At 34.9% G+C, this 57,671-nt stretch carries 57 protein-coding genes (1 of these 57 running past the window's edge); 27 read left to right on the forward strand and 30 right to left on the reverse strand.

Annotation, left to right across the window (positions count from 1 at the left end):
• Positions 1-849: 849 nt before the first annotated feature.
• The 7 genes from DYH56_RS00005 to DYH56_RS00035 form a co-directional block, all read right to left on the reverse strand.
• Entirely contained in the window at positions 850-1,956 is a 1,107-nt protein-coding gene (locus DYH56_RS00005; RefSeq protein WP_114640790.1) for an ABC transporter permease, read from the reverse strand.
• 130 nt (positions 1,957-2,086) lie between these two features.
• Positions 2,087-2,479, reverse strand: a complete 393-nt coding sequence (locus DYH56_RS00010; RefSeq protein WP_114640791.1) for a GxxExxY protein — start codon at positions 2,477-2,479, stop codon at positions 2,087-2,089.
• Positions 2,480-2,610: 131 nt separating this feature from the next.
• Positions 2,611-3,810: an efflux RND transporter periplasmic adaptor subunit gene (locus DYH56_RS00015; RefSeq protein WP_158538990.1), complete on the reverse strand. Its 1,200-nt coding sequence runs from the start codon at positions 3,808-3,810 to the stop codon at positions 2,611-2,613.
• 559 nt (positions 3,811-4,369) lie between these two features.
• Positions 4,370-5,614: a TolC family protein gene (locus DYH56_RS00020; RefSeq protein ID WP_114640793.1), complete on the reverse strand. Its 1,245-nt coding sequence runs from the start codon at positions 5,612-5,614 to the stop codon at positions 4,370-4,372.
• Positions 5,526-6,311 carry a tyrosine-protein phosphatase gene (locus DYH56_RS00025; RefSeq protein WP_114640794.1) on the reverse strand — a complete coding sequence of 262 codons (786 nt, stop codon included), beginning with the start codon at positions 6,309-6,311 and terminating at the stop codon, positions 5,526-5,528. Before DYH56_RS00025 ends, DYH56_RS00020 begins: the two co-directional genes overlap by 89 nt.
• Complete coding sequence (locus DYH56_RS00030; RefSeq protein WP_233499966.1) at positions 6,311-7,036, reverse strand: CpsD/CapB family tyrosine-protein kinase; 726 nt, start codon at positions 7,034-7,036, stop codon at positions 6,311-6,313. Before DYH56_RS00030 ends, DYH56_RS00025 begins: the two co-directional genes overlap by 1 nt.
• Positions 7,036-7,773 (reverse strand): YveK family protein, encoded by a 738-nt coding sequence (locus tag DYH56_RS00035; RefSeq protein ID WP_114640795.1) that lies wholly within the window; start codon positions 7,771-7,773, stop codon positions 7,036-7,038. The genes DYH56_RS00030 and DYH56_RS00035 overlap by 1 nt, the downstream gene beginning before the upstream one ends.
• A 1,276-nt stretch (positions 7,774-9,049) precedes the next feature.
• On the opposite strand from DYH56_RS00035, the gene DYH56_RS00040 reads away from it, so the two are divergent.
• The gene (locus tag DYH56_RS00040) at positions 9,050-9,322 is read left to right on the forward strand and encodes a hypothetical protein (protein WP_114640796.1); all 273 of its coding nucleotides are present in this window, start codon (positions 9,050-9,052) and stop codon (positions 9,320-9,322) included.
• A gap of 42 nt (positions 9,323-9,364) precedes the next feature.
• On the opposite strand, the gene DYH56_RS00045 is transcribed toward DYH56_RS00040, so the two are convergent.
• The 13 genes from DYH56_RS00045 to DYH56_RS00105 form a co-directional block, all read right to left on the reverse strand.
• Positions 9,365-10,645, reverse strand: a complete 1,281-nt coding sequence (locus DYH56_RS00045) for an adenylosuccinate synthase (protein ID WP_114640797.1) — start codon at positions 10,643-10,645, stop codon at positions 9,365-9,367.
• A gap of 682 nt (positions 10,646-11,327) precedes the next feature.
• A complete protein-coding gene (trmB, locus tag DYH56_RS00050) occupies positions 11,328-12,044 on the reverse strand; it encodes a tRNA (guanosine(46)-N7)-methyltransferase TrmB (RefSeq protein ID WP_114640798.1) in 717 nt (238 codons plus the stop codon).
• Positions 12,045-13,170: 1,126 nt separating this feature from the next.
• Complete coding sequence (locus DYH56_RS00055) at positions 13,171-14,442, reverse strand: 3-deoxy-D-manno-octulosonic acid transferase (protein ID WP_233499967.1); 1,272 nt, start codon at positions 14,440-14,442, stop codon at positions 13,171-13,173.
• A gap of 518 nt (positions 14,443-14,960) precedes the next feature.
• Complete coding sequence (locus DYH56_RS00060; protein WP_114640800.1) at positions 14,961-15,848, reverse strand: DMT family transporter; 888 nt, start codon at positions 15,846-15,848, stop codon at positions 14,961-14,963.
• Positions 15,849-15,867: 19 nt separating this feature from the next.
• Positions 15,868-16,884 carry a divergent polysaccharide deacetylase family protein gene (locus DYH56_RS00065; protein ID WP_114640801.1) on the reverse strand — a complete coding sequence of 339 codons (1,017 nt, stop codon included), beginning with the start codon at positions 16,882-16,884 and terminating at the stop codon, positions 15,868-15,870.
• Positions 16,885-17,624: 740 nt separating this feature from the next.
• Positions 17,625-18,278: a (d)CMP kinase gene (gene cmk, locus DYH56_RS00070; protein WP_114640802.1), complete on the reverse strand. Its 654-nt coding sequence runs from the start codon at positions 18,276-18,278 to the stop codon at positions 17,625-17,627.
• A gap of 378 nt (positions 18,279-18,656) precedes the next feature.
• Positions 18,657-19,190, reverse strand: coding sequence for an ATP-dependent protease subunit HslV (gene hslV, locus DYH56_RS00075; RefSeq protein WP_114640803.1), 534 nt, complete (start codon positions 19,188-19,190; stop codon positions 18,657-18,659).
• Positions 19,191-19,208: 18 nt separating this feature from the next.
• Positions 19,209-20,075 carry a tyrosine-type recombinase/integrase gene (locus DYH56_RS00080; RefSeq protein WP_202922737.1) on the reverse strand — a complete coding sequence of 289 codons (867 nt, stop codon included), beginning with the start codon at positions 20,073-20,075 and terminating at the stop codon, positions 19,209-19,211.
• Positions 20,076-20,207: 132 nt separating this feature from the next.
• Positions 20,208-21,530 (reverse strand): methylenetetrahydrofolate--tRNA-(uracil(54)-C(5))-methyltransferase (FADH(2)-oxidizing) TrmFO, encoded by a 1,323-nt coding sequence (gene trmFO, locus DYH56_RS00085; protein ID WP_114640805.1) that lies wholly within the window; start codon positions 21,528-21,530, stop codon positions 20,208-20,210.
• 257 nt (positions 21,531-21,787) lie between these two features.
• Positions 21,788-22,699 (reverse strand): DUF1385 domain-containing protein, encoded by a 912-nt coding sequence (locus DYH56_RS00090; protein WP_114640806.1) that lies wholly within the window; start codon positions 22,697-22,699, stop codon positions 21,788-21,790.
• 728 nt (positions 22,700-23,427) lie between these two features.
• Complete coding sequence (locus DYH56_RS00095; protein WP_114640807.1) at positions 23,428-24,579, reverse strand: SpoIIE family protein phosphatase; 1,152 nt, start codon at positions 24,577-24,579, stop codon at positions 23,428-23,430.
• Positions 24,579-26,285, reverse strand: a complete 1,707-nt coding sequence (locus DYH56_RS00100) for a [Fe-Fe] hydrogenase large subunit C-terminal domain-containing protein (protein ID WP_114640808.1) — start codon at positions 26,283-26,285, stop codon at positions 24,579-24,581. The genes DYH56_RS00095 and DYH56_RS00100 overlap by 1 nt, the downstream gene beginning before the upstream one ends.
• A complete protein-coding gene (locus tag DYH56_RS00105) occupies positions 26,282-26,530 on the reverse strand; it encodes a (2Fe-2S) ferredoxin domain-containing protein (protein ID WP_114640809.1) in 249 nt (82 codons plus the stop codon). The genes DYH56_RS00100 and DYH56_RS00105 overlap by 4 nt, the downstream gene beginning before the upstream one ends.
• A gap of 411 nt (positions 26,531-26,941) precedes the next feature.
• Here DYH56_RS00105 and rplU point away from each other — a divergent pair, with 411 nt between their 5' ends.
• The 4 genes from rplU to obgE all read left to right on the forward strand — a co-directional run bounded on the left by rplU (position 26,942) and on the right by obgE (position 29,370).
• Positions 26,942-27,253, forward strand: a complete 312-nt coding sequence (rplU, locus tag DYH56_RS00110; protein ID WP_114640810.1) for a 50S ribosomal protein L21 — start codon at positions 26,942-26,944, stop codon at positions 27,251-27,253.
• Positions 27,253-27,642: a ribosomal-processing cysteine protease Prp gene (locus tag DYH56_RS00115; protein WP_114640811.1), complete on the forward strand. Its 390-nt coding sequence runs from the start codon at positions 27,253-27,255 to the stop codon at positions 27,640-27,642. Before rplU ends, DYH56_RS00115 begins: the two co-directional genes overlap by 1 nt.
• Positions 27,642-27,935 (forward strand): 50S ribosomal protein L27, encoded by a 294-nt coding sequence (gene rpmA / locus DYH56_RS00120; protein WP_114640812.1) that lies wholly within the window; start codon positions 27,642-27,644, stop codon positions 27,933-27,935. The genes DYH56_RS00115 and rpmA overlap by 1 nt, the downstream gene beginning before the upstream one ends.
• 151 nt (positions 27,936-28,086) lie before the next feature.
• The gene (gene obgE, locus DYH56_RS00125) at positions 28,087-29,370 is read left to right on the forward strand and encodes a GTPase ObgE (RefSeq protein WP_114640813.1); all 1,284 of its coding nucleotides are present in this window, start codon (positions 28,087-28,089) and stop codon (positions 29,368-29,370) included.
• Positions 29,371-29,517: 147 nt separating this feature from the next.
• On the opposite strand, the gene DYH56_RS00130 is transcribed toward obgE, so the two are convergent.
• Together DYH56_RS00130 and DYH56_RS00135 are read right to left on the reverse strand one after the other, a co-directional pair.
• The gene (locus DYH56_RS00130; protein ID WP_114640814.1) at positions 29,518-29,751 is read right to left on the reverse strand and encodes a hypothetical protein; all 234 of its coding nucleotides are present in this window, start codon (positions 29,749-29,751) and stop codon (positions 29,518-29,520) included.
• Positions 29,752-30,060: 309 nt separating this feature from the next.
• Positions 30,061-31,125 carry a hypothetical protein gene (locus DYH56_RS00135; protein WP_114640815.1) on the reverse strand — a complete coding sequence of 355 codons (1,065 nt, stop codon included), beginning with the start codon at positions 31,123-31,125 and terminating at the stop codon, positions 30,061-30,063.
• Positions 31,126-31,702: 577 nt separating this feature from the next.
• Here DYH56_RS00135 and miaA point away from each other — a divergent pair.
• The 9 genes from miaA to yqeH all read left to right on the forward strand — a co-directional run bounded on the left by miaA (position 31,703) and on the right by yqeH (position 39,705).
• On the forward strand, positions 31,703-32,602 hold the full coding sequence (miaA, locus tag DYH56_RS00140) for a tRNA (adenosine(37)-N6)-dimethylallyltransferase MiaA (protein ID WP_114640816.1): 900 nt from the start codon (positions 31,703-31,705) through the stop codon (positions 32,600-32,602).
• A 245-nt stretch (positions 32,603-32,847) separates the two neighbouring features.
• On the forward strand, positions 32,848-33,366 hold the full coding sequence (locus DYH56_RS00145; RefSeq protein WP_114640817.1) for a hypothetical protein: 519 nt from the start codon (positions 32,848-32,850) through the stop codon (positions 33,364-33,366).
• 4 nt (positions 33,367-33,370) lie between these two features.
• Positions 33,371-33,769, forward strand: a complete 399-nt coding sequence (locus DYH56_RS00150) for an ATP-binding protein (protein ID WP_114640818.1) — start codon at positions 33,371-33,373, stop codon at positions 33,767-33,769.
• The gene (locus tag DYH56_RS00155; RefSeq protein ID WP_114640819.1) at positions 33,769-34,113 is read left to right on the forward strand and encodes an STAS domain-containing protein; all 345 of its coding nucleotides are present in this window, start codon (positions 33,769-33,771) and stop codon (positions 34,111-34,113) included. Before DYH56_RS00150 ends, DYH56_RS00155 begins: the two co-directional genes overlap by 1 nt.
• 46 nt (positions 34,114-34,159) lie before the next feature.
• A complete protein-coding gene (gene rny / locus DYH56_RS00160; protein WP_114640820.1) occupies positions 34,160-35,725 on the forward strand; it encodes a ribonuclease Y in 1,566 nt (521 codons plus the stop codon).
• A 196-nt stretch (positions 35,726-35,921) separates the two neighbouring features.
• Positions 35,922-36,719: a TIGR00282 family metallophosphoesterase gene (locus DYH56_RS00165; protein WP_114640821.1), complete on the forward strand. Its 798-nt coding sequence runs from the start codon at positions 35,922-35,924 to the stop codon at positions 36,717-36,719.
• Positions 36,720-36,857: 138 nt separating this feature from the next.
• Positions 36,858-37,646, forward strand: coding sequence for a 5'/3'-nucleotidase SurE (gene surE, locus DYH56_RS00170; protein WP_114640822.1), 789 nt, complete (start codon positions 36,858-36,860; stop codon positions 37,644-37,646).
• Positions 37,627-38,553 carry a 50S ribosomal protein L11 methyltransferase gene (gene prmA / locus DYH56_RS00175; RefSeq protein WP_114640823.1) on the forward strand — a complete coding sequence of 309 codons (927 nt, stop codon included), beginning with the start codon at positions 37,627-37,629 and terminating at the stop codon, positions 38,551-38,553. The genes surE and prmA overlap by 20 nt, the downstream gene beginning before the upstream one ends.
• A gap of 30 nt (positions 38,554-38,583) precedes the next feature.
• The gene (gene yqeH / locus DYH56_RS00180) at positions 38,584-39,705 is read left to right on the forward strand and encodes a ribosome biogenesis GTPase YqeH (RefSeq protein ID WP_114641054.1); all 1,122 of its coding nucleotides are present in this window, start codon (positions 38,584-38,586) and stop codon (positions 39,703-39,705) included.
• 70 nt (positions 39,706-39,775) lie between these two features.
• Here yqeH and DYH56_RS00185 read toward each other — a convergent pair whose 3' ends face one another.
• Positions 39,776-41,488 (reverse strand): O-antigen ligase family protein, encoded by a 1,713-nt coding sequence (locus tag DYH56_RS00185; protein WP_114640824.1) that lies wholly within the window; start codon positions 41,486-41,488, stop codon positions 39,776-39,778.
• 222 nt (positions 41,489-41,710) lie between these two features.
• On the opposite strand from DYH56_RS00185, the gene DYH56_RS00190 reads away from it, so the two are divergent.
• From DYH56_RS00190 to DYH56_RS00250, 13 genes are all read left to right on the forward strand, one after another.
• A complete protein-coding gene (locus DYH56_RS00190) occupies positions 41,711-42,823 on the forward strand; it encodes a M20/M25/M40 family metallo-hydrolase (RefSeq protein WP_114640825.1) in 1,113 nt (370 codons plus the stop codon).
• A complete protein-coding gene (mreC, locus tag DYH56_RS00195) occupies positions 42,824-43,621 on the forward strand; it encodes a rod shape-determining protein MreC (protein WP_114640826.1) in 798 nt (265 codons plus the stop codon).
• Between the two features lie 4 nt (positions 43,622-43,625).
• Positions 43,626-44,201, forward strand: a complete 576-nt coding sequence (locus DYH56_RS00200) for a LolA family protein (protein ID WP_114640827.1) — start codon at positions 43,626-43,628, stop codon at positions 44,199-44,201.
• On the forward strand, positions 44,182-44,871 hold the full coding sequence (gene recO / locus DYH56_RS00205; protein WP_114640828.1) for a DNA repair protein RecO: 690 nt from the start codon (positions 44,182-44,184) through the stop codon (positions 44,869-44,871). The genes DYH56_RS00200 and recO overlap by 20 nt, the downstream gene beginning before the upstream one ends.
• A 9-nt stretch (positions 44,872-44,880) precedes the next feature.
• Positions 44,881-45,345 carry a PTS sugar transporter subunit IIA gene (locus tag DYH56_RS00210; RefSeq protein WP_114640829.1) on the forward strand — a complete coding sequence of 155 codons (465 nt, stop codon included), beginning with the start codon at positions 44,881-44,883 and terminating at the stop codon, positions 45,343-45,345.
• A 3-nt stretch (positions 45,346-45,348) separates the two neighbouring features.
• Entirely contained in the window at positions 45,349-45,804 is a 456-nt protein-coding gene (nrdR, locus tag DYH56_RS00215; protein ID WP_114640830.1) for a transcriptional regulator NrdR, read from the forward strand.
• The gene (locus tag DYH56_RS00220; RefSeq protein WP_114640831.1) at positions 45,797-46,630 is read left to right on the forward strand and encodes a DUF368 domain-containing protein; all 834 of its coding nucleotides are present in this window, start codon (positions 45,797-45,799) and stop codon (positions 46,628-46,630) included. The genes nrdR and DYH56_RS00220 overlap by 8 nt, the downstream gene beginning before the upstream one ends.
• Positions 46,630-46,920 (forward strand): FtsB family cell division protein, encoded by a 291-nt coding sequence (locus DYH56_RS00225; RefSeq protein WP_114640832.1) that lies wholly within the window; start codon positions 46,630-46,632, stop codon positions 46,918-46,920. Before DYH56_RS00220 ends, DYH56_RS00225 begins: the two co-directional genes overlap by 1 nt.
• Positions 46,920-47,936 (forward strand): class II fructose-bisphosphatase, encoded by a 1,017-nt coding sequence (glpX, locus tag DYH56_RS00230; protein ID WP_114640833.1) that lies wholly within the window; start codon positions 46,920-46,922, stop codon positions 47,934-47,936. The genes DYH56_RS00225 and glpX overlap by 1 nt, the downstream gene beginning before the upstream one ends.
• Before the next feature lie 146 nt (positions 47,937-48,082).
• Positions 48,083-48,577: a hypothetical protein gene (locus DYH56_RS00235; RefSeq protein WP_114640834.1), complete on the forward strand. Its 495-nt coding sequence runs from the start codon at positions 48,083-48,085 to the stop codon at positions 48,575-48,577.
• Between the two features lie 2 nt (positions 48,578-48,579).
• Positions 48,580-48,924 (forward strand): ArsR/SmtB family transcription factor, encoded by a 345-nt coding sequence (locus tag DYH56_RS00240; RefSeq protein ID WP_114640835.1) that lies wholly within the window; start codon positions 48,580-48,582, stop codon positions 48,922-48,924.
• Positions 48,925-49,002: 78 nt separating this feature from the next.
• Positions 49,003-50,682 (forward strand): sensor histidine kinase, encoded by a 1,680-nt coding sequence (locus DYH56_RS00245; RefSeq protein WP_114640836.1) that lies wholly within the window; start codon positions 49,003-49,005, stop codon positions 50,680-50,682.
• 356 nt (positions 50,683-51,038) lie between these two features.
• On the forward strand, positions 51,039-51,914 hold the full coding sequence (locus DYH56_RS00250; RefSeq protein WP_114640837.1) for an aldo/keto reductase: 876 nt from the start codon (positions 51,039-51,041) through the stop codon (positions 51,912-51,914).
• 155 nt (positions 51,915-52,069) lie between these two features.
• Here the strand turns inward: DYH56_RS00250 and nusB are convergent, their stop codons facing one another.
• From nusB to DYH56_RS00285, 7 genes are all read right to left on the reverse strand, one after another.
• Positions 52,070-52,519, reverse strand: a complete 450-nt coding sequence (gene nusB, locus DYH56_RS00255) for a transcription antitermination factor NusB (protein WP_114640838.1) — start codon at positions 52,517-52,519, stop codon at positions 52,070-52,072.
• Positions 52,520-52,531: 12 nt separating this feature from the next.
• Positions 52,532-52,744, reverse strand: coding sequence for a DUF2273 domain-containing protein (locus DYH56_RS00260; RefSeq protein WP_114640839.1), 213 nt, complete (start codon positions 52,742-52,744; stop codon positions 52,532-52,534).
• A 2-nt stretch (positions 52,745-52,746) separates the two neighbouring features.
• On the reverse strand, positions 52,747-53,265 hold the full coding sequence (amaP, locus tag DYH56_RS00265) for an alkaline shock response membrane anchor protein AmaP (RefSeq protein WP_158538991.1): 519 nt from the start codon (positions 53,263-53,265) through the stop codon (positions 52,747-52,749).
• Between the two features lie 51 nt (positions 53,266-53,316).
• A complete protein-coding gene (locus DYH56_RS00270) occupies positions 53,317-53,682 on the reverse strand; it encodes an Asp23/Gls24 family envelope stress response protein (RefSeq protein ID WP_114640841.1) in 366 nt (121 codons plus the stop codon).
• 148 nt (positions 53,683-53,830) lie between these two features.
• Positions 53,831-55,186, reverse strand: a complete 1,356-nt coding sequence (gene accC / locus DYH56_RS00275; protein ID WP_114640842.1) for an acetyl-CoA carboxylase biotin carboxylase subunit — start codon at positions 55,184-55,186, stop codon at positions 53,831-53,833.
• Positions 55,187-55,201: 15 nt separating this feature from the next.
• Positions 55,202-55,621, reverse strand: coding sequence for an acetyl-CoA carboxylase biotin carboxyl carrier protein (locus tag DYH56_RS00280; protein ID WP_114640843.1), 420 nt, complete (start codon positions 55,619-55,621; stop codon positions 55,202-55,204).
• A gap of 80 nt (positions 55,622-55,701) precedes the next feature.
• A protein-coding gene (locus DYH56_RS00285; RefSeq protein WP_114640844.1) for a DNA polymerase III subunit alpha crosses the window boundary here: on the reverse strand, positions 55,702-57,671 show its 3' portion. The gene runs 1,447 nt beyond the window's last position; only the last 1,970 of its 3,417 coding nucleotides appear in the window; its start codon lies off the right edge, out of view; the stop codon is at positions 55,702-55,704.

The raw sequence follows: 57,671 nt of genomic DNA on the forward strand, positions 1-57,671 counted from the left end.
ACAATAAAATAAAGTCATTCTTTTTTAAATTTAAAATAAATATATTTTTCTTAAACTTTTCAAAAAAAAAAATAGGTTTCCCTATCTTTTTAAAATTTTATATTCAAAATTTTGATATATTTTTCACTAAATTGTAATTACTATGGTAAAATACAGAAGCCTTATCCCAAAACCTTCATCACAAAGTAACCGCTAGGGTTATCACCAAAGAACTACTCGTAAAGGGCATCACCAAAATAACTAGAACTTATCAAGTAAGTTGAGAATTTTGCGATATTAGTTTATTACATAAACATAGAACTTTGAGAAAATGAGGTAATGAGTTACACAAAGAAAAACTCACAACGCAGAGACTCAGAGCTCACAGAGATTCTCAGAAAATTTCTCTTTTTCTTGGTTTAAAACGAAGTTTATAGTCGTCGAGCTTCACTCTTTAATTTTGAAGGCGATATCACTTTCGCAGTAATTATTCTACCAAGAGCGATATACAGATTAAGTCCCGCAATGTAATGAGGACTGTAACCCGTAAGCTCGTAGCTATCCTATCCCTGCTTAGAAGCTATTTTCAAAATTTGAGCTTTTCTTTGGTTCGTTTCTTTTGCTCACCAAAACGAAATGAACCCAGTTAAGGGTGGAACCCTTAGAACCTTAGAACCTTTCCCTTTACGGTGTTTCACGAGTATTCAGATTAGCTTTCTAATTTAAAAGCTAATCATGAAATGTGACAAAGAGACACCAAATTTAGGATATAAGAGAAAGGCAGCTATGCTGTCTTTCTCTTAACTTTTTGTTAAATTCAAACAAAAAATTATATTTGTTTTTCTAAAATTTTTATAAAAATAAAAAATTCTAAATCTTCATCGCCTCTACAGGCTCCAGCCTGGCTGCCTTATATGCCGGCAGACTCCCGAAGACTATCCCCATCCCTATGGAGGTAAAAAATACCGTCAATATCTGCTCTGCATAATATATGGACGGAATACCTATGATTTTCCCAACAACATAGGCTCCTATGCATCCCAGGATAATTCCTATAGCTCCCCCTAGAGTGGAGAGGATGGTAGATTCCAGTAAAAATATCTTCAGTATATTTTTCTTACTCATCCCCATGGTTCGGAGGATCCCTATGCTGGGGGTCATCTCCCGTACCGAATTCAACAGTAAGTTGCTTATTCCCAGGCCTCCCATTACAAGGGCTGTTATCCCTACTGCTCCCAGGAATATATTGATCATATTTTTTATCTTTTCTATCTTTTGGTATCTGGCATTCCCCTCCAGGATTGTATATCTGTTCCTATAATTTTTCCTGGATAATATCTGGATTACATAGTTTGTGGTCTCCTCTATATCCTCCCTGTCCTTATAGGTGACTACCACCGTATTGACAACTCTATTGCTTCCTAAATTATTATATTCATCTGCATCCATGTAGATGGGTCCCAGTCCCAGATCCTCTTTGTATACTCCTATTACCCGGAGTTCTACAGGTTTTCCTGTGCTCAGATTTATCTGAAATATTTTTCCAACGGCATGAGATGTCTTAAATATTTTTTCGGCTGTTCTGTCGCCGATCAGGACTTCCCTTCCCCTGATATTGGCAGTGCCTTCAACCTCTAATTCCTTTCCTTCAATGGCAGATCTCGTATATCCTTCCAGCTTTACCTTATTCAGTTCATCATAACTGACCGTCATATTCATCTCGGGAGAAAATACATAGTCCACTACGGGGAGATTTTCCAGTAACTTCAGGTCCTCTAAGTCATATCCCCGGCTGCTTCCTATCAGGACCCTGTTTTCTGCTATGCTGGCTAGGTCTTTTTTTACCGCTGCTTCTCCTCCGCTGGATATGGCAAATATCCCCATGATAGAAGCTACTCCTATTATTATCCCCACCAGGGGTACTGCACTCCGGAGTTTATTTCCCATAAGAATACGATATACCATCCAAAAAATCATATTTTTCTCTCCCTTAAACTTTTTATATAAATTAAAATCTATAAACCTTTGTCACGAATTACACGAATTAAGAAAATTTATCAACACAGAGACTCAGAGTTCACTGAGATAAGTCTTTTTTTGTCGCAGATTACACAGATTCACTCAGATTTTGCATAACCACTCTTTCTATTTCTAAACTTTTATTACCAAAATTAATTATGATACCGATTTTTTTTCCTGTAGCCTTAAGATAATTTGCTATTTGAGCTTTATGAACTTCAATTATTTTTGAAGTACATTTTAATTCTAATATTATCTTATCTTCTACAATTATGTCAGCTATATAATCACCAATAATTTTATTTCTAAAACTTATTTTAATTGGCTCTTGTTGTCTTGATTTCAGATTTTTTTCTTCAAATAATATCATTAAAGCATTTTCATATACTTTTTCTAAAAATCCAGTTCCTAACTCTCTGTGCACTTCCATAGCTAAACCAATAATTTCATAAGATAATTCTTTATATAAAAATTCTTTCATATTTATCACTCCATAAATAATCTGCGTCAGTCTGCGTAATCTGCGACTAAATCTTTTTAATCTTTTTTATCAGTTTGGTGTTCATTGGTGGCTAAATTTTTTATTGTTTTTTTCGTGACTAATCTTTTTCTCTATTGATTACTTTTTACAAGAACCTTCTCCCCGTCCCTTACCTTAAACGGGTTCACCACTACTTCCATTCCTTCCGGGAGATTTAACACCTCATATTTTGACAGGGTCTTTATTCCTGTCTGTATCTCTACCCTTCTGGCCCTGTTATTTTCTATTATATAGACATAATTTTTACCGTTTTCCTCTATTACAGAAAAGGCATCCACTACATTTATCCCGCTGAGTGCCTTCCCTGAGATCTCCACTCCTACATTGGCTCCCGGCAGCAGTCCTTTAGTATCATCCAGTTCCACAGTGGCAGTCAGATATCTTTCTTCGTTATTTCCGTTTTTCATCACCACGGCTACACTGGAGATAGAGATTACCTTACCCCTGTATCTTTTTTCTTCCAAAGAACCCTTGGAAATAATATCTACACCGGCTCCTGTAGCTACTCCCTGGGACTGATAGACTGGGATAAGCACCTTCACTTCCAGTCCGCCATCCAAAGATGCAAAACTTAACAGTGGTTTTCCCGGAACTGCCATCATCCCGTTTTCCACAAAAACTTCAGTTATTATCCCGTTTTCAGGAGCTGCCAGATTCCGGCTCATCTCCTTCATCTCTTCATCCAGTCCGTCTGATTTTATCTTCAGTCTCTGCTCAGCCAGGGATATATCCTTTATTACATTGTTATATTCCAGATCTTTTAATGCAGCATCTGTTATGTATTTATTCGCTTCCAGGGAAGATACCCCGTCCTGCTCCAACAGTTCTTTCATGATTTCAGCCGTACTGTTGGCGTTGTCCAACTGGAATTTTACAACCTTTTCCTTTCTTTCTAATTCTGTCAGTTGTTTTTCCAGAACTTCCACTTCTAATTTTTTTTCCTCTAACTCAATAAAAATACTGGAAACACCTGTATTTTCAAATCCATTGGATCCCACCCCGCTGAATACAATCAGTTCGTCTCCTTTTTTTACCATGGTTCCCGGATTGATATTCACTTCCTCGATGATCATGGGAACTTTTTTATACAGTCCGTAGGTTTTTCTGGCATTTACTATTCCTTCAAATTTCAAATTTTCAGAAATATTTTCATTGCTTATCTTTACCAGCCTCACCGAAGCCGTATCTTTATTGTTTTTATTTTTTAAAACTGTAAAGCCTCCCCCTATAATTAAAAGAGCTGTTACAGCTATAATTATTTTCTTTTTCATATTCATCTCCTAAATATCTAAAACTTTTTTAATTTACTAATAAAATCTTCACTCCTTTAGTACAAAGAAATCCTTTTTTGCCACCAATCTACACTAATTTATAAACTTTTATTGCTATGGCACAGAAGTTTTTATTTTTTTGTTTGAAGCGAAGTTTATAGTCGTTGAGCTTCAGCTGTACTGTTCCTACAGTGACAATCGTGTATTACTTATTAAGACAACTTATAAACCTTCTTGATCTTCTTTGGTTCGTTTCTTGGATCAAGCTAAGAAATGAACCCGTATTAAAGAGGGACTCTTTAGAACTATTCCCTTTACGGAGTTTCGCGAATATTCAGATTAGCTTTCTAATTTAAAAGCTAATCATGAAATGTGACCGCTGGGACACCAAATTTTTGTTTATAAGAGAAAGACAGCTCCGCTGTCTTTCTCTTAACTTTTTGGATTTCAAACCCATAAAATATAAAATCCTGTTTTTTCGTGACCATTGGTGTTTATTGGTGACTAAGTTTTTTTCTTCGTGTGCCTCAGTGTTCTCTTTTCTCCGTGATTAAGTTTCCTATCTCCACGCATTTTCATATGTATCTACAGCTAACATCAGTTCCCTCTGAAGGGTATAATAATCTTCCTCTGCTGCTCTCAGTTTATCTATACTGTCTAAGTATTCAAATGAACTCATCAATGAATTATTGTATCTCAGTGTATCTATCATGGCATTTTCATCGGCTATTTCCACCTTTATATTCTGTGCCTCCACCTGCCTGGACAGGGTCATCATATTGCTGTACTTTTCCTTGAGTTCCAGTACTACCTCATCCTTCATCTTCCTCAGATCAATGGCGGCCTGATCCACCCTGTACTGGTTTTGAGCCACAGTATCCATATCTGCACCCCAGCTGAATATATTCCAGTTAAATCCTACAGCTATTCTATAGGAATCCAGACCATCGCTGTCCCTCTTGAAATTCTTTTCAAACCCCAGTCCTACTTTGGGGTAATATGCCGCCCTGGCTATATTTACATCTATCTCACTTTTTTTCAGATCTATCTCACTTTTTTTCACCCTGCTTCCCTCATCCAGTGCCTTTGCTATATCGCCGTCCAGGAAAAATTTATTCAGATCCAAAGCTGTATAATCAAATTCTTCTATGTTTAAAGGCTCATCCATGGATATTCCCAGCAGGATCTGCAGTTCATATGTTTTTATCTCAGCCTGCTGATTCACTCCTAATAAGGTTACTTCATTACCCAGTATATCACTCTTTACCCTGAGTACATCGGATTTTTTCACCAGTTTATTGCTGCTGTAGAGCTTTTCCAGTCTTTCCCTCTGCTTATTCAGGGTATTGTTTACCCCGAGTAAAATATCTGCCTGTTTTTTTAAGTTCAATACCTCAAAATATTTTTCTATAACATCTTTTCTTATATCATATTTTAACAGGATATTAGTCAGGGATATTTTTTCCGACTCTAACCTGGATTTTTTATATTCATTGGTGAGTTTCCCCCCTGTAAAGAGCGGCATAGAAATCCTGGCTTCCACTCCTGCACTTTTATCAAAGGGATTCAGGTTATCATCATAGGCGGTATCACTTCCATCCACACTGATGGATACTTTAGGTAAAAATGCTTTCTTTTTCTTTCTTTCTTCCAGTTTTTTTATATCCAGAGTAATTCTTTCCCTTCTTATCTCCGGATTTTCATTTTCTGCAATCTTAAGTGCTTCTTCTAAATTTAAATCTTTTGAAAAAACATTTAATGAAGTTATCGTCATCAATGCCAGTATCAGAAATCTTTTTTTCATCTATAGTCCCCTCTATATCCTCGTTATTTATTATTTTTTCAGGATTTCCCATAAGGAGTCTTTCCCTGGTTTTCCTCCCGAACTTATTGTCTATCTCCATTATTATATCTTCCAGCTCATAGTTCCTGTATTTTTTGTCGTGAACATCACTGGCCAGAATATCTACAAGGTTTAAGTCTATCCACCTGTATATTTCTTTTTTACATCTCAGTGATTTGAGGTTTACCTGGGTCACAACCCCTATTTTTTTAAATTTATATAAGGTTTTAAAATTTATAAAAGGATACCTTTCCACATGAGCCAAAACCGGCCTGTATCCCAGATCTATGATTCTTTCCAGTGATTTTTTTAAAGCCATGGGTGTCATCCCCGGGATGGCTTCCACCAAAATATAATTACTTCTATTCAAAGTTTTTACTTTTTTTTCTTTGAGTGCACGGAGGCCGTCCAGATCTAAAAAAAGTTCATTCCCCTCCAGAAGTTCCATATCTATCTTGTTTATCTCCAATTGATCTCTTAATTTTTTTAAAATCTTATCATAATTTTTATTTTCATACCTTCCTGCTCTGTAATGGGAGGTACAGCACATTTTCTTATATCCTAATTTTTGAGCCGATAAGATCAACTCTATTGATTCATCCATACCTTTGGAGCCGTCGTCTATTTCGGGCAGAATATGGCAGTGGAGATCTGTCATTATTTATCCCCTTTTATATATTCCTCATAATAACTGTAATTATTGTTGTAATACCCGTAATTCCCGTATGAATAACCTCTTTTATCTATCTTATTTACTACTATTCCGTAGATATTGGCTCCTGCACGATCCAGCATATCTTTTGACTGAAGCAGTTCCTTCTTGGATACCATATCATATCCGCAGACATAGACTACCCCGTCTGCATATTCCGAAAGAATCACTGCATCGGTAGCTACCACAAGGGGAGGGGTATCCAGTACTATAAGGTCATATTTCCCTCTCAACGCCTTCAATAGATCTTTCATCTTGTTCCCCAAAAATAATTCCGTTACATTCTGGCTCAGATGCTTGGAGGGCAGGATATCCAAGTTTTCCTCTATATCTTTCAGGATTACATCCTCTATTTTTTTATCTCCCAAAAGAACACTTCCCATACCATGAGTTATCTCTATTCCGAAACTGCTGTGAGCCCGGGGTCTCCTTATATCACAGTCTACCAGGAGTACCTTCTCCCCGCTTATAGCTACAGACATGGCATAGTTGGCAGCTATAGTACTCTTTCCTTCCCTTGGGATGGTACTTGTAAAGACCACTATCCTGTTTTCTTTTTCCTCCATAAAATGTATATTGGTCCTGAGAACCCTGAGGGATTCTGCCAGATGACTGTCCTGGTCCCCTTTAAAAAACATCTTTCTTTCACTTGATATCTGTTTATCCATCATTATTTCTCTCCCATTTTCTCAATATTAAAATCCGGTATGTTGGCCAGAACCGAACATCCCATTATTTTTTCTATATCCTCAGGTTTTCTTAATTTACTGTGTAAAAATTCAACCATAAAGGCTGCAAAAACTCCAACCATAACTCCCAGTACCATTGAAACTGCCAGGATAAGAGCTCTTTTTTTAGGCAGAGCTTTTTCAGGTACTGTTGCTTTTTCTACAATTTTTAAATTTTCAAAACTCATTACTTTTTTTATCTTTGAAATAAATTCTCCTGCTACCTCGTTGGTCAAAAGAGCGGATCTCTGGGCATTTTTATCCGTATAACTTATCTTAATGAACTCTGTGTCATCCACAGGAGTTACTTTCAATAAGTTTGCTATACCTTCCGGTTCCATATCCAGATCTAATTTTCTGATTACACTTCTCATAATACTCTTACTCTTGGCTATCTCTGTATATGTTGATACTAACTTCTGGTTTTTAGAAATTTCAGCATTATCCAGGTTGTTTACCGAATAGATCTGCCCGCTGGATACCATAAGAGTGGCTTCTGCCCGGTATATGTCCGGTCTTGTCATGGCGAAAACAGCCCCTAAGATCATTACCGGCAGCGCAGTCATGACAATAAGTTTCCAGCTCCTTATGAGGATAAAAACCAGATCCATCAGTTCTATTTCATCATCTTCATTTTCCCATTCATATCTCAAATCTTCCTCTCTTTTTTTTCTTTTCAATTTCTTTCCTCCTAATTTTTTTATCTTTTTCTTATATTTTTTATTTTTTTATATTTCAACAATCATTCTACCACAAATAATAATAAAAAAATTTGCATTTCTTAAATTTTTTTCTGCTGTCTGAAATTTCAAATAAATTCCACATCCCAATACTAACTTATAATACAGGAGGCTAACCGCTTTTCATTTTACCACATTTTTATTCGACAACTAAAATTATTTTAAGTTTTGTTTAAGTTTTTTTCTTTACACTAAACTCTCTGAGAAATGAATCCGTATTAAAGAGGGAATCTTTAGAATCTTTTTTTTTGAAACAGATTACACAAATTTAAAATCTAATTTTCACAGATTGTTCATCACTAAGAAATGAGATCACTAAGTTCCACAAAGATAAGATATTTCTTTTCAGGCTAAAAATCGAAGTTTATAGTCGTTACACTTCAGCTGTACTGTTCCTACAATGACGATTGTGACTTACTTATTAAGACTACATATAAACCTTCTTGACCTTTTCCGTTACTTTTCTTTCCCACATTTAAAATTTATTCTATAAATTAGAGTAAACTTTAATAATCGTGGCATCAAGGTATCCCGTATCAAGGGCGGAATCCTTGGAACTTTCTTCCCTCCTTTTATGGTTCCCATCACATTTAAAATTTATTCTAAAGTTAGAATCAATTTTAATATTCGTGACACCACCAAACTTAGAATATAAGAGAAAGATAGCTTTGCTATCTTTCTCTTAACTTTTTGTTAAATTCAAACCCACTTTTTATTAAAATTCTTTTTCTTTTGATTTTTAAATTCCGAAGTTTATAGTCGTTACACTTCAGCTGTACTGTTCCTACAATGACGATCGTGACTTACTACACTAAGACAATTATAAACCTTCTTGATCCTCTTTGGTTCTGTTTCTCAGATCAAGCTGAGAAATGAACCCGTATTAAAGAGGGACTCTTTAGAATTTGTTTCTGTCGCAGATTTTTCAGATTACTATATTTTGAATTTTGAATTTTGTACCTTCAATATTCACCTGTTGAATCATATCTGTATGATAAGCGATAGGATTCCTATGAATGATTTATTAACTTCAGATGAGAAATTTTAAAAAAATGATTATATATTGTCAATGAGGGGGATTTTATTAATAATTGACGATAAAAAAGCAACGTGACGTTGCATCCAGACAGGTAGTATTTTGATGCTGTCCTTACGGGTATAATTTCCTAATAATAAAAGTCTTCAGCACTCTGAACTAAAAAAGGAGGTAATTAATATGAAAAAAACATTTTTATTTTTTTTCCTTGCCATTTTAATCGGTGTATCGATAAACATCCCGGAAAATGATGGGCAGACCGTTACCGCCCTGACCGGTTCTTCCATAACTGCCTCTGGTACGGATGATGATACCGACCTGGCTGATTCTTTTCTGACTGCCTTTGGTATGGACGATAAGGATTCCAACGGTTCTGTCAGTACGGGTTTATCAACCATATCCACCATATCTACCAACCAGGTAACACCGCCATTTACCCCCCATCAAAAATAAAAACAAGAGGCAGCCGAAGCTGCCTCTTATATGTATTATCTATTAAAATTCTTTTCTGAATATATTTTGAGTTCTGTCCGGACCTACTGAAATCATAGTGATCTCACATCCGATTATTTCTTCCATTCTAGCTATATATTTTTTACAGTTTTCAGGTAATTCATCGTATTCTCTGATCCCTGTAATATCTTCAGACCATCCTGGTAATGTTTCATATACCGGTGTTGCTCTCTCAGTCATCTCGATAGCTGACGGTATAGTAGTCCATACCTTTCCGTCTATCTCATATCCTGTACATATCTTTAATTCATCCAATCCGCTTAATACATCTATCTTTGTTACTACTACATCTGTAAGACCGTTTATCATTACCGCATACTTACCTACTACAGCATCTAACCATCCGCATCTTCTTGGTCTGCCGGTAGTTGCACCAAATTCGCTTCCAACTGCTCTTAAATTTTCTCCTGTTTCATCATTTAATTCTGTAACGAAAGGTCCCTCTCCTACTCTGGTAGTATATGCTTTCATAACACCGATTACTCTGTCGATCTTAGAAGGGGCTACACCTACACCTGTAGTAACTCCGCCAGAAGTTGGTGAACTAGAAGTTACATATGGATAAGTTCCATAGTTGATATCCAGCATCATAGCTTGAGCTCCCTCAAACATTACTACCTTGTCGTTATCTAATGCTTCGTTGATCTCAGGAACAAAATCACCTATTCTATGCTTTAATTTTTCAGCATATTCTGTAAAATCTGCCATGATTGCATCATAACTCATAGGTTCTGTATTATAAATTTTTGTAAATAATTCATTCTTTTCATCTAAGTTTATCTTTAATTTTCTTCCTAATGCTTCCATATCCAACAAGTCTACTGCTCTTATTCCGCATCTGGCTATCTTATCGGAATAACAAGGTCCTATTCCTCTTTTTGTTGTACCGATCTTGTTTTCTCCTCTGGCTTCTTCCTTTACGATATCTAATTGAACATGGTAAGGCATGATAAGATGAGCTCTATCAGAGATAAATAAGTGATCTACCTTAGCTCCTTTTTCCTCTAAAGTTGATAACTCGTGTAATAATACCTTTGGATCCACTACTACTCCCGGCCCGATTACACATTTACCATTTCCGTGTAACATCCCTGAAGGTAATAAGTGAAGGATAAATTTCTCTCCATTTACTACTACTGTATGTCCTGCATTATTTCCACCTTGGAATCTAACTACATAATCAGCCTTATGTGCTAATACATCGATAATTTTTCCTTTACCTTCGTCTCCCCATTGCGTTCCTACTACTACATAACTTGCCATGATCCACCTCTTCTTAGATTTATTTTAAATATTTAACTGATCCAACACAGAGATACAGAGATCACTGAGTTTCACGGAGTAAAATATTATTTATATATTTATTATTACTTATTTATTTTTGCCACCAATTTACACTAATTTTAAAAGATCTGCTTTTGGTTAAAAAAAACCTTTTTCTTTGTCACGAATCACACGAATTTTTAAAATCAAAATCTTTCTATTTTTGACACTGACTAAAATCTGACTTTTTTGCCACCAATCAAATATTTTACTGCTATAGCACAGAAGTTTTCTTCTTTTTGATTAAAAATCTTTTTCTAGATGTTATTCTACTTCTTAGTAAATATTCTACTTAGTCGTACAACAGAATAAGTTCCGCAGTGAAGCGAGGACTGTAGCTGTAAAAAGACGAGTATTTCCTCTGACCTACCCCTATAACATCAAATGGTTATTGCTTCAGCTTCTTTTACGAAAAGAAACCATAACGAGAAAGTATAAGAATCTTCTTACTTTTCTTTGGTTCGTTTCTTTTTCTGCATTTTTATTTTTTTCTAATGTTATTAGAGGAAAATAAAATATTCGCATATCTGAAACAGAGTCCGTTAAGGGTGACACCCTTAGATCTTCTTTGTTAAGACTTTTAATCCGAAATTTATAGTCGTGCTACTCATAACTAGTTTTTTTATTTTTTACCTAATTTCTTTATCTCTATATAATTGATATTTTTTTGGTGCTTATATGTAAACAGACTTTCAAATTCAGTCATGATATTTTCCTCTGCCAATGGACTGTTATGCAGGTCAGCAGTATGATATACCACCTCATACCCTTCTACTTCCGGCATAAATTCTAATACGTCTTCATAGTATTTATCATGATCCGTTTTAAAGAATAGCCTTCCGTCTTTTGCTAAAATCTCATCTAACAGGGCAAATAACTTTGGCTGAAGGATCCTGTTTTTTTCCTTCCCTTCCCATGGATCCGGGAAGTTGATATACAGCCCTGCCATCTCTTCATGACCTATAAAGTTGGTGATCTCTTCTCCACGTCTTTTTATAAACAATAAATTGTCTAATCCTAATTTTTCAGATCTTCTAGCTGAAAGAACCAGTCTTTTAAATCTTATCTCCAAAGCCATATGGTTTCTCTCAGGATACCTTACACACATGTTGTTGGCAAACATTCCGCTGCCAGAACCAATCTCCAGGTAAATTGGATGTTCATTTTTGAAAAATTCATTCCACTTACCCTTATAAGAATCCATAACTTCCTTATCATACATGATATGATTTGGATGTTCTGCTAACTTTACCATATATGGATTATAATGTTTTCTTTCGTAGTTAAAAAAGTGTTTCCACATCTCTCCTACATTGTTATCATTTTTTATATTTGACATCTTGCCTCCAATTTTTATCAACAATACCTTAATACTTCTATGTTATATATATGTTTTTTTAGTTATTATTTTGTATTTTTGTCCCTGTCATTTTCAGTACATTTCAGTATACTAAAATTTCCATATTCTGTCAATATCACTCTTTAAAACTAAGGTAAAAATAATTTTTACCACAGACAACCCTAATGAATAAAATATTTTCAGAACCTTCTATCATACTCCACCTGTTTCCGCCTCTAGCCACATTCTAAATTATTTTATTTCAAATAAAAGTAATTTAGATACTCGTGTCTCTGGCGGACAAAGCTCAGTTTTGTTTGTTTTTCTATTTGAAGTTTATAGTCGTTGAGCTTCAGCTGTACTGTTTCTACAATGACGATCGTGTATTACTCATTAAGACAACATGGTTTTAGCTTCGGTTTCTCTTTGACATCGTAATTTTCTTATAGCTATAAGAAAATTTCGTACTCGTCAATCGAGAAACCATAAAAAGGAAGAGTCATAAACCTTCTTGAACTTTTTCGTTAATTTTTCTTTCCCACATTTAAAATTAAGTTTTAAATACACTTAATTTTAATAATCGTGGCATCAAAGTAACTCGTATTAAAGGCGAAACCTTTAGAATCTAGTTTTTGTCGCAGATTACACAGATTTACTCAGATTTTTAGAACCTTTCCCTGCCACCAATCTACACTAATTAAAGAATTAATGCTATTACACAGAAGTTTTTAGTATAATCCATAGAACGCGGATCTCTATCGAGATACACAGAAAATACTCTGATTTTCACAGATTAAAACACTTTTTTCTTGGTTATAACCTCTCTTTGGTTCTGACTTTAATCCCTTTTTCTAGATGTTACCTAACTTCACAGTAAATATCTTACGAGTTTCGTCGTGCCCACCATGCCCGTCAGGCATCCCACTAAGAAACGGGGATCCACGGTCTCACTCTATAACATCATTTAGAAAAAGTCTGCTTTTCTTTCCTCTATTTCTTTTTCAGAAAAAAAGTAAATGGAGCCAGTTAAGGATGGAATCCTTAGGTCTTTCTTTGCAACCAATCTACAGAAATCTTAATCTTTTGAACGCGGATCTCTTTGAGTTCCTACAATGAAGATTGTGACTTACTTTCGATTCATTATCTTTTCAAAGGTCAAATCCACCACATGGCTGTTTTCCTCAAAAAACTTATCTATCCTGTTTTCTATATCAATTTTACTGTCTTTATTTCTCGGTGTTTTATTTTCTAATTCATAATTCTTAACTGCCTTGTACAGCTCCTCTACCCCATTCACCTGTGTCCCGATCTCCCTGGCTGTTACTTCCCTTGCAATACTCCTTACATTTTGAGTAAAAGGCCCGAAAATAGGTGGTTTCCTGTAAAATAATGGCTCCAGTAAACTATGTCCCCCTACATCCACCAGAGTCCCTCCTACATATGCTATGTCTGCGATGGCGTATAATTTACGCAGCTCCCCTATCTTATCCACTATTATTATCTCCCTATCTTTCTTGGATAATTCTTGAATTATCTCTACATCTGAAGGGGAAAATTCGCTTTTTTCCTTATAAATATCTGTCCACCTTTGATAGTTATATTTCTGCAGCAGCCTTTCACATATATCTGTGGTCCTCTCTATATGCCTGGGTACCAATATCAGGAGGTAGTTATCTAACTTCTCAAAAACTTCCAGCAGATACTCCTCCTCGTTGTCTCTTGTACTCCCTGCTACCAGTATTTTTCTGCCTTTTGCATTTATTTTTCCCCTTAAATCATCCAATTCTTTTTTTTCATATTTCGGCAGTTCAATATTAAACTTTAAATTTCCATAGTTATAAACTTTATCCTTAGGAGCTCCTAGGGATATAATTCTTTCTTTATCCTGCTCAGTCTGCATGATAAATATGTCTATCTTTTGAAAAATTTTCCCCAGTAAAAATCTTATTTTCAGATAGGAACCTATACTCCTGTCTGAAATTCTTCCATTTATCAAAACTACCTCTGATTTTCTGGAGCATGAAAGAATTAAGTTGGGCCATATCTCAGTCTCTATGATCACTAATTTTTTTAGTACTATCCTTCTTAAAATTTTCTTTATACAAAAATAATCATCCAAGGGAAAAAATAAAAGGTCTACCCTGGCCTCATCTGCATATTTCTTCCCGGCTGTTTCCATCCCGGTATCCGTCATCATGGTCAGGAGAATTTTTGTACCTGTTTTATCCAAAAATTTATTTATTATAGGTTCCGCTAAATTTACCTCTCCTACAGATGCACAGTGAATCCATATGGTCTCTTTTTTTTCCCTTATGTTTATCTTTTGAAACAACCTTTTTTTTACAAATTTTCTCAACTTATTGGAAAATATCATCCCTACCCCTAAAGGTATGTACAATATTATTCGTATTAAATTATATAAAATTATCCTTACCCCCTATGTGCTCCGCACAAATTAATAAGTAAGGGCAATTCATGAATCACCCTTTATAAATTTATTTTTTCCAGATTTTAAAAATCGAAGTTTATAGTCGTTGAGCTTCTGCAGTACTGTTTCTACAATGACGATTGTGACTTACTTTCTAAGACAAGATGGTTTTAGCTTCGGTTTCTCTTTGACATCGTAATTTTCTTATAGCTATAAGAAAATTTCGTACTCGTCAATCGAGAAACCATAAAAAGGAAGAGTCAGAAACCTTCTTGAATTTTTCCGTTAGCTTTTCTTTCCCACATTTAAAATTTATTCTATAAATTAGAATAAATTTTAATAATCGTGGCATCAAGGTATCCCGTATCAAGGGCGGAATCCTTGGAACTTTCACTAAGTTCACAAAGTAAATCTATCAACGCAGAGATTTCCTGAGCTTTCTCCGTGCACTTTCTTTTCCTCTGTGTATCTCCGTATCCAAGATTTTTTTATAATTTCTCAATTTTTAATTGTTTTTTCTCTTTCCCCTTTATACTGACCAATGCTATCCCTATAAATATCAGACTTCCCCCACCTAGTATACTCACACTAAATGGTTCTCCTAAGAATAATATACCGCATATAGCAGCTACAAATATTCTGCTGGAAGAGATCAGACTTCCCTCCAGTGCTTTTACATATTTAAATCCGTTGGTCAGGGTATATTGTCCCAGATATGAAAACACTCCCATTCCCAATAATAACAGTCCTTCTTTAGGGGTCGGCACCTTAAATTGGCGGCCAAACGGGATCACAGTCATAACCAGTCCTATACTCATAAGGTAAAATAAGATCGTGCTGGAATCATCTGTTTCCCTGGCTTTTCGCAGAGCAATTATCCCGGCTGCTGCTACAAATCCCATAAACAATCCCAATCCATCCACCCAGGTAACCACTCCCAACGCCAACCCAGATATCAGGAATATTCCCACAAAGGCTATGGCTACACCTATAATATTTTTTAACGTCCACCTTTCATCCTTTAGCAAAAGCGGACCAAATATCGTCACAAATATAGGGTAGGTTAGGTTATATATGTTTGCCTTGGTTGTTGTGGAATATTGTATCACTATAAAAAATAACAATATGGCCAATGCCGTAAAAAAACCCCTGGACAATACCGCTTTTTTATTTACCATCTTAATTTTATATCCTATTTTCATCATCCCTATATTTACCATGATGAACCCAATTAAAAATCTAAAAAACGTCACCTCTGTACTGGGTATCCTTCCATCTTTCGTTATCATCTTTACAAATAAAGTCATTATATAGAAAAACATTGTAGAAGCAAATACCATTGTATACCCCTTAACACTACTCTCTTTCCTTTTCATCTATCCTCCTACCTTTACACTATTCCAATACTTCACTGATCGGCACCAATTCTACCCCTTCCCCTTCTATATAATCCAACATTTCATATATAGCTTCTGCTGTTTCTCTTCTATAGTGACCGATCACTAAGACTTTTTTTCTTTCTTTGGCCAACCTTACAGACACCTTTATAGCTTCCATAATATCTCCCTTCTTATGGGAATTATCTATAAAATAAGATGTATAGTAGGTAGGGATATCTAATTCCTTAGCTACCTTATATCCCTCTTTCTTACTGTTGGTATTAGAATCTATAAAGAACATCTCTTTCTTCTTTGCATAGGACAGGAGTTCCCTCATTTTTCCAGGATTATTTGTAAATTCAGATCCCATATGATTATTAAATCCCTTAACTGCTCCTAAATTTTCTATTGCACCGTCAAATTTATCATAGATTTCTTTTTCAGTCATAGATGGTTTTATCAGTCCCTCGGTCCTCATGTTTAAAGTATCGTTAGATCCTTCCATGGGCATATGCAGGATAACTTCAAATCCTGCATCCTTTAATATCCTGGTTGCCTGTCTGGTCTTGGGGAGATATGGTATAGTTGCAAAACTTAATGCTCCGTCTATTTTTTTAAAATAAGTTGTAGTTTTTGTATTCATTCCTACATCATCTATCAATATAGCTAATTTCGGAGGGGTAAAATAATTTATTTCCAGGATTAATTTTTCCTTTCCCTTTGAATCACTGTAAATAATTTCTTTTTTCTCCCCTTTGGGGATCTCCCTAACTTGTAAGGTATCGCTCTCCAGGTTTAAGTTTGTTCCTTTTTTAAGGTCAAAGGAGTATTTTATTTCATCATTTTGAACAGGTCTTCCATTTATAACTGCATATTCTTTGACTTCCTTCATTATTTTTTCTACAGCCAGATCTTCCTGCAACTTTATCTGTCTTTCATATTTATTCCCGTTATACCATCTGAATAATATAGCTATTATCAGAATAGAGATTATCCCTATTCCGTATATAATTTTTTTATTTATCCCACTCACCCCTTACGATTTTAACCAAATATACAAAATTTTACAGTACAGGTAATTTATGAATCTACCCTCCATAAATCAACTTCTTTCTCTTTTGCCACCAATATACACTAAAGATATACGAGTATTAAATTTTCTTATAATTAGAAAAAAATTTAAATGTATAAATTTCTACTGCCCCACAGCACAGAAGCTTTTTCTTTGTCGCAGATTGCACAGATTTACACAGATTATAAACCATAGAACGCGGATCTCTCTCGAGATACACTGAAAACTCTCTAATTTACACGGATCTAAAAAAATTTCTTTTAGGTTAGAACCTTCTACCTTTGACGCTGACTAGAATCTGACTTTTTTAATCTTGACTTTTATTTTGACTCTAAAAATGAAGTTTATAGTCGTCCCACTTCAGCAGTACTGTTTCTACAACAACGATCGTGACAGAGGTTATTGCTTCGGCTTCTCTGTGACATCGTAATTTTCTTATAACTAGAATAAAATTTCGTACTCGTCAATCGAGAAACCATAACGAGAAAGTATAAGAATCTTCTTACTTTTCTTTGGTTCGTTTCTTTTGCTCAGTCACATTTTAAATTAGATTTAGTTACATCTAATTTTAATAATCGTGAATCGTAAATGAACCCGTATCAAGGACGGAATCCTTGGAACCTTGTTCTAACTCCTTTTTCCTTCTCCCAAAGATCTACCTCCCCCACTTATACTAAGAGGGGGAACAAAAGGGGGAGTTACTATCTTTTCTCTTCTACCAGCTCTGATATAGCTCCTACAACTTCATCTATATTCATAAAACTCGTATCTATCTCCACAGCATCTTCAGCTTTTTTTAACGGACTTTCCTTTCTGTTGGAGTCAAATTCATCCCTTCTGATTATTTCACTCAAAACATCTTCAAATTTTTCATCGATTCCTTTATTTTTAAAATCCAAAACTCTTCTTTTAGCCCTTTCCTCTGGAGACGCAACTAAAAATATTTTAAGATCCGCATTTGTAAATACCACTGTCCCGATATCCCTTCCATCTAAGATAACATCCTTTCCTTCCGATATTTTTCTTTGAAGATCCACCAGCTTTACTCTGACTTCCCTTATGGCAGCTACTTTAGATACTATTGCAGTAACCTCAGGAGTTCTTATCTCTAAGCTCACATCGTCCCCGTCCACATAAAATTTACCATCTTTCATATCTATATTTACTCTGTCCAGCAGGTTCACGACCTCTTCTATATTATCTAAATCTACCCCGTCCCTTATGGATGTAAAGGCTATCATCCTATACATAGCCCCTGTATCCAGATACGTTAGTCTATATTTTTTTGCTACCATCTTTGATATGGTGCTCTTTCCCGATCCCGCCGGGCCATCTACTGCTACTATAAAACTCATATTTCTACTCCTTATTCTTCTTTGCCACTAATCTACACTAATCAATAGAATGCGGATGACGCTAATTTAAAATCGAAGTTTATAATCGTCCAACTACAGCTATAAGACATCCACTTCGTTTCGTCGTCCTAATATAACAACCCATAAAAGAAACGGCGATTGTGACTTACTTATAAAGATCATTATAAACTTCTTGATTTTCTTTGGATCATTTCTTGTTCGCATTTTTTTTTCTAATGTTATTAAAGAAAAATAAAATACTCGCGATATCTGAAATGATCCCAGTTAAGGGCGGAACCCTTAGAACTTTTCTTTTAGTTACAAATAACACTAACTACACTAAAAGAACTTTTTTATATTAAATTAATGTGTATTAATTTAATATAGTTTTTCCACACTTATATTTGTATTGGTATAGATACATATCTCTCCTGCTATCTGGAGACTTTCACGGACCACTTCATGGGGATCTAATTGTGTATGTCTTTTCAACGCTTTGGCCGCCGCATATGCATAGGTCCCACCGGAACCAATAGCAGCTATGTCATCATCAGTTTCCAATACATCTCCAGTTCCCGATAAAACTAATAAATTATTTTTATCTGCTACTATCAGCATTGCATCCAGTTCACGTAAAGCTTTATCCGACCTCCATTCTTTAGCCAACTCTACCGAGGCTTTTTTCAGGTTCCCGCCATATTCATCTAATTTATTTTCAAATTTATCAAATAATGCAAAGGCATCTGCAGCCGCTCCTGCAAACCCTGCCAATATTGAATTATTATAAAATTTTCTTATTTTTTTTGCTTTATTCTTAAATACGGTATCTCCAAAAGTTACCTGCCCATCTCCGGCAATGGCTACCCTATCTCCGTCTTTTACTGCTAATATCGTAGTTGCTCTAAATTTCAATTACACTCCTCCTTCCAATTAGTTATTAATTCCCCTTCGGATTACCATCATATGCTCCTCATATATCCTGGTACTCTCCGGACTGGTATGTCCCATAAGTTCCTGTAAAAAATGAATATTCATCCCCTTTTCCAGGAGATATACTCCAAAGGTATGCCTGAATGTATGAGGGCTTATCTCTTTTTCCAGCATTGCTTTTTTAGCGTACCTGTCTATTATCCTGCGTAGAGACCTGTCACTTAATCTTGTGCCGCTTCCATTGACAAAAATAATATCAGAATTATATTTTTCACCATATTTTTCTTTTTTTGCAATTAAATACTCTTTCAGATATTTCTTTGTTGTCAGACTAAAAAATACAGTCCGGCTGCTGTTCCCTACTATTTTTATTTCCCGTTCCTCCAGGTCCACTATATTTTCCCCCAACGATAGCAGTTCCCCTGCCCTTATCCCGCTGGAATACAAAAGTTCTATGATGAGTCTGTCCCTGATTCCATTAGTTTTAGTGGTATCAATCACCGATCGCAGCCTTTCCAGCTCTTCTTTTTTTAAAAGAACTGGAAATTTGCTCACAAAGGATGGATTATTCAGAAGTATTATCGGATTTTTATCTATAACTTTATTTTCTTTTAAATATTTAAAAAAAGTTCTCAGGGTAGATAATTTTCTGCTTATAGACCTCTTGCTTATATTGATAGTGCCTAAGTAGAGTACAAAACCTCTTAAATTTAACTCCTCCACCTCACCTATATTTTCAATAAGTTCATGCCCTACAATAAATTCTAAAAATTGTTCCAAATCTTTTTTGTAGGATTTTATGGTATTTTCACTTTTTTGCTGCCCAAACTGTTCATAGTAGATAAATTCTTTTATCAGTTTTTCCAAAATTACAACACCCCCTTTTGATTTTTATTTTAAATAAATTCATAGAACACGGATTAAAAAATTTTTTTTCTGCCACCGATTTACACCAATCTATCGTAGGGGTAATTCATGAATTACCCCCTACATATTCTCTTAATATTTTATTTCCTTTATCTTCTCCTTCATATACTCTACCGATCTTTCTCCTAAGGCTGTATTTCTATCTCTCTTATCCCTTACTCTTGGTCCTTCCAGCGCTCTTACAATTCCAAAATTTGGTCCCATAGGCTGGAATTCTTTCTTTCCTTCCTCTGTGATATAGTTAATTATCGATCCTGTAGAAGTTAAGTCTTCCAATACAAATTCCTTCTCTCCCAGCATATGGTGGTATAAGTTTATAGCCGACATCATCCCTGTTGCCATAGCTGCCACATATCCCTCTCCCCCTGTTATCTGCCCGGCAAAGAAGATCTTTTCATTAGTTTTTAAATTTAAACTTTTATTCAATAACTTTGTTGAATCTATAAATGTATTTCTATGCATCACTCCATATCTGATAAAATCAGCATTTTCTAATCCTGGAATCATTTGGAATACTCTTTTTTGTTCTCCCCACTTTAAGTTGGTTTGAAATCCTACCAGATTATAGAGTTTCCCGTCTTTATCGTCCTGTCTCAACTGGACTACTGCATAGTCTTTTTCTGTTTTATGCGGATTTGTTAATCCCTTTGGCTTCAACGGCCCGAATAACAGTGTTTTTTCCCCTCTGCTGGCCATTTTTTCCACCGGCATACACGCTTCAAAAACTTTTTCTTCCTCAAAAGTTTTTAGCGGTGACCTTTCAGCGTTTATTAACTCATGGTAGAAATTCTCATACTCTTCCTTTGTCATCCCACAGTTTATATATTCTCCGTCTCCCTTATCGTATCTGGACTGGTAGTAAACCTTCTCCTGATCTATGGATTCCAAAGTTACTATTGGAGCTACTGCGTCATAGAAGTATAGGTTGGTTCCACCTGTTAATTTTAAAATTTCATCTGTAATCCCATCTGATGATAGGGGGCCGCTGGCTATGATTACATAGCTGTCCTTTGGGATTTCCGTTAACTCTTCCCTTATTATCTCTATATTTTCTTCTGCTTCCAATCTCATAGTTACCATCTCGGCAAATTCCTCACGACCTACTGCCAATGCCTGCCCCGCTGGTACACGGGTTTCATCTGCTATTTCCACTAAAAGGGATCCCATCATACGGAGTTCTTCCTTCATTAAACCGGATGCATTGGATAATAAATTTGAACCCAATGAATTACTGCAGACTAATTCTCCAAATTTATCTCCAGTATGAACCTCTGTATTTTTTTTAGGTCTCATCTCGTATAATTTTACCTTCACCCCTCTTTTAGCAAGCTGGTATGCTGCTTCACTTCCTGCTAATCCTGCACCTATTACAACTACCTCTTCTATCTTTTTCATCTTATATTTCCACTCCTTATCTTAACTCATCCTTTTTATAAATATTTTCGCAATAGTTTGCTCCGATTTGAGAGTTCACATCCAAAATCAAGTTTTAATTACACTTGATTTTGGTAGTTGTGAAAAACCGACAACAAGGAAAGAGTTCTAATTAATTTTTTACTCTTCATTATACTAAGTTTATCGGACTTTTAAAAGTCCTTTTCCATATAATTGCAAAAAAGGAGAAATTGCCATTACGACAACCTCCCCTTAAATTATTTCTCAAAAACTTCCGTTGCATTATCCACTTCTAACCCCAGGGCTACCCTCAAGGCTACCATACTTACCTCCAACTGCTCCAAATCAGGCTCTTTAGTCGTTATCTTTTGTAAGCTGAGTCCCGGTATTGCTATCATCTTATACAGCGGGTTATCCAAATGTTTACTGCTATATTTTTGGAATTCATAGGCTAATCCTGCCACTAAGGGCATGAATACAATTCTTAAGACAGCTTTCAGTCCTACCTTCATCCACATATTGTCAGGTTGGGGGATCATAAAATCCAGGCTTGAAAACACAACTATACTTATTATCATCACTATAAGCAAGAAACTTGTCCCGCATCTAGGGTGTAAAGTAGTATATTTTACTGCACTTTCCTTGACTAATTCCTCATTATTTTCAAAAGCATAGATACATTTATGCTCAGCTCCGTGATATTCAAAGACCCTCTTTATCTCCTTAGAAAAAGATATTGCCTTTATATATATAAGGAAAAATAATATTCTCAGTATACCTTCAAAAATATTTGCATTCATCCTATTATTTTTAAACATAAAACTACTTAAAATTGAAGGCAAAACCATAAATAACCCTATTCCTAAAGCCAGAGCTGCTATTACAGTTATCATCAATTCCTTATCTCCTAACTTTTCTTCCTCTTCCCCTGCCTCATTGGCAGAAAATGATAGTTCTTTGGTCCCCAAAATCAGAGTTTCAAACAGGATAGCCCCTCCCCTAATAAATGGAATCTTAGTCAAAAAATTCATAGATGGTTTTAATTTTGTTACCTTATAAACTATTTCCCCCGTGGGTCTTCTCACTGCTGTAGCTAGCGCTTTGGGTCCTTTCATCATGACACCCTCTATTACAGCCTGTCCACCTACCGAAACCTTTTTTCTATCCATAATTATATTATTCCTCCTGATATTACTTTATCGTACGGGTAATTCATGAATTACCCCTCCGTAAAATCAATTTTTTTGTCACAGATTTCTCAGATTAAAACAGAGGTTATGCGACTATTAATTTTTTCTATGATTAATAAAAAAAAAATGTATTAAAGCCTCTCAGCATAGAGTCTCAGAGTTAAATCTTTTGTTCTTGGTTAGAATCTTTTCTCTTTTGACGCAGACTAAAATCTGACTTTTCTTTAGGTTTTAAATTTCGAAGTTTATAGTCGTTTCGCTTCAGCAGCATTGTTCCTACAATGACGATTGTGACTTACTCATTAAGACAATTATAAACCTTCTTGAACTTTTACGTCTCATTTTCTTTCATAGAGAAAAGAGACCCGTATCAAGGACGGAATCCTTGGAACCTTATCTTTTGACACAGATTACACAAATGGTATACAAGTATTAAATTTTCTTATAATTAGACAAAAATTTAAATGTATAATCTAAGTTTACACAGAGATTCACCGAGGTTAGGTTAGAGTTTCACTGAGCTTTCTTCGTTCACTCCGTATCCAAGTAACCCACAGAACATGGATCTCTTCGAGATACACTGAAAACCTCTAATTTACACAGGGAAAATCTGCACCTTTCTGCGTAATCTGCGACTAAGTTTTTATTTTAGTTATTATTTATATTAATAGACTTAATTTTATCATGAAAGGAGGTTTTTTTCAATTTTACACATATTCTAAGGTCACCGACTTTCCAAATTCTTTTAAAATTGCTTCTAATTCCACCACTACCTTTAATTTAATATTAAAATCAATTGGAAAATCCGGGTTTTGATGGGCAGCATTTACAGCAGTTCCTGCTACTATCTTTATATGACTGGCATCAAAAAGGAGCAGTCTCCCAAGGATCCCAGCCCCATCATCACTGGCAATTTCCCTGCCTTCATAAATATATTCCCTTATATACTCCACAGTTTTATTCAGTGTCAGCAGTCCTTCTGTCACAAGATCTACTCCCCTCATATAACCCACTGGAGGCAGGTTGTTTTCATATCCATCTAGATCGATCTTAACCTCTTCATCCCAGGCTTTGGATATTATATTAGCTGTAGTCCCCCCGCTGAGCACTATAACTCCCCGGGACTCCTCTACTCTCTTTATAAATTCTTCATCATCTTCTATATTTTTAGGAGGTCCCGTAAATAGATTTAAATATTTTACAGGCTGAAATTTTATCGACAGAACAGTGGTATCATCTCCCGGTTTATCATTATATAGAGTTTTGCACACATCCAGTAAACTATTGGTTATATCTGTTGCATATTTTTTCTGGGATATATCCCTCAAAAAATCATTTATATTTTCCCACTGCCATCCCAAATTAAGATATTCTCCCACCCCTGCATGAACTGCTCCATCACTGACAACGGTCAATAGATCATCGGGATAAAATTTGAAACGACTCTCAAAAATAGTTTTATCCTTTATAACCCTTTCTTTCCTGTCTATGAAAACATCACAACCATCTCTATAGAAAAACGTAGGAGGATTCTCATATTCGACCATATAACAGTCACCATTATTATTTAACTTTATAATTGTAAAGGTAGAATATGCAAGTTTTCTCACCTTGCACTCGGGGAGGGTATTCATTATTGTTTCTAAGGTCTCATCGATAGTAGAACCGCCCTTCAGCATGGTTATGGCTATCTTCGAAGTCAGGGTAGCCAGGATATTTGCCTTGACCCCGCTTCCCAGCCCGTCAGAAAGCACCAAAAGACACCCATCCTCTGTTTTTATAGATTCTACCTTGTCTCCGCAGAGTTCCTCACCAAATTTATTTATACTTTTATATGAAGCATCTATATAATATTCCATTAAAGACTCTCCTCTTTGTTGAATACATCCCTTAATTTATTGAAGGCCACCTTGGATTCCCCTGTGGTTTCTCCCAACAGACTGGCTATCTCCTGGGCGATTCTCATCTGTTTTTCTATCACTGTCTGGGTTATCTCAAAAGTTTTTTCTTTTAAAGCCCTTATCTCTTCCTTTCTCAACTCATCACTGGTTATGTCGGTGAGTAAAATTAAGATCCCTTCCTTAGGATTCATCGATATAATACTCATCCTCATATAAAGTGCCCCATCTAAAAATGATTGTTTTTTCCAAATAATATTTTCTCCTTCAGAAGACACCTTCTCCAACTTCTCCTTGGATACGAACTCCTCTATAGACCGCTCCCTAGCTTCTTTTGGAGTTATTCCAAAATATCTGCTGAAAGCCATGTTGCTCTCTATGATCTCATATTCATTGTTTAATATAAGGATGGCATTGGGAGAATTTTCAAATATTTCATTGGTAACTTTATCAGCACATTTTTTCATATAGTGAATACACATCTCCTTGTGAGACATCCCCCTATATATAGATATGGCTTTTTCACGGCAGGTATCGTATCCGCACCCGCCGCAGTTTAACTCATCCTCTTTATTATATTTTTCCAGAGTTCCCAAAATTTCTAAAATTTCATCTTCACCGGGCATCTTTTCCTCAAATTTTTTATTATGAAAACCAGCACTAAAATCTATATCACATATATTCTCATTATTTTCTGCTTTTCTATCATTCTCATTTAAATATTTTTTCAACGTCTGTACCCTGGAAAAAGTGGTTGAAGAAGCATTTGACCCGCCGGGACCCCCAAGACAGCTTTGTCTGCATACACTTACCTCTACACAGGTCCCGGTGATACTACCTCTGGATAGTTCATCAAAAAGTTCTATACATTCATCCAAGCCATCTACTCTTAATTGAGTCAGACCTTTTTTTTCAATACTCTCAGTAATTCCCTCTAAGATTCCTCCTACTACAGGATAGCTGCTCCCGAAATTACTTCCAATTTTATCCAGGTCACCGGATTCTCCGTTTTGATAGTCTATTCCTGTTTCTTCCAGCCACTGCGATACCTCATCAAAGGTTAAAACTGCATCTATGGCTCCTGTATGTTTTTCAGATAATGATTCACATTTTTTGGCTATACACGGTCCCAGAAAAACTGTCTTTTCCTTTGGATTCTCTTTTTTTAACAGATAACCATGGGAGATCATAGGAGATGTAAAAGGCATCAAATATGGTATCAACATCGGATAATATTTTTCTATCAGGAGGACTACCGACGGGCAGCAAGTTGTTATATAGATCCCCTGATCACTCTCCGATATATAATTTTCATATAATTTTGAGGTGATGTCGGCCCCTACCGCCGTTTCTTCTATTAGATTAAATCCTAATTTTTGGAGTCCCCATATGAAGCTGTCGGATTTTTCATAAAAGCCTCTAAAAGATGGTGCTATGGAAATATTTACTTTCTCGCCATTTTTAATCATTTTTTTCACGAATTCAAGATCCGAATGAATATTTCTGGCATTCTGGGGACAGCTGGAAAAACAGTGCCCGCAGACAATACATTGTTCCGAGACTATATGTGCCTGATCTTCCTCTATCTTTATGGCTTTTACCCGGCATGTTCTCACACATTTATAACAATTATTACAATTTGCCTCTGAAAAATTCATTATTTTCATAGTCCTCTCTCCCTGATAATTTTTTTAAACTTTTCCTCTGCATCTTCCCTGGAAAAAGAGTAAACACTCTCCTCTCCCTCTATAACAACAGAGACTCCCTCGGTACAATTATTCAGACAAAAACAAGCTTTCAGCTCTACCTCTTTTTCTAATCCCTCTTCCTCTATAATTTTGGTAATTATTTTTATAACATCATAAGAGCCCTTTATATGGCAGGCACTTCCTACACAAACCTTTAAAATCATCCTTCCCCCCCCAATAGCTGTTAACCGCTTTAAAAAATATTTTTTTATCACAAATCACAATTTTTTTAGTGTTCATAACTAAAAATTTTAATTTTATTCCTTATTTTTTTAATTATCTCTTAATAATAATATACCACATTAAAGTAATTCTTTCACAAATTTTGATTGGCAGATCTATCCAACAATCACTTTTATATTTAGGGTATTACAATAATATTGAGACTATGATTTCAAACATTTTCGTACACCTGTGCAGGTTCACTACAGGGTTGCCAGAGGACTTTTTGATTTCACCTGTGTGTTAAAAAACCAATTGACATATTATGATAGATATGATATCATGATCTAGTTACGCGTAGGTGGGGTTATCAGCAACCTGTGCCTGGCGATTAAATTTATGGAGGTGTTACAATGTACGCAGTAATCAAAACTGGAGGAAAACAGTACAAAGTTGCAGAAGGTGAAATATTAAGAGTAGAGAAATTAAATGCTGAAGTTAACGAAACTGTTGAAATGACAGAAGTTTTATTAGTATCTAACAACGGAGAAATGAAAGTAGGAACTCCTGTAGTAGAAGGTGCAAAAGTGTTAGTAGAAGTATTATCACAAGGTAGAGCTAAAAAAGTTATTAACTTCAAATACAAACCTAAAAAGTCAACTCATAGAAGAAAAGGTCACAGACAATCATTCACTGAAATCAAAATCACTTCTATCCAAGGATAATGACAGAGATCACTCTCATTAGACAGGATGAAGAAATTGTAGAATTTTATGGATGGAATCATGCCGAATATGGTGAACATGGTAGCGATATCTTGTGTGCCGCAATCAGTATGATTTTACAACAAGGAGCAGCCGGTATTTTAGAATATCTAAGTATCCCTGCTACTTATTCAACTAATAATGAAACAGGTTTTTTAAGATTAGATCTTAAAACTCCAGATGAAGAAAAGTTGGAAAAATTGGATATGACTATTCATAGTTATAATCAAATTGTTTTAAAAAACAAAAGGGAAATTAATGCAATATTAGGAAGTATGGTAGTAATGCTGGACCAACTAAAGGAGCAATACCCCAAATATATGAAGATTTTCGAAGAGGAGGCTAATTAATGTTTAGAATTGAATTACAACTATTTGCTAAGAAAAAAGGACAAGGTTCTGTAAAGAACGGAAGAGACTCTAACCCTAATTACTTAGGTGTAAAAAAATACGACGGTGAGAAAGTAGTAGCTGGAAACATCGTTGTTAGACAAAGAGGAAACAAATTCCATGCTGGAACTAACATGGGGCAAGGTAAAGATCATACTTTATTTGCTTTAGTTGATGGATATGTTAGATTTGAAAGATTAGGTAAAACTAAGAAGCAAGTTTCTATCTACTCTGAAAGAAAAAGTTTAGTATAAGCTTTTCAAATAAATCCCAGCATTTTGCTGGGATTTATTTATTATATGAGAATTAACTTTGAAAATTGAAAGTGGAAAACCGAAATACTAAGATTTTATTTTTCAACTTTCAATTTTCAAATGAGTTAGAACAATAGGAGGAAAATTATTTATGTTTATAGATGAGGCGATAATCACCGTCAAAGCCGGTAAAGGTGGAGATGGTGCAGCAACATTCAGAAGGGAAAAATATGTACAATTTGGTGGTCCTGATGGGGGGGACGGTGGAAATGGTGGAAGCATCATCTTCGTAGCTGACAACAACATCAACACCTTGGTAGATTTCAGATATAAGAGAGCATTTACAGCAGAAAATGGTGGTAACGGTGCTAAAAAAAGGATGCACGGTAAAACAGGAGAAGACCTGATCATCAAAGTTCCTGTAGGTACCATGGTAAGAGACTTTGAAAGCGGAGCACTACTACTTGATCTCAATGAAAACGGAGAAGAAAGAATTTTATTCCAGGGCGGAAAAGGCGGGGGAGGAAACATCCACTTTAAGAATGCTGTTCGACGTGCTCCTAAGATGGCCGGTAAAGGTCGTAAGGGTAAGGAACTCAGAGTTAAATTGGAATTAAAATTATTAGCTGATGTAGCCTTAGTTGGATACCCAAGTGTAGGTAAATCAAGCTTTATCAACAAGGTTTCTGCTGCTAACTCAAAGGTTGCAAACTACCACTTTACTACTCTGGCTCCTAAACTGGGTGTTGTGAGAGTAGGGGACAACAGATCATTTCTGATGGCTGATATTCCCGGACTTATTGAAGGAGCCCATGAAGGTGTCGGATTAGGAGACAAGTTCCTAAAACATATCGAAAGATGTAAGATGATCTACCATGTGGTAGATGTGTCCGGTATGGAAGGCAGGACTCCTGAGGAAGACTTTGAGAAGATCAACAACGAACTGGAAAAATTCAGTAAGAGACTGGCCGGTAAAAAACAAATAGTTTTAGCCAACAAGATGGATCTGTTATACGATATGGAAAACTATGAAAACTTTAAGATCTATATGGCAGGAAAAGGGATCGAAGTATTCCCTATATCTGTAATTCTTAATGACGGATTAAAGGAAGTTGTAAACAGAACTTGGTCGTTATTGGAGGAGATTCCTCGTGAAGAACTGGAAGAAGAAACAGATGTACTGGATATCTTAAAAGCTATCGAGGATGAAAAACCTGACTGGCATGTGGAGATAGATGAAGAGGGTACCTTTGTCGTTACCGGTAAGATTGTAGAAAACGTACTAAACACCTATGTCTTCAATGATGATGAAGCTATAGTAAGTTTCGTACATGTTTTGAAAAACCTGGGATTAGAGAATCAGTTAATCAAAGCTGGTATCGAAGAGTGGGATACAGTAAGAATTGAAAATGTAGAGTTTGACTATATTGTCTAAGATAAAAAATTAATAAATAAAAAGGATTCTGGAAATTTCTAGAATCCTTTTTTTATGGCACACAGATAACGCGGATTTTATCCACCCTAAATCTGTGCTATCCGCGTGCTATTATCATATTTTTTATGAAGTTTTTGACCTGTCTCCCTATCTAATTCCGTCTCTTCTGTCATCCTTCCTCTGTTCCTGATTATTTTTATTTTTCCATTTTAAAAATTCAACATTTTCTACCATGGTAGACCCGTCCTCATAGGTGGTAACTATAGCTTTATTATCCTTGCTATATTCTACAGAAACAACTTTCTTAGGAGGCTGGAAGTTACTGCAGCCGATAAAAATTGTTGATATTACTAATGTCATTAAATATTTAAATTTTTTCATAATATAACCTCCTCATACGACAAAATCAATAATATATATATATAAATAATGTTCTTTAAGAATGACAATATTCCTTCAAAAATAATATTTAATTTATAGGCTAAAAAATAGCACACTGATTCTAAAGCATACGCTGATTAAAAAGAGATAGAAACAGATATAAAATTAATCTGCTCTTACCCATTTCGATCTGCGTTATCCGTGTGCTATATTTAAAAATAACCATGAAATTTTATATAATTAAAAATTAAAAGGGATTGATTACTCAATCCCTTTTACTATATTATATAAATATATTTAATTTTTTACTTAGAATGATGTACCGAATTTAACACCTACAGATAATTCATCTTTCCCAGCACTGTCTACATTTGCTGTATATCCAGTGTATTTTGCATATGGAGTTACGTTAACTGCTCCTAACTTAGCTCTGTATTGTACTTCTGGTGCAACATACATAGATACATCGTAAGCATCCTTTTGGTTGATTGAGTAAGCTTCTAATCCAAACTCAGTGATGAAGTATGTATTAGGTGCAACTTCTCTTTCATATCCTAAATATTGCTCGATTGATAATGCGAACTTATCGTCACCATCGATGTTTCCTGAGAATAAAGAGTTTTTGTAAGAACCATTTTTCTTAGTTCCTGCGAAATCTAAATAAACATCTCCATAAGTTGACCATAATCCTTCAGTTCCTAAAGCTCTATAGTTTGAGAAGTCTAATTCAAATGCAGTAGTATCATTTACATCATCATAGGCTACGATAGGACTGATATCCATTGCGAATCCGTAATATGTAGTTGATACCTTTGGATTGAAATCCCATCTTCTCTTTGTTTCCATATCTCTAGCACTTGGAGTAGCTGAATCAGATGTGAAGTTTTCTGCAGTGTCATAACCATAAGATACACTTGGTACGAATGTCCACTCTTTACCTAACATATCAAATGTTCCACCTTGGAAATCTATTCCAAAAGTAGTATCCCAACCGTCGTTAGTTCTATTCCAGTCTGAATCATAGTTGAAATCTCTGTCAACATCATATTTGAATCCAAATCTACCCATGTTTAATTTACCCTTACCTACTGTCCACTCTATCTTGTTGGCATTTACACCATCATTAGATCTTCCAGGACCTTGGAACATTCTAGCTCTTACTTCACCATTATATGAACCACTGAACTCTCCTAAGATTCCTGTTTGTCTACCTTCTACTAATCCTTCAATTGCACTAGAGTCAGTGATTGAGATAACTTGTGCAGCCTTTTCAGCTGTTACAGTTGTACCTTCTTCAGCTGTTGGTGTATGTACTGCAAACGTTGTAGCTCCTAAAGCTAGGATTCCTGCTAATAATAATAACTTTTTATTCATGGTTTCTTCCTCCTAAAATAATTTCAAATTTGTTTTCTTAGTTTCCCTTTAAATTCTTTCGGTTGAATAATTGTTTCCGTTTATCCTGGTCTTAGTGTAGTTTAGTAACCACCAATAGTCAATACCCCTTTTTTCTATTAGCATTAAAAGAGAATTAATGTTCTAATATGATTTTAGCAAAAATAATAAAAACAAACTTATAAAAAAGTTTAACATTAAAAATTAATAATTTTTAATGGGTCGTGTTTATAACATAAAGTGTCCTACAAGCAGTAAAATAGTTTCATTTTTAAACAACGAATTATTGGAATTTTAATAGTAAAATTAATGTTCAATTTAATTTTCTGAAACAAACAGCAAAAACAATACAGACAGCTCCCCTGTCGAGAATAGCACCGATAATTTTTTTGATACTAAGATTTAACCCCTCTCGTCCTACGGACACATGTTCATGAATACTAGAAATGAAAGCAATACTTTCATCTCTAAATGTGACCCTATGAGGGAGAAAGCATTACCCTTACCTGCTGTTATTATGATATAATATATATAATATTTATAAATGGAGGAATAGACGATGAAAGGAATTGTTATCTTGGGTCCTACTGCTGTAGGAAAAACAAGTTTATCTATAAAATTAGCAAAAAAATTAAAGACAGAGATAATCTCAGCTGATTCAGCTCAGGTATATACCGGGATGGATATAGGCACGGCAAAGGTCGATGTCCATGAAGCACAGGGAATATTTCATCATATGATCGATGTAGTAGAGCCCATAAGTAAGTATAATGTAGGCGAATATCAAAAAAGAGTAAATATAATACTAAAAACCTTCGAAAAGGAAGGAAAAACTCCTATATTAGTGGGAGGAACCGGCTTATACATCAACTCTGTGACCAATGGCTTGGCAGAGCTGCCTCAGTCGGAACCAGGACTTAGGGAGGAACTGGACAGCAGGAGTGGGTCTGAATTATACGAAGAATTGGAAAGGATTGACCCTTGTGCAGCCAGAGATATCCACCCAAATAATAAACGCAGGGTGGGGAGAGCTCTGGAAATTTTCCACCTTACAGGGGAAAAATTTTCTGTTATCAGCAAGAGAAACATCAAAAGAAATAACTTTGAATTTATCAAAATAGGTTTAGAAAGAGACAGAAATAATTTATATGAAAGAATAAACCTGAGAGTTGATCTTATGGTAGAGGGAGGACTCATCGAGGAGGTTAAGAAACTCTATACTATATACGGAGAAAATTTGAGAAGGATCAACGTCATAGGATATAGTGAGATTATAGATTATTTCAGAGGGGAAACAACTTTGGAAGAGGCTGTGTTTCAAATCAAACAAAATTCCCGTAGATATGCTAAAAGGCAATTTACATGGTTTAAAAATGACCCCGATGTTATCTGGTTCGATGTAGAAAAGATGAGCGAGGAAGAGATCTTAGAAAAAATATTAAGGTTAATTGAGGAATAACTCCTTTTGTCCCTTGGACATTTTCCTCTTACAATTAAGAGGAAACCCCAATTATTTATGTTTCTACTATATCTAAGTTCTAGATATATTTAAGTTTTTTTGGTTTCTCTTAATTCAAGAGGAACCTCCGAGGAGGAGTTTATAGTAAAAAAAAACATATAAAATAAATTATAAACCACACTAGCTGGTTGATATTTTATTTTTAGTGTGCTATTATTGTAATGATGATATTATAGGAGGATAAGATGCTGAAAAAATTAAGTTTAACTCTTATTTTACTGCTTCTGCTAGGGTGTGTAAATACGCCTTTAAAAAACAGTTCACTGTCTCCAAAAGAACAGTTGTTAGAGCAAAAAATTAATGACTGGGAGTTGGGCGAAGCTAAGGGCTTATTTTCTCAAATAAGGCCAACTCTAGATCCTGAAAAGTTAGATAAATACGAAACTTTAATATCTGAAAGAGAGCAAGGGGTTAAGGACCTCGAAAAATTAATAAACGTATTAAAGGCAGCTTTTTCCAAAAACCAATTTTTTATTATTGAACGATACACCGACAAGGGAATAAAAAATAAAATAAAATTAAATGAACTAAAAAAGCTAGATTTGAGCGGCGGAAACATATATACCACCGATCCAAAATTCAAGAAAAATCATGCTGAAATTTTAGCTCTTATTAATTTTTACGATGAAAGCCTTTATCTGGATATTGTATTTAATTTTGAAAATGGCCAATGGAAAATAATAGACTTTAGTGAAAGAGGGTGAAATATTGCAAGGTGAAGGAATCAGAATAATCGTTCCATCTTCTTTGAAAAATCTTTCTTTAATTAGAGCCCTTGTGAAAACGTATTTAATTGCAGAATCTGTATCTGAAAAAGATATTCTTAGGCTTCTGACTGTTATAGATGAACTGGCAACCAATGCAATCGAACATGGATACAACTATCATAGTGGAGAGATCTCTATATTTATGATAAAGGAAGGTAACTTCGTGAAAATTACTGTAGAAGATTTTGGAGCTGGATTCAACAGATTAAAAGAAAGTAAGTCTGAAGGGGGCATGGGGTTAAATATAGTTAGGGGTCTCGTAGATAATCTAGAGATTAAACCTAAGAAAATCGGAACAAAATTTGAAATATTAAAAGAAGTTGAGGAGGAAACAAAATAATGAACTCTAATTTTGAATTAATCGAAAAGGACATTAATGGTATAAAGGTAATTAAAATCACAGGTGAACTTGACGCTATGGTGGCTCCCAAATTAAAGGAAAGACTTGCTAAATTAGTTGAAAATGAAACTTATAACTTCATAATCAACTGTGAGGAGTTAAGTCACATCAACAGTTTGGCTATGGGTATTTTGAGAGGAAAATTAAGAGAAGTTAAGGGGCATAACGGCGATATAAAGTTATCAAACTTAAATGATCATATCAAAACAATTTTTGAAATGGTCGGGTTAGATGAGATATTTGAGATTTGTGCTACTGAAGAAGAGGCTTTAGCTAAATTTTAATTAATATCCCAAAATATTATATTTTTTTAAGAGGGGATTTACAATTATGAATACAATTATTATGATAGCGGCAGTTATAGTGGCAGCAGGGATATTTTCCTCTGTACTTTATAAAAAATCTGTTGTGGATAAAAAAATAGAAGATTTAAACAACCTTGAAAACAGCGTAGAACAAGCAAAGGTCAAAGCTCAAAAAATTGAAAAAAGAGCTACTTTTGATGCTGAATCAAAGGCTAAAGAGATAACTATCAAAGCTAAAGAAACAGCATACAAAATCAAAGAAGATGCTGAAAAAGAAATCAAGTTAGCTAAAAATGAAATAAATCAAAAAGAAAACAGGCTTATTAAAAGAGAAGAATCTCTGGATAGTAAGTTGGACAGAATCGAAGCTAAAACTGTAGAGATAAATAATTATGAAAAAAAATTAAACCTTAAAGAAAGCGAGATCGAAGAATTAAAGCAAAAACAAGAGTTGGAGCTGGAGAAAATCTCAGAATTATCCAAAGAGGATGCTAAAAATATCTTACTGGATAAGTTAAAAGATGATCTTACTCATGATTCCGCCGTTATGATCAGAAGTTTTGAGCATAAATTAGAGGAAGAAAAAGACAGGATGACTCAAAGAATACTTTCTACTGCTATCGGGAAAGCTTCAGCTGAATTTGTTTCCGATGCCACTGTATCTGTGGTACAACTGCCAAATGATGAGATGAAGGGTAGAATCATAGGTCGTGAAGGTAGAAATATCAGAACCATTGAATCTTTAACCGGAGTAGATGTAATCATCGACGATACCCCGGAAGCTGTGGTTTTATCATGTTTTGATGGTGTCAAAAGAGAGATTGCCAGAAGTGCACTGGAAAAATTGGTAAATGATGGAAGAATTCATCCTACAAAGATCGAAGAAGCTATAAAAAAAGCAACTAAAGAAGTGGATAAAGGGATCCGTGAAGCCGGTGAACACGCATTATTCGAACTTGGAATTACAGGAGTTCATCCTGAAGTAACTAAAGTTTTAGGAAGTTTAAAATTCAGAACCAGTTATGGACAAAACGTTTTAACTCATGCCATCGAAGTTGGCCACCTGGCTGCTACATTGGCTGCCGAAATTGGAGCAGATGTAAAATTAGCCAAGAGATCTGGTCTATTCCATGATATCGGTAAGGTATTGACCCATGAAACTGAGACTTCTCATGGATTATTAGGGGCAGAATTTTTAAGAAAATTCGGCGAGAAAGACCTGGTAGCCAATGGTGCTGAATCACATCATCATGAAGTTGAATTTAAATGTATTGAATCTGTTTTAGTCCAGGCAGCAGACGCTATATCAGCATCCAGACCTGGAGCAAGACGTGAAACATTGAATACATATATCAAAAGATTAGAAGAATTAGAAGCTATTGCAAGTTCTTTTGAGGGGGTAGATTCATCTTATGCTATCCAAGCTGGTAGAGAGATGAGGATCATCATCAATCCTGAAATCATAAGTGACGATAAGACTACTATCCTGTCCCGTGACATAGCTAAAAAAATAGAAGAAACTATGCAATATCCTGGTCAGATTAAAGTAACTGTAGTCAGAGAGACTAGATCTGTGGAATATGCAAAATAATAACAAACTAAATGAGCTGGTATTTATCGGCTCATTTTTTATGGCGGAATTTTGGTATAAATTTTATTGAAAATATGATATAATTATACATTGTAAAAGAAAAAACTCTTTCCTTTTTAGCGTTTTGTAGGTTAATGAATTAATCATGAAACCCCCATAAAAAAGAAGAGTAAATTATAAAGAAAAGAGGGATTTAATGAAAGTTTTGATAATAGGAGATGTGGTTGGTAAACCAGGTAGAAATATCTTAACCGACTATTTAGAGAGAAAAAAAAGTGAATATGACCTGATCATTGTCAACGGTGAAAATGCCGCTGCAGGATTTGGGCTAACTGAAAAAATAGCCAAACAATTTTATGAGATCGGAGTAGATGCCATTACCTCTGGTAACCATATTTGGGATAAAAAAGAGATGGTGGAATATCTTAAAACTGACCATAAAATTTTAAGACCACTAAACTATCCAAAGGGAGTGTCCGGAGTAGGTTGGAATATCTTTACAACTCCTGCAGGGGAGAAAGTAGGAGTTGTTTCATTGCAAGGTAGAATTTTCATGCCGCCTATTGATTGTCCGTTCCAGAGGATCACAGAGGTTTTAGATGAGATCAGAAAACAAACAACTAATATTGTCGTAGATTTTCATGCTGAGGCTACATCTGAAAAGATGGCTATGGGAAGGTTTCTTGATGGTAAAGTTTCGGTAGTTTTGGGAACTCATACCCATATCCAGACTTCCGACAGCAGAATTTTAGATGGCGGTACCGGGTATATTACAGACGTTGGGATGACTGGATCTCATGACGGGATAATTGGAATGACTGTAGACTCAGTTTTACCTAGATTTTTGACTTCCCTTCCGACTAAGTTCGCTATCTGCAATGACAATGTAAGGATCAACGGTATCGAGGTGGAGTTAGACCAATATGGTAAATGCAGTGATATCAAGAGGATAGATCTTTCTATCGAAGAGTTAGATTTTGCAGATTTTCTCTAAATTCAATTGGTGCTAATGGCCTTGCAGAACTAATAAAATTATTAGTCAGCATTATTAAAACAACTAAAAAGAACGTTGAATAATTTTCAATTATAATTTTTCAATTTTCAATTAAAATAAAAGGGAGTTTTATTTTTTATGAATATATTAATTTCAAATGATGACGGTATCTATGCTGAAGGGATCAAAATCCTGGTCAGCTATCTTCAAGATGCCGGGCATACAACATATGTAGTAGCTCCCCTGGAGGAGCAAAGCGGTACCGGACACGGGATCACTCTGCACCAGCCTATGAGGGTAAGGGAAGTTTATAGAGATAATAATTTCTTTGGTCATTCTGTTTCCGGGAAACCTGCCGATACTATAAAGGTGGCACTGGCCCACCTGTATGACGAAAAGGAGATTGATTTTGTCATCTCCGGAATAAATCGTGGAGCTAATTTAGGGACCGATTTATTTTATTCGGGGACTTTTGCTGCTGCTTCTGAAGGTACATTTTGGAGAAAGAACGCCATCGCTCTCTCCCTTATTGTAGATGGGAATGATCTATACTTTGAGAGTGCAGGAGAATTTATAGCAGAGTATTTAAAAACAATAAAAGACCTGAAATTTCCTATCGGAACTCTTTTGAATATCAATGTTCCCAACCTTCCCATGGAGGAGATTAAAGGGGTTAAGTATACCAAACAGAGCAATAGAAAATTTCAGGAAAAATTAATTGAAAGGGAAGATTCCCAGGGAAATAAATATTTTTGGTTAGGAGGACACCCTGTAAAAGGTGACCATGTGGAGAATTCCGATTTAGATGCTATTGAAAATGGCTATATATCTGTCACTCCGGTAAAATTAAATTTATACGACAATGAATTAGAGGTATTGCTTAAAGAAAACACTAAAAAGGAGAAATATGAAATTAATAGAAGTTAGATTAATATTTGAAGCCGATGAGCCTCAATATGTAAAAAAAGAAATAACCGATCTATTTTACGAATTCGGAGTCCAGGGGCTTAAGATCGACGAACCTATGGAGAGAGATTCCCTGGATTACTATAGAGATGAAAAGATATTTTTACAGAGAGATTATGCTGTATCGGCATATTTTCCTGTAAATTTATATGTGGAGAAGAAAAAATCCCTTATAACTGATACTTTTGAAGAAAAATTTAAAGATCGTGAGGATCTTATCTATTCCTTGGATTTTTATGAACTGGATGAAGAGGATTACCAAAATTCTTGGAAAAAATACCTTTATCCCGAAAAAGTAAGTGAAAGATTTGTGGTAAAACCTACTTGGCGTGAATACGAGGCTGAAGAGGACGAAATAGTCATTGAGTTAGATCCCGGGAGGGCTTTTGGTACCGGATCTCATCCGACTACTTCCCTTTGTATCAAACAGATGGAAGACTATATCCACGAAGGGGACTCTGTCATAGATGTGGGGACCGGATCCGGAATACTTATGGTTGCAGCCAATAAATTAGGGGCATCTGAGGTATGGGGTGTTGATATCGACCCTCTGGCTGTAGAAGTAGCCAAAGAAAATTTAGAATTAAATAAAGTCGATATGAATACTATAAAACTATTCAAAGGTGATCTGGTTAAAGTTGTAGAAGATAAAAAGTTTGATGTAGTGGTAGCTAATATCTTAGCTGATGTAATCTTACTCCTGCTAAACGACATGTCTACAGTTGTAAAAAAAGGCGGTCTTATGATCTTATCTGGAATAATTGAAGATAAAGCTGCTGAGATAAAGAAAAGAATAATTTCATTGGGATACGAAGTTGTCTCAGAAACAAAAGATAAAGAATGGGTAAGTTTTACTGCCAGAGCGTAATGAAAAACGGAGGTTTAAATTTTGAGTAATATAATAAAAAAGTGTAACGGTTGTGGTATTGAACTGCAAAGTGAAGATAAAAATAAACATGGTTATGTCCCTAAAGAGATGTTAAAGGGAAAGAAAAGTGCAACCTGCCAAAGGTGTTTTAAATTAACTAACTACGGTGATTTTATCCCTATGGAGATGACTGCTGAAGATTATAGAAAAGAAGTTCAGCGTTCTGCTAATAGTGCTAAGATTGTCTTAGCTGTATTCGACATCATTGATTTTGAAGGATCATTTGACGATGAAATATTAGATATTTTGAAAGAGAAGGATTCTATTATAATCATCAACAAGGTAGATCTAATCCCTGGAGGGAAACATGCCAGTGAGGTAGCTAACTGGGTAAAAGAAAGACTTGCAGAGGAAGGAATCGTTCCCCTGGATATCGCCATAGTCAGTGCTAAAAATACTTATGGTATCAACGGTATCATCAGAAAGATAAATCATTTCTGCCCACACGGTGCCAAAGTTATGGTAATGGGAACTACAAATGTTGGAAAATCAAGTATCATCAACAGGTTATTGGGAGAGAAGAAAGCAACTATCTCTAAATATCCAGGTACTACCCTTAAATCAACTAAAAATGTAATACCTAACTCTAATATCACCATAATAGATACTCCTGGACTGATTCCTACCGGAAGAATATCCGATCTGGTATGTGAGAAATGTCATCTGGATATTGTTCCTTCTAAGGAAATCTCCAGGAAAACATTTAAAGTAAATGCTGACAAGATAATCTTAATCGGTGGATTAGTTAAGGTAAAAGTATTAACCGACAACGAGATGAAACCCATATTCAGTATATTTGCTTCTAAAAATGTAACTTTCCACGATACAAAAGAAGACAGGGTAGAGAAACTTATTACAGAACATACGGGGACATTAATAACTCCTCCATGTGAGAAGTGTAAGGATGAGTTCTATGCTCTGCCTGCAAAGACTGAAGTTTATGACCTTAATGTAGGAGAGGAACTTGTATTTAAAGGACTTGGATGGATCTCTGTAAAGAGAGGGCCGTTAAAAGTAGAGATCACCCTTCCAGAAGCAGCAGAAGTAATTGTGAGAGATGCATTTATTCAGCCTAAAAGACCAATCAAATAAGAGAAACAAAAAATGGAAGGGAGCACCCTTCCATTTATTATCTCTCTATTATTTAAAAAAGCTGGAAGGGTCACCCTTCCAGCTTTTTGTTTACACCTATACCCAACCCCATAAAAAACCAAAAATATGGTGCTACCGATACTGCACTGTCATTAAACATCCCGGCAGCCAGATAACCGCTTATGGCCAGTGCTGTGGCCAAACCAACAACTTCATAAAAACTATTAAATTCTCTGTTTCTATAAATTTTTATAGACTGAATCAGATAGGTTCCGATAAAAACCACAAAACCTATAAAAAATAAATATCCCATATTGATGAGGATCTGCAGGTACAGATTATGGGGTTTATCCACTATCATGCTGGGATTCCCAAAGGCTATCCGTTTCCCGAAGTTATCCTCCTGGGGGAAGATCAGAGAATAGGTATCGGGTCCTCCCCCTAAAAATCCGGTCTGCTTCAATTTGGGAATAGTTCTAGACCATATGTATACCCTGGAACTTCCCCTAAATTCATATCCGTCCATCCATCTTACCCTTTCTGCCATATAGATATCGGTGAGCCGACCCTGAAACCCAATAGTTTTAAAGCCGTTATCCCTTAAGATTAAGGGATAACTAAATTTATCATAGACGATGTTATAGTAGTCTTCCTTTCTTTTTTCTATCTCAAATTTTTCATATCTATTGTCGTTAAATTTATATCTATTATCCACAAATTCCGAAGGGAGTGTTCTGCCGTCTTCATCCTTAAAGACCAACTTTTCATCTTTTCTGATAATATTCAATCCAGCTTTATCCGTTGTAACCACAAGGTCATTGGGAGTATTCAAGACCATCTCCCTCATGGGATTATAGCTGGATAACTCTGTATCATATAGTTTTTTCCCCAGTGAATTTTCTGAAAAACCGTCCATTACCCACCCTATGATCAGAGATGTAACTACCAGTAAGATGATTTTCTTTGATTTTTTAATAAGATTTTTCCTGTAAAAGAAGAGAAAAAATATCAGGGTGAACTGCCCTGCTAAAAACCCGGCTCTAGACCGGCACCCCAGCCAGTTTATATAGATCAAGATATAAAACAAATATGCTGAAATATTATATAACTTCCCCCTGACACTTAAAAAAGTCATTGCAGCAAAGAATAAAAACATGACCATCAGTGATCCGCCATAATTTGGGTTAAAATAGGTGGAATAGATAATATATTTATCAAATTTAAAATTCAGAGTGTCCGCTATCCCCCAGAGGTCTTTTGGCAGGATCAGATGTCTGCCCAAAGCACTTTTGAACAGGTCCAATCCAAAAAACTGAAAACTCCCTATAATTGAGATCACAATGATTCCTGCAAAGGCTGCTCCCAAGAGTATTTTTATATCTTTTTTGGTTCTCGCCAGGTTGACAGTCAAAAAAGTTATTACCAGATATGACAGCCATACAAAAATTCCCTCATACCTGTCCCCGACACCCTTTAAGACTATGGATGTAAAGGGGGAAAACACTGTAGATAAGTTAGCCAGGATCCCCATAACTATTAAAGGAATATAATATTTTGTTTTTACGACCTCTCCCTTTATAAAAAAGAGGATGAGTCCTATAGTCGACAAGGCTACAATGAAAATTGCCTTATAGTAGGAGAAAAAATCAAAGTTATTTTCTCCCAATGGATAGGCCATATAATCCAGACTCCCTATAGGAGTTGGTATAATCTTTAACCTTACTATTAGAGGTACCACCCCCAGGATAATTAATAGCGGTAATAATTTTATTTTTTTTAGCATCTAATTCCTCCCCATTGCTTGTAGATTTCCTTTAAAAGTATACCTCTATTTAGTTAATATTTCCATATACAATGTTGATCAGTTTATTTTTTTATGATTATTCTATTAAAATGAGTAAATTAGAATTATTAAAACACCATAACCCTTTGCAAAATCCTTACTTTTATTATATAATTTCTTTAGATAAAACAAAAATAACATTAAATGTATTAGGGGGAGAATATGATAAATGAACAAAGAATCACAGATAACTTTTTAGATATGGTTAAAATCCCGTCACCGTCTTTAAAAGAAAGAGTTATGGCTGATTATGTAAAGGCTGAATTGGAAAAAATAGGCCTTGAAGTTACTGAAGATAATGCAGGTGAAAGCTGCAACGGTAATGCCGGCAACATCATCGGTGTCTTAAAGGCTAAAGGTTCTAATAAAAAGAAAGTATTATTTAGTGCTCATATGGACACTGTTTTACCTTGTGATAAGATCACACCGATTATAGAAGATGGAATCATTAAATCAGATGGTACCTCTGTTTTAGGGGGAGATGACAAAGCTGGTATTGCAGCTATCTTAGAGATGCTTAAGCAGTTAAAAGAAAACAACTTAGATCACCCTGAGATTATTGTTGTATTTTCTATTGCAGAAGAGATAGGTCTTTTGGGTGCCCGTGCAATGGATGTTGAAAAATATGCCCCTGATTTTGGAATTATCATAGACTCAGGCGGAAAACCAGGAACTGTTACTGTACAGGCACCATTTGCAGCTAAAGGAAAGATTGAGATCATTGGTAAACCAGCTCATGCAGGTTTGGAGCCTGAAAATGGAATCAATGCTTTGGTAGTAGCATCCCATGCAATCACTAAATTAAGGTTGGGAAGGGTAGATGAAAACACCACTTCTAATATCGGTGTAGTAACTGGAGGAACAGCTGTAAATATTGTTATGCCCAGTGTATCTATGATGTATGAGGCCAGGAGTTTTGACGGTAAAGTTTTAGATGAACTGCTATCTGAAACCAAAGCTATCTTCACTGAAACAGCAAAAGAGTTTGGAGCAGAATTTAAAGAAGAAATCGTAAAGGGATATGACGGATTTAAAATTGAAGCAGGTAGTGAGATCTTGAGAGTTTTAGAGGGTGCTTGTAAAGATATAGATATCGAATATAAACCTATGAAATCCGGTGGTGGAAGTGATACTAATATCTACAATGGAAAGGGAATTCCTTCTGTTAATCTGGGTATAGGTATGAGTAAAGTTCATACTAAAGAGGAATTTATTAAGATCGAAGATATGGTAGGATGTACAAAATTATTGCTTTCTATTATAGATAAAATATAGATGAATTTCAAACAAAAAAAGACTAAACAAAAGTGGTGGCTGCCTTTAATAATGGTTTTTTTCATGGCTGCCGCTTTTTCCCGGTCTGATCTTTTTATATCTAAAACTAACAACCTGCTGCTTCCCCTCAGATTAAAAGTGTATAAAACTACCAGCAATATCAAAGATTTTTTCAATACTTTTTTTTATATTAAAGAGATCTCTAAAAAAAATGAAATTTTAGAATTAACCATAGAAAAACAAAAACATCTTTCCTTTGAAAATAAGAGTCTTTTAAAGGAAAACCAGCATCTGAGGGAACTGCTTCAAATGAAAAAAAAAGTGAAATATGAAATTATCTCAGCCCAAATTTCCTATATAGATGCACTTAATCCCTATGAGACTATATCTATTGACAAGGGAAAAAATGACCATATAAAACAAAATATGGCAGTTACCTCTACCTCAGGTGTCATTGGGAGGATCAAGGAAGTATTTGATGACCATTCCACTGTAGAGTTGATTACCTCCAGCCAGAGTTATACCAGTGCTACCGATGAAAATGGAGACACTCTGTCAATTTTAAGCGGCCAGGGAAATGAAACACTCAGTCTTGAATATGTCGTTACTGATTCAAATATCCAGGTAGGCGATAAAATATTCACGTCCGGTATCAGTGATATCTATAAAAAAAATCTTTTTTTGGGAGAGATCACAGCTATTGACAATAACGACGAGATGTTTAAACTAATAACCGTAAAACTGCCCTATAATATATTTAATCTCAAAGATGTTATGATTATCAAAAAAGAGAGGTAAGCCCATGAAAAAATTAATGCTTTATTTTTTTATATTCAGCCTGAGTTTATTTGCTGAAAATAAAAATGATTTTAATAAAATTAATACTTTTAAAGCTGTAATTATTGAAAACAGCCATTTAAATAACCGGACGAAAACAAAGGAATATGAAGTTTTAGCCGATCTGCCAGATAAACTCATAAAAAAAATGATTTCTCCTTCCATAAATAAAGGGGAAATTTATCTATATAATGGGTCTGATAAAACCATGTATTACCCTCTTTTAGAACAGACAATAGATCAGAAAATAAACGAAGATGAAAATTACACCCTGAAAATTATTCGTGACCTTAAATCATATGATGGGAATGTAAACTTTAGGGTGATAAAATCTGACAATCAAATCCAAAAAATCATCTACAATGATGGAATAACCATAAAATTTGAATCTTTTTCAAAAATAAATGGGATTAATTTCCCAACACATGTTAAAATATTAGATGAAAATATTGAAGTTTCAGAACTAATAATTAAAGATATCGAAATAAATATTCCTGTATCTGAAAAGGACTTTTCCCTCGATGAAATTATTAAAAACTGATGGTATAGTAATAAAAAAAATTGATCACTCTGAAGCTGACAGGTCATTGACATTGTTTACTAAAAATTTTGGTAAGATCAATCTCAATATTAGCGGTATCAGAAAATCCAAAAAAAGACATCTCAATGGAGCCGACCTATTGGGGATCTCCAACTTTATATTTTATAAAAAAGATGATTACTATATCTTAAGTTCCTTTGAATTAAATGAAACTTTTTTCAACCTTAGGAAAGATCTTGAAAAGTTGAATATTTCTTTTCATATCTTAGAAATTTTAAACTCCATCTTAGTTGAAAATGAAACACGGATAGGTTTATATAAATTACTTTTGAACTCCTTTCGGTTTTTGGATAAAAATAATAAGCCTATCAAAGATTATCTCCTTTTGGGATATTTTTTAGCTCTCCTTATCAAGGGAGAAGGGATTATGTTCAATATAAAAGATGGACTGTATTTTGATATAGAAAATTCCATAATAGATAATGTACCAACCTCCAATAGATTAACTGAGATTCAAAAAATTATGATCATACACTTATTTGATGAAAAGATAAACGATATAGTTTCTCTAGACCCTTCTATAGATGATGTTAAAAACATAATTTCACTCTTGGAGGATTATATGAACTACCATTTAAATTTAAAAATAAATTTTAAAGAATTTTTTTAGGAGGACCAAATGAATATTGCAAAAATAACAGATTATATAACTTTGGATATGATTTCCCTTGATTTAAAAGCTAAAAATAAAAAAGAAGCTCTTTTGGAGTTATCGCAGCTGCTTGGAGCATCGGACTCTATCGATGATCCCAAAGTTATCGAATCAGCTCTTATTGAAAGGGAAAAATTAGGCAGTACTGGAATTGGTAAAGGTGTGGCCATTCCCCATGCTAAAACTAATTTTGCTAAAAAATTAACTATTGCTTTTGGAAGGTGCAATGAAGGGATTAACTTTGAATCTTTAGATAGTCAGGATGTTAAGTTGTTTTTTGTATTTGCTTCACCACTAAGTGACAGCATTGTATACCTTAAAATCTTAGCTAGAATTTCAAGATTGATCAGAAATGAAAATTTTAGAAATAAGCTGCTAAATGCAACGAACCCGCAAGAAATTTTAAATATCATAAGTTCAGAAGAGGGGTAAATTATGGAATGTCCTTACTGTGGTGCTATGGATACTAAGGTTATTGATAGTAGACCCCATAGCATAGATAACTCTATAAAAAGAAGAAGGGAATGTGTCGTTTGTTGTAAAAGATTCACTACCTATGAAAAAATAGAACCCATTCCTATTTTTGTAGTTAAAAAAAATAAGATTAAGGAAGTTTTCAATAGAGATAAACTTTTAAAGGGGCTTGAAAGAGCTGTCATCAAAAGAAATGTCAACCTGGAAGCCTTGGAAAGGTTTGTGGGAGAAGTTGAAGATACCATCAGAAAAACTAACCACCTGGAAATTGAAAGTACCGAACTAGGGGAACTGGTTATGGAAAAATTAAAAAAATTAGATGAGATTGCATATATCCGATTTGCCTCTGTATATAAAGATTTTTCCGATGTAAAATCATTCATAAAAGAGATTGAGGGGATGGTTGACAGTGATTAAAAATATAATCAGTGGTGCTTTTATCGGGGTAGCTAATATTATTCCCGGGGTTTCCGGCGGAACTGTTGCTCTGCTTTTGGGAGTCTATGAAAAACTTACAGAATCTGTAGGAGAATTTTTCACTGCTCCTAAAGAAAAAAAGATGGAATTTATTAAATTTTTATCGCAGATATTTATAGGAGTTGTCATCGGCCTCCTTGTATTTGCCAAGGTCATAGGTTTTCTCTATGCTAACTATAGGGAAGGTACCAGCTTTTTCTTTTTAGGACTTATAGTAGCATCCCTGCCGCTAGTTTTAACCCATAGAGATAATAAACAAATAGATAAACATGGAAAACTGTGGTTTTTATTTGGATTACTTCTGATGATCGGCTTTACTCTCCTCCAGTCTTTTTATGGTAATGGCGAAACTTCCAGCAGCTTATATAGGTTGACTGGAGGATATATCATAAAATTAATCCTGGCCGGGACTTTGGCTGGCGGAGCTATGGTTATCCCTGGAATCTCCGGATCCCTCCTGCTGGTCATGATGGGAGAGTACTATAATATTCTAGGATTTGTAAATAACCGGATGATACTGCCGGTTGCCTTGGTAGGCCTTGGTGCCCTTATAGGTATTGTTGGCTTTGCCAGAATTATAGACAAACTTTTAAAATCCCATAGGGATAATACTCTTTATTTTATAATCGGTCTTATTGTGGCTTCCCTTGTGGAGATCTGGCCTGGATTTACTCTGACTTTATCTAACGGCATTACAAATATTGTAATTTTTGGTTTAGGAATATATATAGTTAAATTAATGAAAAAATTAGAAGGTAATAAATAATGAAAAGAATTAATGGATTTTTCCTATTCATTGTCCTTGGAATATTGGGAGTCTTTCTCTATATCCCTAGGATTTACCAGGGTTACCGAACACTGCATCGTCTGCAGGATGAATTAAAAGCTACAACTATTGAATCTGAAAAATTACATTGTGAGATGGAAGACCTGAGTCTCCAATTGGATAATTTTAATAATCTGTATTATATTGAAAAATTTGCAAGAGATAAACTAGGTATGAAGAAAAAGAATGAAACTATCTATAGAGTTATATACGAGGAGGAACAAGATTAATGAAAAGAGAACTAGCTATCGAATTTGCAAGGGTAACTGAGGCTGCGGCATTAGCAGCACACAAATGGGTCGGTAGAGGTGACAAGGAAGCAGCCGATCAAGCAGCTGTTGACGCTATGAGAACTATGTTAAATAAGATCCATATCAACGGGGAGATAGTTATTGGAGAGGGTGAAATTGATGAAGCTCCTATGCTGTACATAGGTGAAAAAGTTGGTCTGAGAAAAGATCTGGATATCGCCGTGGATATCGCCGTAGATCCTGTGGAGGGTACTCGTATGACTGCCCAAGGTCAGGGGAATGCCCTGGCTGTTATGGCTATCGGAAATAAAGATAGTTTTTTAAAGGCTCCGGATATGTATATGGAAAAATTAATCGTAGGACCTGATGCTCGTGGAGCTATCGACCTTAATTTACCTCTTTTAGACAACGTAACTAACGTAGCTAAGGCTTTAGATAAATCTTTAGATGAATTAGTTATGGTTATCTTGGATAAACCTAGACATCATAAGGTCATCAAGGATCTGCAGCAAATGGGTGTTAGAATATTTGCTATCCCTGACGGGGATGTAGCTGGTTCTATCCTTACTGCTATTATTGATTCTGATGCAGATATGTTATATGGAATAGGTGGAGCACCTGAAGGTGTCATCTCTGCTGCAGTTATCAAAGCTCTTGGCGGAGATATGCAGGCCAGATTAAAGTTAAGAAATGAAGTAAAGGGGATCTCTTTAGAAAATGATAAGATTTCCAACTTTGAAAAATCCAGATGTGAAGAGATGGGGATAGATATTTCCAATGTTTTCACTATTGATGATCTGGTTAAAGATGACGAGGTTATCTTTGCTGCTACAGGGATCACCGATGGAGACCTTTTGACAGGAGTCAGTAGAAAGAAAAATATAGCTAGAACTCAGACTCTGTTAATCAGAGGAAAAACTAAAACTATCAGATATATCAATTCAGTTCATAATTTGGATTTTAAAGATGAAGATTTAAAAGGACTTATAAAGTAAGCTTTTTATAGAGTGTAGATAACTTCTACACTCTATATTAATATCTGATGTTTCGCAGTGATTAAACCCTTAATAACATTGAAATTTTAAAAGTGTGCAATGTTGCAAAAGGTCAGTTAATATCTAAGAATATAAGGAGAAAAAATATGTTATTTTACGATGATTTTATTAAAAAATTGAATAGCACAGATGTAGTGTTAAAAGACAGGTATAAATACGGGTTAAATTTCACAAAAAAAATAGTTTGGCTGGGAACAGGAATTCCCATCACTCTAATTGGAGGATTTCAACTTTGGGTACTTAAAACCAATGGCGGTAACCCAATCGGCTATATCCTGGCCCTCCTTATGGTTTTATTCGGCCTTTACAACTTAAAGATGTCCTATGCCTATAAGATAGAGATCGATGTAACCAATAAAAAGTTAATTAATAAACAGTTTACCATAGAATTAGATAAAGTAAAATTAATCGAACTTCGTAAGATGGTAGCTCCTAAAGGTAAAAAACTAGAAGCTTGTTTAGACATCATCACCCACGATAAAAAACAAATTATTCTGCCGCTTATTATGAACAATAAGTTAGAATTTACATCTGTTATCAGGGAGATCGTTTCCGATAAATTTGTAATTATAAAGGATTAATTATGGATGTCTGTAGATGTATCTCCATCAATGAAACCAGGGTAGATAAGGCTAAAAAAACACTGGAAAGTCTTCCCTCTCTAGACCAGACTGCTAAATTTTTTAAAATTTTAGGGGATGGGACAAGGTTTAAAATTATTACTGTTCTTTTAGAGGGAGAGATGTGTGTGTGTGATATTGCAACCACTCTGAATATGACCCACTCCTCCATCTCCCATCAATTAAAGATTTTAAGGGAAAACAGAGTTCTTAAAAATAGAAAAGATGGGAAGATCGTATATTATTCCTTAAATGATAGTCATGTTAAAAATATCATCCTACAGGGATTGGAACATCATAATCATTAATTTTATCTTCGCTAAAATGTTGAGTTTTTATACTTATTGTGCTAATATAGTATAAATTAATGTGGAGGAGGAGGTAAAATGACTAGATCAAAAATTAAAATATTTAAGTCTTACCTGCTTTTGCTGGGAGGAAGCCTCATTCCTCTTTTTTTATTTATCTCTTTTTTTTATCAATTCAATATATCTCAAAATATAGAAAAAATGAAATCAGAGAAAAAAATGATTTTAAATTTAATAAAAAAAGATATAGAGAGAGAATTTGTTGACTATATAGATGATGTCCGTTTTTTATCTGAGACTCCCCAGCTGAGATCACTTCTGTATAGAAGATCTAATTTGAAGGAAAATCAGGATTATTTAAAAAGTTATCTGAAAATTAAAAGTAAGTATTTTGCAGGATATGTAAGAAATAACAGAAATCATGTGGTCATTGAAGAATATCATAACAATGGGTATATCAAATTTCCTGAACAATTTCTAACAAAAAATCCTAAAAAAATCACATTTTCTAAATTAGGAAAATATAAAAACAATTTTATAGTTAATATTACGGCACCTATCTATGGGGAAAATGATGCTCCTTTAGGTACAATCTCCCTCTATGGAAAACAAGGTTGGATAGATGGTATTTTAGAGAAGTACCGATCCATAAATTTGATCGCTGATGGTGATTTTTATTGGTTGAGCCTGGATAATAATAATAAAATTGATGAATTTCAAAAAACAGAGATCTTAAAACAGGGAAATTTTCTCCCTATAAATTCCAATAGCGGCTCCGTTCTCAGTAAAGATGTTTTATTTACTTTTGATACAATAGATTTTAAAGAACTTTTTCCTCAATTAGATTTTAGTGAAAATACAGAATCTACCTGGAGATTGATTGTTAAAGTCCCTGAAACTGAGATAATTGCCATGAAAAAACATTTTTTAGACGGGTATAGATTACTCAGTTTATTTATTTTTTTCTTCCTATCAATTATTATATGGGTTATTTTAAAAGAAACCAATAAACGTAAATTTTATGAAAATAAACTGGAATCACAAAATCAAAAACTAATAGAAAATAACAGAACTAAAGATAAATTTATATCTATATTGGCTCACGACCTAAAAAGTCCATTTACTGGAATTACCGGGATTTTCAATATTTTAACTAGAAAATATGATTTTTATGATGAGACAAAGAAAAAAAAATTAATCTATTCTATCAACGATTCTATACAGGGAATAAATGCTCTTTTGATAAATTTATTGGAGTGGTCTAAAATACAGAGGGGACATGTGATACCTTCTCCTATAAAAGTTAAGATAAATGACCTCACTGGTTCAGCATACCAGGTTTTAAAATTAAATTTAGAGTCTAAAAATATTAAATTTTCAAACAATATCTCAGATAAACATTTTATTTGGGCTGATAAAAATATGATAGATGCTGTTTTTCGTAATATTCTTTCCAATGCCATAAAGTTTACTCCTAATTCTGGAAAGATTGAACTTTACAGTGAACGAAAAGATAAGTTTATTCTTATATATATCAAAGATAATGGGGTAGGAATGAATTTAGATATTCAATCTAAGTTATTTAAACTCGATCAGCATTTGACTACTCTGGGAACTGAAAATGAGAAGGGAACCGGCTTAGGGCTTATTATTACAAAAGAATTTATCCACCTTAACAGGGGAAGTTTAGAAGTAGATTCTATAAAGGATCAGGGAACTACTTTTATTATCAAGCTCCCGGCATATAGGGAGATATGATAACCTCAGTTTCCTCTGTGGCTCTGCGTTGAAAAGTCAGATTCTAAAGAGTCCCTCTTTAATACGGGTCTGTTTCGATTCACGAATATCAAAATTAGATTTACTTATATCTAATTTTAAATGTGATTGACACAAGAAATAGACGAAAGAAAGTCAAGAAGGTTTATAAATGTCTTAATAAGTAAGTCACAATCGTCATTGTAGAAACAGTATAGCTGAAGCATAACGACTATAAACTTCAATTAAAGTCAAAATCAAAGTCAGATTTTAGTCTGCGTCAAGGATTTTAGTTACTTGTTACTGATATTTAATTATTAGTGTAATTCGTGACAAAAAATAGAAAAATGAGGTAAAAAATGAAATATAATAAGATTAAAAATATAGATAAAGAAATATCCCTTCTGGGGTTTGGCTGCTGGGCTCTGTCTAAACACGGATGGAAAGATGTTAACCAGGAGGAAGCAATTAAAACTCTGGAAAAAAGTATAGAACTGGGGATAAACTTTTTCGATACTGCACCAATCTATGGATTTGGAAAGTCAGAGGAAATTTTAGGAGAAGTTACAAGGGGTATCCGTAAAGACATAGTTATAGCCAGCAAATTCGGACTTAGATGGAATGAATGGGGACATGTTACCCACGATATATCCAGAGATTCCATTTTATTTGAAATAGAAGCCACTCTGGAGCGTTTAAAGACCGACTATATCGACCTCTACCAAGTCCACCACTTAGACAACAAAACATCATTAGAGACGGTATTTAAGACTCTCAACCAATTAAAAGAACAGGGTGTGATAAAAGGTGTAGGAGTATCTAATTTTAAACTGGAGGAGCTGAAACAGGCGTCTAATCTATGTGATATCAGTAGTATTCAAAATCAATATAATATGTTACAGACCAAGGATGAAAAGGATATCCTGCCTTTTTGCCAAAATAACGATATTGGATATATCTCCTACAGCACTTTAGCTCAAGGACTACTGTCAGAAAAAGTGAAAAAAGGATATAAATTTGCCAAGATGGACATAAGAAAATTTAATGACTTATTTCATGACAGGGAAACCTTTGATAGGATTGAAGGTTTGAAGTCCCCTGATAAACCTCTAATAGAGAGTGCTTTTGAGTATGTGATGAAACAGGAATCTCTAAGATCTATCTTGGTCAGCACCACAAAGGTTAAAAATTTAGAAGAAAATATCAAATTAATTAAAAGGCTAAGTAATCAATAACAAAACAAAAGCAGAAATTAGAAGGATCTAATTTCTGCTTTTATTATAACTCTTTTATTCTTATTTTTTCTCGATTCACATCGAAAAGAATACTAACATATCCTGCACCTCAGTTTCTCTTGATCACGAGAAACCATAAAAAGGAAGAGTCTATGTTACTTTTTCACGAACTTAGCCAATACCCCATTTACAAATTCATGTGATGTTGCATCCCCATAAATTTTAGCCAATTCAATAATTTCATTCAATACAATTTCAAAACCAGTCTCTTCGTACATCAATTCATATACACCAAATCTAAGTAATGATCTTTCTACACTTCCTATAGTTTCCAATGACCATTCATCCATCTTTTCAGCGATCTCCTGGTTTATAGTACCGTAGTGTCTGTCTATTCCTGCTGCAAATTCTTTAATGAATTCCACTTCTGTTTTAGTCAAAGTAAGTTCTTCAACGTTATTAGAAACCTCTTCATCTTCCGATATCTCTACCCTTCTGTTTCCATCTTCTAAAAATTCTTCCAGTCTTTGTAATGGTGTTACTTTGTTCATGTCAGCTTCAAATAAAAGCTTGAATAACTCTTCTCTTGCGATCTTTCTACTCATAATTTTCCCTTCCTATTCTTCTTTTAATCTATTAATCAATATTTTTTTTAGCTTTTTAATATTTTCCTTATCTCCAAAGATAGCCCCTAATAAAGTTGTCAACATAACTACTATCATAGGTAGTATACCGTGCGTTATAAAGATATAACCAAAAGCAAATCCCATCAGTCCACCTATGTATTTCTTACTATTTATTGCAAATCTTTCTATCAAATCCTCTAACATAACTAATCACCTCTTCCATTACTAGATTTATCTTTAATTAACTTAGTCACTCTAAGCTCAATTTCTGTAATACTCAAATCTAAATAACTTTCAATCCTATCTTTGATATCTTGTTGGATTAAATTAAGGTCATCCGAAAGGGACTGACTAGACATTATATCAATAGATACAAAAATTTTCAATTTTTTTCCATTAGTTTTATTTTTTACTTTTAAATTTCTAACTTTTGGATGCTCTCCTACCACTTCTTTTACTATATTATTTACGGAATTTGAAGATATCTTTAACATCCCGTTAGGAGTTTTCATCCTTAATTCTTTTGGTCTTTCAAAAAGAGTAATTAATTTCTCTATAAATAATAATAGATAGACTAGAGACACTCCTGCTACAGCACCTCTGGTTATCAGGCTTTTAAAATCCAATACCTCTAAGTATGCCGGAAACATCCCTATATATATCCCAAGTATAGCTAAGATGAAGATCCCTATCCAGGCTATTCCAAAAATAAATTTCATAAACATATCCATTCCCCCAAATTTAAACCTTAAAAATATAAGAGGCGTATAACGCCTCTAATCTAATATTACTTCTTCTTTTAAAGCTTCTTTCACCTTAACATCTTGAATATAGACATTTACTTCTACCACTTTAAGACCAGTCAATTCCGTAATATTTTTAATTATATTTTCCTGTACACTGGTAGCTATTATCGGAATTGGGAACCCGTATTCTACAACTATATGTACATCTACACTGCACTCTTTTTCTCCTACTTCTACCTTTACCCCTTTGGTCATCTTATTGATACCCAAGATCTTATTTACTTCATCAGTTACTCCACTTGTCATCTTGTAGATTCCATCCACTTCCAATGTTGCCTTGGCTGCAATTACCTTTACTACGTCATCAGCTATTTTAATGTTTCCTAATTCAGACATCTGTCCACCTCCAAAATTATCTTACACTTATAAATACTTATACTTACACTTATAGTATATCATTTTTTTTATCATTTCCTATTTTTTTTATTAATATTTAAATTTTATTATTTTAAGGAAAAAGGAGGTTCATCCCCTCCTTTTTAATTTATCCCTTTAAATATTCAGGAAAATTTTTCTCTATAAAGTTAGTTGAATAGTTTCCACTTCTAAACTCCTCATTCTCTAATACTTTCTCATGGAATTTAATAGTAGTTTCTACTCCTTCTATCTTATATTCTTCCAATGCTCTCTTCATTCTGATGATAGCTTCCTCTCTATCAACCCCATGAACTATTAATTTTCCAATCATAGAATCATAGTATGGCGGTATGCTGTACCCCTGGTATGAATGAGAATCTACTCTGACTCCTATTCCACCTGGAACAATATATCTCTCCAATGTTCCTGCTGAAGGCATAAATCCATTTTCTGGGTCCTCTGCATTTATTCTACACTCTATAGCATGTCCGTGAAGTTCTATATCCGATTGTTTTATAGGCAGTTCATGCCCTGATGCTACGATTATTTGAGCTTTAATTATATCGAAACCTGTAATAGATTCAGTAACAGTATGCTCGACCTGTACCCTTGTATTCATCTCCATAAAGAAGAAGTCATTGTTTACATCTACTAAGAATTCCAAAGTTCCAACAGAATCATAGTTTATAGCTTTAGCTAATTTTACAGCTGCTTCTCCCATCTTCACCCTTACATCTTCCGGCAGGGTAGCAGATGGTGCTTCCTCAACTAATTTTTGATGTCTTCTTTGGATAGAGCAGTCTCTCTCTCCTAAATGAACTACATTTCCAAATTTATCTCCTACAATCTGAATCTCTATATGTCTTGGGTTTTCTACATATTTTTCCACATAACAATCCGGATTTCCAAATGCTGCATCGGCTTCATTTTGAGCTGCTCCAAAATTTACTGCAAACTCTTCATCATTCCTAGCTATCCTCATTCCTTTTCCACCGCCACCAGCAGTGGCTTTTATCATTACCGGGTAACCTATCTTCTCATGAACTATTTTTCTGGCATCTTCCATCTTATGGATTATTCCAGTTCCATTGGTAAGTGGTACTCCATTTTCTACAGCTGTGGCACGAGCCGTAGCTTTATCTCCCATATTGTTGATACAGTCCGGGCTGGGCCCTATAAATACTATTCCGTGTTTTTTGCATATCTTTGCAAATTCAGCATTTTCAGCTAAGAATCCATATCCCGGGTGAATAGCTTCTGCCCCTGTAGCCTCTGCTGCTGCGATTATATTTGGTATCTTCAAATATGACTCGGTACTCATTGCAGGCCCTATACATATAGATTCATCTGCTAACATCACATGTAAACTTTCTTTATCTGCAGCAGAATACACAGCAACTGTCTTTATCCCCAATTCCTTTGCTGCTCTAATTATTCTAACTGCTATCTCTCCACGGTTAGCGATTAATATCTTCTTAAACATCTTTTTTCCTCCTAATTATTCTCCTATTTTAACCAATACTTTTCCGTATTCGGCAACTTCTCCATTTTTTACTAAAATTTCTTTTATTTCACCATCAAATTCACTTTTTATATCGGTTTTAAGACCTATTGCTTCTACATAACCAACCTTTTGACCTTTTTTTACGGTCATCCCCACTGTTATCATAGGATTTTCATCTTTATCTATATAGTAAAATCTCCCTACAGTTTCAGATATAATCTCCTTTATATCTTCTACAGCTACCTCTTCTGCCATTTCTTCTATTTCTTCTACCTCTTCTATGCTCTCACCCAATACTAGTTTCGGTTTTTTTATAAAAAGTTTAAATTCTTTTTCCTCTATAGATATCTCTGTAAGTTGTGACTCACCTATAACTTTTATTATCTCATTGATAGTATTCATGTCGTTTTTCATCTTGCCTCCCCATAATCTCTTTTAGTCGCTCTAAATTTTAACATATATAATATGTTCTTTCAAGAAATAAAATACACCTGTTATTTAATCTTCATTTTATCTATTCCCAGGAGTTCTCCTACCTGGTGGATAAACTCTCCACCGGGTTCCACTTTATATTTTTCTCCCAGCTCAACCACTCTGTTTCCACCCTTTTCCCGAAGTGCAATATAGACCTTATGTTTTCCCCTGTGATTCAACAGTGTCTGCTTTAATTTTGGCAGTTTTATCTTGTTTTCTTCATCTACTAATATATAAACCTTAAAACCAGGAACCTCCACTATATCTTCTAAATATTTTAGGTCTCTAACAACAATCTTTTTCTCTTCATTCCCACCAAAAAAGTCCAGTTGTACGCTGCCTTCTAAATACACAGCATTTCCTTCTACCAGATAGTTGGATAACCTTTGAAATTCATTGGGAAAGACAGTGCAGCTGATAGTTCCAAAGTGATCCTCCAGGGTAAATACAGCCATCATCTGTTTATTTTTTTTAGTTATTATCTTTTTTATCCCGATAATTATTCCACAGGTCCTAACATGATGGGGTCTGTCAGCTTTTAATTCCACCAATTTATCCAGTTCATAGACATTTAACAGTTCATTGTATCTGTCCAGGGGATGCCCCGTAAAGTAAAATCCAAGGTACTCTTTTTCACCTTTTAAGATATTTTCTATCTTATATTCCTCCATACTTCCCATGGTAAAACTCTCTATGGTGGCCCGGGCTTCCCCGAATAGGTTCATCTGCTGAATCTCATCTTCCTTGGCTACACGGGCTGCATAAACCAGGGATTTTTCTATACAGCTGTATTTTTCCCTTCTGTTTCCCGGCAGACTATCCAACGTTCCCGATAATACCAGAGCTTCCAAGGCTTTTTTATTCATCCCTATCTTCTTGGTCCGAATAACAAACTCCTCAAAGGTTTTATATATACCAAACTCCTCTATGTCTTTACTGAGTTTATCTATTATTCCTTCTCCTAAATTCTTTATGGCAGACATACCAAACCTAATTTGGTCTCCATCCACTATAAATTTATTATTAACTTTATTTATATCAGGTAAGCCCACATCTATCCCATGGCTCTTGGCATCATCTATATATATTGCCAGCTTGTCGTTATTACCACGTTCAGAGGTCATGAGAGCTGCATAGTAATACTTTGGATAATACTCCTTAAAGTATGTCGTCCAATAAGCTATAAGCCCGTAGGCGGCCGAATGAGACTTGTTAAATCCATAGCCGGCAAATTTATCTATAAGATAGAATACATCCTCTGCTATCTTTTTTTCATAGCCATTTTTTACCGATCTTTCGATGAAGATTAACCTGTTCTCCTCCATAAGTTCCGCTATTTTCTTTCCCATGGCACGACGAAGGAGATCAGCCTCCCCCAGAGAATAATTTGCCATGATAGAAGCTATCTTCATAACCTGCTCCTGGTACAGTATTACCCCATAGGTTTCTTTCAATACCTCTTCCAAACTTTCATGGGGGTATTTAGCATCCTTCAATCCATTTTTCACACCTATATAATCGTCTACCATGCCCGATCCCAGAGGTCCCGGCCGGTATAGAGCCAAAACTGCAATTACATCATCAAAATTATTGGGATGTAATTTTTTTAATAACTTCCTTACCCCTCTGGATTCCAGTTGAAATATCCCCAGGGTATCTCCCCTCTGAAGGGCATCGTATACCAGTGGAGCATCCAGTGGGATATCACTGAGTTCTATCTTCACCCCTACTCCGTCCTCTATATAATCCATGGTTCTTTGGAGGATCGTTAGATTTCGTAATCCCAGAAAATCCATTTTTAGCAGTCCCAAATCCTCTAATTCCTTCATCTGATATTGGGTGCATACCTGCTCTCCCTTGGAATCGGAATATAATGGCACATCATCGGTTAGGGGGTTTTTGGTTATTACTACCCCTGCTGCATGGACAGAAGCATGTCTCACCTTATTTTCCAGCCCTCTGGATATATCTATTATTTTTTTAGATTCCA

Source organism: Psychrilyobacter piezotolerans, assembly GCF_003391055.1.
GTDB classification, from domain to species: Bacteria; Fusobacteriota; Fusobacteriia; order Fusobacteriales; family Fusobacteriaceae; genus Psychrilyobacter; species Psychrilyobacter piezotolerans.

Bases quoted from the DNA above. Each gene is read 5' to 3' on its own strand.
- DYH56_RS00005 (WP_114640790.1), bottom strand. From the start codon at position 1,956: ATGATTTTTTGGATGGTATATCGTATTCTTATGGGAAATAAACTCCGG.
- DYH56_RS00010 (WP_114640791.1), bottom strand. From the start codon at position 2,479: ATGAAAGAATTTTTATATAAAGAATTATCTTATGAAATTATTGGTTTA.
- DYH56_RS00015 (WP_158538990.1), bottom strand. From the start codon at position 3,810: ATGAAAAAGAAAATAATTATAGCTGTAACAGCTCTTTTAATTATAGGG.
- DYH56_RS00020 (WP_114640793.1), bottom strand. From the start codon at position 5,614: ATGAAAAAAAGATTTCTGATACTGGCATTGATGACGATAACTTCATTA.
- DYH56_RS00025 (WP_114640794.1), bottom strand. From the start codon at position 6,311: ATGACAGATCTCCACTGCCATATTCTGCCCGAAATAGACGACGGCTCC.
- DYH56_RS00030 (WP_233499966.1), bottom strand. From the start codon at position 7,036: ATGATGGATAAACAGATATCAAGTGAAAGAAAGATGTTTTTTAAAGGG.
- DYH56_RS00040 (WP_114640796.1), top strand. From the start codon at position 9,050: ATGAAAAAAACATTTTTATTTTTTTTCCTTGCCATTTTAATCGGTGTA.
- DYH56_RS00045 (WP_114640797.1), bottom strand. From the start codon at position 10,645: ATGGCAAGTTATGTAGTAGTAGGAACGCAATGGGGAGACGAAGGTAAA.
- trmB (WP_114640798.1), bottom strand. From the start codon at position 12,044: ATGTCAAATATAAAAAATGATAACAATGTAGGAGAGATGTGGAAACAC.
- DYH56_RS00060 (WP_114640800.1), bottom strand. From the start codon at position 15,848: ATGAAAAGGAAAGAGAGTAGTGTTAAGGGGTATACAATGGTATTTGCT.
- cmk (WP_114640802.1), bottom strand. From the start codon at position 18,278: ATGAGTTTTATAGTAGCAGTAGATGGCCCGGCGGGATCGGGAAAGAGC.
- trmFO (WP_114640805.1), bottom strand. From the start codon at position 21,530: ATGAAAAAGATAGAAGAGGTAGTTGTAATAGGTGCAGGATTAGCAGGA.
- DYH56_RS00090 (WP_114640806.1), bottom strand. From the start codon at position 22,699: ATGGATAGAAAAAAGGTTTCGGTAGGTGGACAGGCTGTAATAGAGGGT.
- DYH56_RS00095 (WP_114640807.1), bottom strand. From the start codon at position 24,579: ATGGAATATTATATAGATGCTTCATATAAAAGTATAAATAAATTTGGT.
- DYH56_RS00100 (WP_114640808.1), bottom strand. From the start codon at position 26,285: ATGAAAATAATGAATTTTTCAGAGGCAAATTGTAATAATTGTTATAAA.
- DYH56_RS00105 (WP_114640809.1), bottom strand. From the start codon at position 26,530: ATGATTTTAAAGGTTTGTGTAGGAAGTGCCTGCCATATAAAGGGCTCT.
- rplU (WP_114640810.1), top strand. From the start codon at position 26,942: ATGTACGCAGTAATCAAAACTGGAGGAAAACAGTACAAAGTTGCAGAA.
- DYH56_RS00115 (WP_114640811.1), top strand. From the start codon at position 27,253: ATGACAGAGATCACTCTCATTAGACAGGATGAAGAAATTGTAGAATTT.
- rpmA (WP_114640812.1), top strand. From the start codon at position 27,642: ATGTTTAGAATTGAATTACAACTATTTGCTAAGAAAAAAGGACAAGGT.
- obgE (WP_114640813.1), top strand. From the start codon at position 28,087: ATGTTTATAGATGAGGCGATAATCACCGTCAAAGCCGGTAAAGGTGGA.
- DYH56_RS00130 (WP_114640814.1), bottom strand. From the start codon at position 29,751: ATGAAAAAATTTAAATATTTAATGACATTAGTAATATCAACAATTTTT.
- DYH56_RS00135 (WP_114640815.1), bottom strand. From the start codon at position 31,125: ATGAATAAAAAGTTATTATTATTAGCAGGAATCCTAGCTTTAGGAGCT.
- miaA (WP_114640816.1), top strand. From the start codon at position 31,703: ATGAAAGGAATTGTTATCTTGGGTCCTACTGCTGTAGGAAAAACAAGT.
- DYH56_RS00145 (WP_114640817.1), top strand. From the start codon at position 32,848: ATGCTGAAAAAATTAAGTTTAACTCTTATTTTACTGCTTCTGCTAGGG.
- DYH56_RS00155 (WP_114640819.1), top strand. From the start codon at position 33,769: ATGAACTCTAATTTTGAATTAATCGAAAAGGACATTAATGGTATAAAG.
- rny (WP_114640820.1), top strand. From the start codon at position 34,160: ATGAATACAATTATTATGATAGCGGCAGTTATAGTGGCAGCAGGGATA.
- DYH56_RS00165 (WP_114640821.1), top strand. From the start codon at position 35,922: ATGAAAGTTTTGATAATAGGAGATGTGGTTGGTAAACCAGGTAGAAAT.
- surE (WP_114640822.1), top strand. From the start codon at position 36,858: ATGAATATATTAATTTCAAATGATGACGGTATCTATGCTGAAGGGATC.
- prmA (WP_114640823.1), top strand. From the start codon at position 37,627: ATGAAATTAATAGAAGTTAGATTAATATTTGAAGCCGATGAGCCTCAA.
- DYH56_RS00185 (WP_114640824.1), bottom strand. From the start codon at position 41,488: ATGCTAAAAAAAATAAAATTATTACCGCTATTAATTATCCTGGGGGTG.
- DYH56_RS00190 (WP_114640825.1), top strand. From the start codon at position 41,711: ATGATAAATGAACAAAGAATCACAGATAACTTTTTAGATATGGTTAAA.
- mreC (WP_114640826.1), top strand. From the start codon at position 42,824: ATGAATTTCAAACAAAAAAAGACTAAACAAAAGTGGTGGCTGCCTTTA.
- DYH56_RS00200 (WP_114640827.1), top strand. From the start codon at position 43,626: ATGAAAAAATTAATGCTTTATTTTTTTATATTCAGCCTGAGTTTATTT.
- recO (WP_114640828.1), top strand. From the start codon at position 44,182: ATGAAATTATTAAAAACTGATGGTATAGTAATAAAAAAAATTGATCAC.
- DYH56_RS00210 (WP_114640829.1), top strand. From the start codon at position 44,881: ATGAATATTGCAAAAATAACAGATTATATAACTTTGGATATGATTTCC.
- nrdR (WP_114640830.1), top strand. From the start codon at position 45,349: ATGGAATGTCCTTACTGTGGTGCTATGGATACTAAGGTTATTGATAGT.
- DYH56_RS00225 (WP_114640832.1), top strand. From the start codon at position 46,630: ATGAAAAGAATTAATGGATTTTTCCTATTCATTGTCCTTGGAATATTG.
- glpX (WP_114640833.1), top strand. From the start codon at position 46,920: ATGAAAAGAGAACTAGCTATCGAATTTGCAAGGGTAACTGAGGCTGCG.
- DYH56_RS00235 (WP_114640834.1), top strand. From the start codon at position 48,083: ATGTTATTTTACGATGATTTTATTAAAAAATTGAATAGCACAGATGTA.
- DYH56_RS00240 (WP_114640835.1), top strand. From the start codon at position 48,580: ATGGATGTCTGTAGATGTATCTCCATCAATGAAACCAGGGTAGATAAG.
- DYH56_RS00245 (WP_114640836.1), top strand. From the start codon at position 49,003: ATGACTAGATCAAAAATTAAAATATTTAAGTCTTACCTGCTTTTGCTG.
- DYH56_RS00250 (WP_114640837.1), top strand. From the start codon at position 51,039: ATGAAATATAATAAGATTAAAAATATAGATAAAGAAATATCCCTTCTG.
- nusB (WP_114640838.1), bottom strand. From the start codon at position 52,519: ATGAGTAGAAAGATCGCAAGAGAAGAGTTATTCAAGCTTTTATTTGAA.
- DYH56_RS00260 (WP_114640839.1), bottom strand. From the start codon at position 52,744: ATGTTAGAGGATTTGATAGAAAGATTTGCAATAAATAGTAAGAAATAC.
- amaP (WP_158538991.1), bottom strand. From the start codon at position 53,265: ATGTTTATGAAATTTATTTTTGGAATAGCCTGGATAGGGATCTTCATC.
- DYH56_RS00270 (WP_114640841.1), bottom strand. From the start codon at position 53,682: ATGTCTGAATTAGGAAACATTAAAATAGCTGATGACGTAGTAAAGGTA.
- accC (WP_114640842.1), bottom strand. From the start codon at position 55,186: ATGTTTAAGAAGATATTAATCGCTAACCGTGGAGAGATAGCAGTTAGA.
- DYH56_RS00280 (WP_114640843.1), bottom strand. From the start codon at position 55,621: ATGAAAAACGACATGAATACTATCAATGAGATAATAAAAGTTATAGGT.